The sequence below is a fragment of the Microbulbifer regidiadema (SeqCode) genome (assembly GCF_052467605.1).
This window is the reverse complement of record NZ_CP174316.1, coordinates 4,722,844-4,780,514: the sequence shown is the minus strand read 5'-3', so window position 1 is coordinate 4,780,514 and position 57,671 is coordinate 4,722,844. Positions and strand designations below refer to the sequence as shown.

Genomic DNA, 57,671 nt, shown 5'->3' with positions numbered 1-57,671 from the left:
CCCACGGTGTTATTTACCTTGTGCGCACCGGTATGGTTGAGATCCTCCCGCTTAAGCCAGATTCGCGCACCGCCCGCCTGCTCAGTCAGTCGCTCAGCGAGATACAGCGGCGATGGCCTGCCTACATAGTGCGCCAGATCGTGATCAAAGGCAGCGACAAAATCTGGATCATCTTTCAGGCGGCTATACATCGCCTGAAGCTCATCCAATGCGCTGATCAGTGTCTCCGATACAAAGCGACCACCGTAGGGACCAAAATGTCCGCTCGCATCCGGGAAGGTGGAAAAATCGATAGCACCTGGCTTACTCACACTCACACTCCGTGGGTCACGTGGGGTTAAAATTGTGTTGCTGTTTATTTATGTTTGAATAGTTCCTCCTGAACTATTCAAACGTCGCCAGAAAATACTGGCGCAGATACGTGGATCTGCTGATATTTACTGGCTCGCGCCGGCAGGGCCGGCGAGCGGCACTTCCCTGTGCCGCTTTAATACTGTTCGCGATAGTTCCTCCTGAACTATTCAAACGTCGCCAGAAAATACTGGCGCAGATACGTGGATCTGCTGATATTTACTGGCTCGCGCCGGCAGAGCCGGCGAGCGGCACTTCCCTGTGCTGCTTTAATACTGTTCGCGATAGTTCCTCCTGAACTATTCAAACGTCGCCAGAAAATACTGGCTCACGCCGGCAGGGCCGGCGAACGGCACGTCTCTGTGCCGCGTTAATACTATTCGGGGTACTTCTATCTGAGCTATTCAAACATCGCCAGAAAGTGCTGGCGCAGATACCTCGACCTGCGGGTATTTACCGATTCGCGCCAGCAATAGCGGCGGATAATACGTCTCTGTACCGCTTCAACAGGGTTAGCGGTCATTTATCCTAAACGATTCAAACGTCACCTGGAAATAGCCGTGTAAATACGCAGGTTGGCGACTGTTGGCAGGCGGCACCTTTTGGTGCCCGTTTGCGGCTTATCTTTTTGCCGCACTGATAAATTCAAAAACTTTTTGCCGGTCCTTTCGCCCCGGCTCCAGCTCTACACCACCACTCACATCCACTCCGTGCGGGCGCGCAATCTCTACTGCGGTGATGACATTGTTGGGGGTTAAACCGCCGGCGAGAATGATATGGCGCTCGCCGTCCTGGGGCACCCGCCCCCAGTCAAAGGACTCTCCAGTACCGCCGGGAACACCGGGCCTGTACGTATCCAACAGAAAGCCCCGCGCCCTGGGGTGTTCCGCCATGGCGGCATCTAGATCAAGATCATCCCTCATGCGCAATGCTTTGATATAGGGGCGCCGGAATTGTTCACAAAAACGCGCGCTTTCACTGCCGTGAAACTGAAGTAAATTGAGGGGAACCGACTCCAGCACAGCGTCTACTTCACTCTGCGCGGCATCGACAAAGAGCCCTGTCAGGGTAACAAAGGGCGGAACTGCCTCGGCAATCTCTACTGCGGTAGCGGGATCGATACAGCGCGGGCTCGATTGGTAAAACACCAAGCCCAGCGCATCAGCACCGGCATCTACAGCCACTACAGCGTCTTTTACGTTGGTTATTCCACAAATTTTCACTTGCATTATGCAACCTAAAGCCAGCGGACTGGCCGATCAAATAAGGGAGAATCGATACTATCAGATAGTCACGTAATGCGAAATGCACCCCGTTGCAACCCTCACCAAGGGAAACTGGCGACCTAGCTGGAGAGCAAAGCCCCCAAAGGTTTGGACACCAATAGTGGCCCCGGTTCACACTGGGGGAGCTGAAACTGCTCGGGATAGTCGACATCCACGAGATACAGACCAAATGGCGGCGCAGTAACGCCACCGCTGGAGCGATCCCGCTGATCCAGCACCTCTTTCACCCAGATGGGCGCGCGCTCCCCCCGCCCCACAGCCATCAAAACCCCGGTGATATTGCGCACCATATGGTGAAGGAAGGCGTTAGCGCTAATCTCCAGGGCGATCAGTGGGCCCACCGGGGCAATATCCAGGCGGGTAATTTCACGCACCGGACTCTTCGCCTGACACTGGGCCGCCCGGTAGCTGGTGAAATCATGGCGGCCTATCAGATAACCGGCCCCTTCGCGCATCGCCTCCAAGTCCAGCGGGTGCTGAGTCCAGGTGACCTCCGCAGCGCTATGGGCAGAGCGAGTCGGCGCACTGTGGATCAGATAGCGATAACTGCGGGCGCGGGCGGAAAATCGAGCGTGGAACTGCGCCGGCACCTCGCGGGCCCAGCGCACCCGCACCGAATCCGGCAATTTCGTATTCACGCCCTGCACCCAGGCGCGATCCGGCCGCTGTGCGCGGGTATCAAAATGGATTACCTGATTGGTGGCATGGACCCCGGCATCGGTGCGCCCCGCACAAACCAGGGTCACCGTTTCTGCGGCAATCGTAGATAAAGCGCGCTCCAAGTGCGCCTGAACCGTCTCCGATGCAGACTTCTGTTTCTGAAAACCGTGCAGTTTGGCACCGCAATACTCAACACCCAGGGCGATGCGGCGCAATCCCTCCGGTAACACCTCGCCCTCGGGAACCTCCCCGTTCGGTTTGTAAATATATTCCCGCTGCATCACCTGAGCCATATCACCAAAACCACTTGCTCTACAGATTCCAATCAAATTGGAGAAAGATTATTAGCGGGCAAACCCCGCTAAAAATAAAAAAACCTCGCAACCAGTGCGAGGTTTTTTAAAACGGCCTGTGCCGCTGAGAAGGCCCCCTAAGGAACCCATAAACAATTCCGCAATACCTCTGCGGAATCTTTAGGAACTTCCCTATTAGGCCATGCGTTCCAGCATTTCCTCAGCGCGGTCTTTATGTTCGCCACTGCCGTCCTGAGCTACCTCTTTGAGAATATCCTTAGCCCCCTCAACATCCCCCATATCCATATAGGCTTGTGCCAACTCCAACTTGGTCGCCATCTCATCACCGCCTTCCAGCAGGCTCAATTCGGAGTTGAGATCGCTTTCCAGGTTGAAGTCCAAATCGCCGAAATCGGAGTCTGTGGGCTTTTCAACAATCGCCTCAACCCGCTCCACAGTCTCAGTTTCCGCCAGGGGCTCAGGGGTAAGGTCACCGCCGGTGGATTCGTCGATAAGTGCCAGCTCACCCTCCAGGGAGAACTCCTCTTCAATCGCATCGGCATTAAAATTGAGGTTCTCATCTTCCGCCAGCGCCATACCGGTGCTGTCGAGAGATTCCAGGTCGGCATCAATGGATAGTTCTGCTGCAGGCTCACTGCTGGCCGCTGCGGGGACAACTTCTTCAGAGAATTCCTCACTGGCATTGAGGTCCGCAGCAATATCATCCAGGTCAATACTGTCGAGATCCAGATCAGAATCCAAATCAGCACCGATCATATCCAGATCGCCTTCGGAGAAGTCGTCCATGGACAGCTCTTCTACCGGCTCCTGTACGGGTGCGGGCTCTTGCTCCGAAACAGCTTCCGCAGTCAGGGAGATCTCTTCGCTCAAGTCGCTATCGGGCGACTCAAACTCCAGACCCGCGTCCAGCTCCAGAGCGGTATCCAGTTCCCCAGTAGTATCCGCTTCTACAGCGATATCCTGTTCGACAGATGACTCTTGTTGCGCTTGCGGCTTGCCCTCTTCCATCATGGAGAGGTCCAGTTCGAAATCCAACCCCGGTATGGAACTGACGCTGGCTGTTGCCTTTTCTTCCAGCTGAGCTTCAATTGAAGCCTCACTGGCCTTGGAGGTCTCAGGTTCCAACTCGAGGGAGTCGAGATCCAGGTCCGAGGTGTCGAACTCTATCGGGGCTTCAGCCTTTTCTTCTGCACTATCGAGCGCTTCCAAATCCAGCTCATCCTCTTCCACCAAGGCCTGCTGGGAATCATCAGAACCCAGATCGCCCAGGTCCAACTCCCCCAACTCCAACTCGTCGAGATTCAGGTCACTTTCCACTTCCGGCTGCGATGTCTCAGCAGTAACCCCCAGGTTATCTCCGTCGAACGCGCTATCCAGATCTAAATCATCCAGGTTGAACTCGGTATCGAGGGACTCACCCTGCTCCACCGTCGCCGGCTCTTCAAAGCTGCTGTCCAAATCCAGGTCCAGAGACAGCTCCTGCTCTGGGCTGGACTTACCTTCATCCAGCGACAGATCCATCGTCAGATCGTCGAGGAGTGAAGTATCCTGTTCCAGTGCATCGCTACCGCTGTCGAGACCCGGCTCGGCGCTGGCAAAGTCATCATCCAGGGCCGCACCAATATCGTCGAGCTGCGCCGCCTCGAAGGATTCATTGGAAAGACCTAGGGCCGGCGCTTCAAAATCCGGTGCTCCGGCAATTGTTTCGCGCAGGCGCGCGGCGCGGTCAGCGGCCGGGCCATCGCTAATGCTGAGCAACTGACGGTAGTGCTCGTCAAACTTCTCAACATCCTGGTTGTGGGCGTAAACCTCCATCAACATCAGGCGCGCATCGACTACTTGCGGGTCTTTTTGCAGACCCAGCAACAGTTTACTTTCCGCCTCTTCGTACTGTCCCAGAGACAGGTGGATTTCCGCTTCAGAAACCGGGTCATCAGTACCCACATCGCCGAGATCACCCAGGTCGAAAGTATCGTCCGCTTCCATACTCTCTACAGCAGCGAGCGTTTCATCCGGCTCGGCGATCTGTTGAGGAATGTCCAGCGGCTCCTCTTCCATAGCCATCTGCTGTTCAAGTTCCTGCTGCGCCTCTTGTTCGGCCTTGCGGCGACGCCAGGTAAACAAACCGAATACAGCGGCCAACAGACCCGCACCGCCCAGGCCAATCCACAAGCCGTTATCCGCAAGCTGCTCCATAAAGGTGGGCTTGGGCTGCACATCGACTACACGATTGCGGGCCTCCACTGCGGGCTCGGCTTCCTGAGCTTCTGCCTCACCGGCATCGACTGCCGGGCTGGCATCCACTGAAGCCTCAGCTTCGCCTGCCTCGGTGGGATCGAGCAACACATCGGATTGCTCAGCGGCGGCCTGCACCGCCGCCAATTCTTCACTGGAAACCTCAACCAGGGTTTCCATGGTATCGATCTGCTCATCGAGTTCGGCTATGCGCTCGCGCAGCTCGCTGTTTTCGAGCTTGGACTTGTCCAGCTCTTCTTCGGCCACCGTGAGATCACCTTCCAGGGCCTGGCTATCTCCGGAGCCGACACCCGAACCGGACGTGACGGATTCCGTATTGCCAGGGGCCGCCAAGCTTACACGGCCCTCCACTGTTTCACTGGCGACAGGCTCTGCCTCAACTGCGCGGGCATCCAGGGGAGCGCCGGTGGATACGCTTGCAGTGGCGCGCTGACGCCAGGAGTCATTCTGTTGGGCCACCTCAGAAATGGCCTCGGTCATGGTCAGGGAGCGCAGCTCTTCTCTGCTGGGCAGGCGCAGCACCGCGCCTTTCTTCAACAGATTGATATTTTCGTTAATAAAGGCTTCCGGGTTGAGCCTTTGGATCGCCAGCATAGTTTGCTGCACGGAGAACTCGCGATCAGTGCGATTTTGCAGCGCAATTTCCCACAGGGTATCTGAAGACGTTACCGGGCCGTATACCTGGCTGTTGTCATTGTTCTCTGTGGCCGCATAGCGGGTTTGCGGGCGTGCGGGCTCGTAGGTTTCCTCAACAGTCCTCTCGTTGATGGTCGGCTGCGGCGGCTCCTGCTCGATTACCGGCGCCGGTTCTGTGTTGGACTGCGGTATCAGTGTGCTGCGGCGCACCTGCTGGCGTTCGCGCTCGGCGGCGCGCACAGGCTGCTGGGCCGTCGAGTGAGAGAATGCAGGTAGATCCATCAACAGCGTGTATTCACGCAGTAGGCGGCCACTGGGCCAGCGGGTCTCCACCAGGAAATTCAAAAAAGGCTCGCGAATATCTTCGCGGCTGGTAATGCGAATAACCGGCTTACTTCCCGAGTAGTCCACTTCAAAATTTAAAGAAGTCAGAAGGTACGAACGCTCCACCCCAGCGCGTTCAAACTCTTCTGGGCTGGCGAGGCGAACCTTGATCTCAGAACCTTCCAGACTACGGGTTTGCAGCAGTCCGATTTCGGCATTGAGAGGTTGATTAAGGGTCGAGTTGAGCTTGATCTCCCCGAGACCAAGCGCCAGAGCCGCGTTGCTTCCCAGTGCACCGACTAGACCAACTGCAAGTGCCAACTTACGCACACGCATATCCGATTCCCTTTACTATTAGAATCTTCCCAGGGCTTCCGAAAAGCGCGCCTTCAGAATATCCCCATTACTGAACGGTTATCGTTCAACTATTTAGCCGCCGTTCCGACGGCCGTTTATTATGGCGATTTACTCGCCACTCTCAGCCAGGCCAAAGTTAAGACTGCACCTACACTATGGCGGCTAAGTATTAAATATCAGTAGTTTTTTAGCAACAAGTGAGCAGTTTGTGCGCAGTTGATCGCCACATCCTTACGCAGGTTGTCAGACACCGCACAAAGATTTAACTGCCGCTTGCTCAGTAGACTTTGGCGCAAGCGGCCGATAAGTGTGACATCGCTGCCCACGGCGTCTTCCGCCGAGGGTTGCTCCACCATTTTGAGACCCGCACCATTAGCCAGTAATGCGCGCACCTTGTCCAAATCGACATCTTCATTGAGCACTACGCCCAAGTTAGCCAGCTGCCCGTGGAAAACTGAAACGGTATTGATGCCAGCATCAATAGCGGTGTCACTGCCGAAAAGACGGCGCAGATCGTGTACCAGCGTCAACTCGCTGAGGGTGTGGCCACTGGCGAGTACTGCTTCACAGGCGCTGAGCTGGTTAAATGCCAGGCGGTGACCGATCTCCGGATCAATTTCCGCATCCTGGCCACTAAACATACGTGCCGTTTGCGCCGCCATCGCATCGATCGCACTCTTACCCAGAGCCGAGACCGGCTGGTTGAGCTGGACCTCTACCGCCTGCAATTTGCCTTTCAGCGGGGCCAGAGCATCCACCACCATTGCCGCACCGGCACTGGGCAGAGCCACAACACGGCGCTCGGCAGTGGCGAGCTCACCACCGTTAAACAGCGGGTGGACCAGCGCTACACTTTCGTCTCCACGGGTATTATTGGCCACATCCACAACCCAGGCACCACTATTTTCCGCAGCGGCCATCGCCGCTTCCACCGCTGCACCAGAGCTGAGCAAGATAACCACCTGCCCGTCACTGAAGGTAAATTTCTCCAGAGGCTCCACAGGGATATTGCGATTGGCAAACACCTGCGGGTCCACTTCGCGCTCCTCAGTCTCCAGCAAACTCAGCTGCTCGGCGGAAATTATTTCGCGCTCTTCGAGTACTTCCAGCAGGGGACCAAAGGCGGCGTTGTCGACACCGACAATGATCAGTTCGCGGGCGGCTTCGGACATAGCAAATCACTTCGTTAAATTAGATCGGAAAAAAATGAGGGGCGATTATACCTGTGGGGAAAATTCGAAAAAGGCGCTATCACCAACAGTAGCCGTTTTTTACGCGAAGAAGTTCACAGCCTGACAAAAAGTCCTCCACTAAAGTAGTGCATTTTCACCCTTAGTGGAGGACTTATATAGGTTCGTACCAGTTATAGTTTGCCGAGCAGAATCAGCAGGATTCTGCGCAGGGGTTCTGCGGCCCCCCAAAGCAGCTGATCCCCTACAGTAAAGGCATTTAGGTACTCTGGACCGACACTCAACTTACGCAGTCGGCCGACGGGAATATCCAACTTGCCGGTAACCGCTGTGGGCGTCAGGCTCTGCACGGTGGCCTCCCGCTCATTGGGCACAACACGCACCCAGTCGTTGGCACCATTTAACAATTGTTCGATGTCGGCAATTGGCAAATCTTTTTTCAATTTAATGGTAAAAGCCTGGCTGTGGCAGCGCATAGCGCCAATACGTACGCAGGTACCATCCACAGGAATAGGGCTTTGGGTTTGCAAAATTTTGTTCGCTTCAACCTGAGCCTTCCACTCCTCGCGACTCTGACCGCTATCTAGCTGGCTATCGATCCAGGGCAGCAAACTGCCGGCCAATGGCGCGCCGAACTCTGCGGTGGGGAATTCCGCCGAGCGCATATCCGCCGCAACTTTGCGATCAATCTCCAAAATGGCACTGGCCGGGTCGGCCAACTCTGCTGCCACACCATCCCGCAAGGCACCCATCTGTGCGATCAGCTCGCGCATATTGCGCGCGCCGGCCCCGCTGGCCGCCTGGTAAGTCATGGCGGTAACCCACTCCACCATACCGGCTTTAAACAGCCCACCGAGCGCCATCAACATCAGGCTCACGGTGCAGTTACCGCCGATAAAGTTCTTTTGTCCGGCATCGATCGCGCGATCAATAACATCGCGGTTCACCGGGTCCAGTACGATTACAGCATCGTCTTGCATACGCAGACTGGAAGCCGCGTCGATCCAGTAACCCTGCCAGCCGGCCTCGCGCAAGCGGGAGAAGACTTCCTTGGTGTAATCACCGCCCTGACAGCTGACAATCGCATCCAGCCGGGCCAGTGCATCAATATCGTAAGCATCGCCCAGTGGCGCTAGGGGTCTGCCGATATCCGGCGCCGTGCCACCAGCGTTGGAGGTTGAGAAAAAAACCGGTTCGGCGATATGGGCAAAGTCGTCCTCTGCTCGCATGCGCTCCAGTAATACCGAGCCGACCATGCCGCGCCAGCCGATAAAACCTATTTTTTGCATTGCGGTGTCCTGTGTGTGAGGTGTTTAAGGTGCGCCGCCGGGAAAGCGGCGCGATAGTGGAATCAAAAATTAAAGTGCGGCGACAACGGCGGCGCCCATTTCGGCGGTAGAGACCTTCTGGCAGCCGTCGGTATAAATATCGGCAGTGCGCAAACCCCGCTCCAATACCTGGCTCACCGCCGCCTCAATCGCCTCCGCTGCCTCATTCATATCGAGGGAGTAGCGCAGCATCATAGCGGCGGACAAAATGGTCGCCAGCGGATTGGCGATACCCTGGCCGGCAATATCCGGGGCCGAACCGTGGCAGGGCTCGTAAAGGCCAAAACCACTTTCATTCAGGGAGGCGGAGGGCAGCATCCCGATAGAGCCGGTGAGCATGGCAGCGGCATCGGAGAGAATATCGCCGAACATATTGCCGGTTACCATCACATCAAACTGCTTGGGCGCTCGCACCAACTGCATCGCGGCGTTGTCCACGTACATATGGGACAGCTCTACATCGGGATATTCCGGGGCCAGGCGATCCAACACCTCGCGCCAGAGCACGGTCACTTCCAGAACATTGGCCTTATCTACAGAGCAGAGCTTGCCGTTGCGCTTCTGCGCCGCCTCAAAAGCGGTGCGGGCGATGCGCTCAATTTCCGACTCGCTGTACACGTAGGTGTTAAAGCCCTGGCGCTCGCCGTTTTCCAGAGTCTTGATACCGCGCGGTTCACCAAAATAAATGCCGCCGGTCAACTCCCGCACAATCAAAATATCCAAGCCGGCAACCACTTCGTGCTTGAGTGACGAGGCCTCAGCCAGCTGCGGGTAGAGAATCGCCGGGCGCAGATTTGCGTAGAGACCCAGGCCACTGCGGATTTTTAACAGGCCTTTTTCCGGGCGAATGTCCCGCGCCAGGGTGTCCCACTGGGGGCCGCCTACGGCACCGAGCAGCACCGCATCGCACTGCCCCGCCGCCTTCAGCGTTGCGTCGGTCAGGGGCTCACCGTGGGCGTCGATAGAGGAACCTCCGATCAGGCCCTGCTCAAAGCTGAGCCCCAGATTAAATTTTTCCGAAGCAACTTCCAGTACCGCCATTGCCTGCTCAACAATTTCCGGTCCTATGCCGTCTCCCGGCAGAATCATTACTTTTTTGCTCACAGGGATTTCCTTTAGTTACTGAACCGCATCGAAAAGCCAGGGGGCTTTCTCTCGCCGCGCCTGCTCATAGGCGCGAATATCGTCGGCGTGCTCCAGGGTCAAGCCGATATGATCGAGGCCATTTAACAGGCAGTGTCTGGAGAAGGCATCCACCTCAAATGAAATCAGCTCGCCGCAGGGCTTGCGCACCTGCTGCTGTTCCAGGTCGATCGTGAGGGCGTAGCCCTCCTGCCCGTGGGTTTCCTCGAACAACTGGTGTACTACGTCCTCCGCCAAGACGATCGGCAAAAGACCGTTTTTAAAACAGTTATTGAAAAAGATATCGGCAAAGCTCGGCGCGATAATGGCGCGGAAGCCGTGATCCTCCAATGCCCAGGGCGCGTGCTCACGGCTGGAACCACAGCCAAAATTCTCCCGCGCCAGCAGTACCGAACCGCCCTGATAGCGGGGAAAATTAAGGGGAAAGTCCGGGTTGAGAGGGCGGCTGGAACAGTCCTGCCCCGGTACCCCCTCGTCCAGATAGCGCAATTCATCGAACAGATTGGGGCCGAAGCCGGAGCGCTTGATAGATTTCAAAAACTGCTTGGGAATGATCAGGTCGGTATCCACATTGGCGCGATCCATCGGCACCACAAGCCCCTCGTGCTGGGTAAACGCTTTCATCAAACCATCTCCTCTTGCAGCTGTAATGGCGCCATCTCGCGCACATCGACAAAGTGGCCGGCGATCGCGGCTGCGGCCGCCATACTGGGGCTCACCAAATGCGTGCGGCCACCGTAGCCCTGACGTCCCTCGAAGTTGCGGTTGGAAGTGGAAGCGCAGTGCTCCCCCGCCCCCAGCTTGTCCGCATTCATCGCCAGACACATGGAACAGGAGGGCTCGCGCCACTCAAAACCGGCTGCGACAAAAATCTCGTGCAGTCCCTCGCGCTCAGCCTGGGCTTTTACGGCCTGGGAGCCCGGAACAATCAGCACCTGTTTGACGCTATCCGCTTTGCGGCGCCCCTTGGCCACCTCTGCTGCTGCGCGAAGATCTTCAATTCGGGAGTTGGTGCAGGAACCGATAAATACCCGATCCAGTTTGATATCGCTGATATTCTGCCCGGCATTCAGCCCCATATATTCCAGCGCTCGCTCCATACCGGTGCGCTTAGTGGCATCGCTCTCGTCACTGGGGGTTGGCACCTGGGCGCTGATCGGCGCCACCATCTCCGGGGAGGTGCCCCAGCTGACCTGGGGCTCAATATTCTCACCGGCCAATACCACGACCTCGTCGAATACCGCATCGTCATCGGAGTGCAGGTGGCTCCAGGCCTCGACTGCCCGCTCCCACATCTCACCTTTCGGCGCGTAGGGCTTGCCTTTCACGTAATCAAGGGTAATCTGGTCTACCGCCACCATCCCCGCGCGAGCTCCGCCTTCAATAGCCATATTGCACACGGTCATACGGCCTTCCATGGACATATTGCGGATCACTTCGCCACCGAATTCAATCGCGTAACCGGTACCGCCAGCAGTGCCAATTCTGCCAATAATCGCCAATACCACATCTTTGGCGGTGACCCCGGGGCGCAGCTGGCCGTCGACACGGACCAGCATATTCTTCATTTTCTTCTGGGTAAGGCACTGGGTGGCCATCACATGCTCCACCTCAGAAGTGCCGATACCGTGGGCCAAGGCGCCGAGTGCGCCATGGGTCGAGGTGTGTGAGTCCCCACAAACTACCGTCATACCTGGTAGTGTCGCGCCCGTCTCCGGACCGATCACATGCACAATGCCCTGCCCCGGCTCATTGATGCCGAACTGCACCACGTCAAAGTCGCGGCAATTCTCATCCAAAGTCTGCACCTGGATGCGGGAAATATCGTCGCGAATACCACTGACCCCGGCGGCGCGCTCGGCCGCCTCGGAGGGCACATTGTGGTCTGGGGTGGCGACTAGCGAATCCTTGCGCCAGGGTTTGCGACCGGCCAGACGCAGGCCTTCAAAAGCCTGGGGCGAAGTCACCTCGTGAATCAGGTGGCGGTCGATATAGATAAGTGAGGAACCATCGTCACAGTTCTTGATCAGGTGGTCCTGCCAGAGTTTGTCGTAGAGTGTTTGCCCTGCCACAGCCATTCCTCTCAGTGGTTAAGCCCTCGAGTCTACCCAGCCCCAACAAATAACACCAATTTATATTTCTTATTCAAAGTATTCCCATATGGAATTCGAAGGGGGATCTGAGGTAAGATCCATACCCTTGCACGGCTATCGATAAATACGACTGACTTCAGGGGAAACAACTTGGAACTACAGTGGCTGCGGGCATTTCTGGCAATTGCCGAACAGGGCTCGGTCTCCGAGGGCGCCGAACAGCTGCACCTCACCCAGCCCGCCGCAAGCAAGCGCCTGGCCGCCCTGGAGCAACAGCTGGGCTCAGCCCTATTCGATCGTATCGGGCGGCGCTTGCAGCTCACCGATGCCGGCCGCACCCTACTGCCCCGCGCCCGCCATATACTCAATGAGATCAGCGATACCGAGCGGGAGTTGCGCGCCCTGAGCAGCTCGGTCAGCGGCAGTTTGCGCATCGCCACCAGCCACCACGTGGGCCTGCATCACCTGCCTCCAGTGCTCAAGGAGTTCAGTCTCCGCTACCCGCAAGTCGCCCTGGATATTGATTTTGTCGACTCGGAGCAAGCCTACGAAGCCCTGATGGCGGCCAAATATGAATTGGCGGTGGTCACCCTGGCATTAAAGGAATACCCCCACCTAAACGCAGAGATTATCTGGCCGGACCCCTGTGTTGTAGTGGCGGCCCCGGACCACCCCCTGGCAAAATTGGCGGAGCTGGAACTTACCGATCTGGCCAACTACCCCGCCATACTGCCGGATATGAATACCTATACCGGGCGCCTGATCAAACGGGAGTTTGATGCCCAAGGCTTAAAGCTCACGGCAAAGCTGGCAACCAACTACCTGGAAACCATCAAGATGATGGCCTGTGTCGGCCTCGGCTGGAGCGTACTGCCCCGCACCTTGGTAGACAGCAGTTTAGCGATGCTCCCGGTTAAAAAATTGCAAGTACTGCGCAATCTCGGCGTAATCAGCCATCGCGGCCGCACACTAAGCAACCCCGCCAGCGCCCTCCAGAAAATGCTGTTCGAGGCCGCCGCCTAACCCGGGGCGAGCCACTACCGCCAATCAATAACTCAACGCGACATTTTCCCACGAACAAATTCAAAAAATTGTAAAAATGTGCAACTTAGCCACGGCATAAGGAAAATTTATCTGTAAACTTCGCGCCAAATTCATCCCGGAGTGAAGTCAATGAAGAATTCCGCACTTGTTTTGAGCACCCTCCTCGCCTGCAGCAGCGCGAGCGCAGATACGATCCTCGGCCTTGATGCCACTGCCGGCGCATGGCTGCCGAGCTATAGCGGCAATATCGGCGCCGATGAGTACAAGCTGGACAATCTGTCCCTGGCGGAAGACAACATCACTTTCCTGCAAGTTGCCCTGGAACACCCAATCCCCCTGGTGCCCAACGTACTCTTGGCCCACAGCAGTATCGATACCGACGGTGCCGATACCCTGACTACCTCCGTTACTTTTGACGATGAAACCTTCAGCGCCGACTCAGAGATCAGTACCGATCTGAGCCTCACCCACACCGACGCCACCCTCTACTACGAAATTTTGGACAACTGGGTAAACCTGGATGTCGGTTTAACTGCGCGTATGTATAACGGTGAATTTACCGCTGTGAGTGACACCCAGGCAGAAACCATCGAGCTCACCGGCTACCTGCCCATGGCCTACGGTATGGCGCGCTTCGATCTGCCCTTTACCGGCTGGTCCGTTATTGCCCAGGGCAATGCCACCGCCTACCGTGGCGACACCCACTCTGACTTGACCGCTAAAGTGCGCTGGGACTTTGTACCGGCTATCGACTTTGCTATCGAAGCCGGCTACCGCGTAATGACCCTCGACCTGGAAGAGCTCGACGATTTGCAGAGCGATATTGAAATCAAGGGCCCTTACATCGGTTTTAACCTGCACCTGTAAGCGATCCGGCAAGGATTCCGCTCCGCGCTCCTCAATACTTTTGCCGCACTGGTGTCCGCGAGGTATAGCTACCTCGCACAATCTGCACTAAGGTGGCCCCAAAGGGGAGCGCAATTCACAGGCAGGGCCATGAATCCATTAGTCGAAAAACTCGGAATTTCCCACCCTATTTTCCTGGCCCCCATGGCCGGAGTATCCACCCCCGCTCTCGCCGCCGCAGTGTCTAATGCCGGAGGGCTCGGCTCACTCGGACTCGGCGCCTGCTCAGCGGAAAAAGCCGCAGATGAGATTCGCGCCACCCGCGAACAAACCGAACACCCTTTTAATGTCAATCTCTTTTGCCACCAGCCCCCCTGCAAAGACCCAGCGCGGGAACAGGCGTGGCTTTCCCATCTGGCCCCACATTTCGCCGAGCTTGGCGCCGCTGTGCCGAAGCAAATCAGCGAACCCTACTCAACATTTATCGGCAATGACGCCATGCTGGCAGTCTTGCTCGAACAAAAACCCACTGTTGTCAGCTTCCACTTTGGCCTGCCAAGCGATGAATTTATCGCCGCATTAAAAAAGGCCGGAATTATCCTGATGGCGACGGCGACCTCCCCCCAAGAGGCCGAACTCGCCGAATCCGCCGGCATCGATATTCTCATTGCCCAGGGGGTTGAAGCCGGCGGACACAGGGGAGTATTTAATCCCGAGGATGACCGGGAGTTGGGGACCCTGGCATTGGTGCGGCTGCTCAGCTGCCACAGCCACCTGCCAGTAGTTGCCGCCGGTGGCATTATGGATGGCGCCGGCATTCACGCGGCACTCGCCCTCGGCGCCAGTGCCGCGCAAATGGGCACCGCCTTTATTCTCTGCCCCGAGTCTGCGGCCTCTGACAGCTACCGCAGCGCCTTACAAAGTGAGCGCGCACAGCATACAGAAATCACCGCCAATATTTCCGGGCGACCGGCACGCGGCATCAGCAACCAGTTTTATAAGGCGCTGAGTGACAAGGCTCCCCCCCTACCGGATTATCCAATTGCCTACTCAGCGGGCAAAGCTCTGGCCCAAGCGGCAACGCAAGCGGGCAGTGACGAATATGCGGTTCAGTGGGCTGGCCAAGGCGCAGCACTGGTTCGCGCCCTACCTGCGGCGGGACTTGTCACCACCCTGGTAGCGGAGCTGAAAGCCTGCCAATAAACGAAGCTATAGACTGCGCTAAGTGCAAATATAGACTCAGAATTTTTTCACCTCTCCTTCGAAAAAGTGCAGCCCTAGCAGCTACTGAACTTATATTGCACAGCAGCAGGGGGGCGAATTGTGCCAAGCGTTAAAATAGCCAGATTGATTTTTAAGGTCCAACCTTGCCCGCAGTCAATATCACCCCCCCTAAAAATTGCCATTGAACGCGCCCAAAACCGGCGCTCTCTATCATCAGCAAAAGCTAAATTTACAGCCCTACAAGAGGCCAGCACTACCAGCAACTGAACCTCAACAATATAAAATCAAAAAAACTATTAAATCTTACTCATCCGCCGGCCGCTCCCCCCCACCATTCAAATATCAAAAGTTATTTTCTTTACAAACTTTCACCACAACTCACTGTGCAAACATTAAGCAGCATGATAAATCTATAAAAATTGACATATATCAACTTCGCAAAATTCAACCCCGCTAAACTCAAAAGCCACATGCAATAAAAATAAAACAACATGCATTTTAAATTATTACCCACACACCCTCCCCCGATTAAATCGTCGGGAAAGGCAAGCAGATATGCGCAGCAAGCTGGCAACGATAAAGAGATAAAGATACGCAGGCCAACCTTAAAGGATTTTTTATGGCAACATCTTTAATTTCCCACCTAAAGTTACCTTTGGTAACAAATACAACCTCCCACCACAGCAATCACAACCGGCGCTAACAAATAAATATCCACTATGCAAAAAGAATCCATAATTTCACTTTTGGCATAGTGCATTTTACCCCAGCAATTGAAGGAGCAGTTCGGGATGAATCAAGCAGTATCGACTGAAGCTATCTATAACAAACAGGCCAACAGCTGGAGTCGCTCCGAGAAAATTTTACTCAGTGATTTCACTGCCCGCCCCAGAGTTATCGAAGAACTCGGGGACATTTCAGGGGCCAGCATCCTTGATATGGGCTGTGGTGAAGGCTATGTGTCTAGAATGCTATTAGATCGAGGAGCAAATTCTATCTTTGGTGTTGACGCCTCGTCAGAGATGATCGCACAAGCCAGGGAAACCGCATCGCTTAATAATTTAACCAATGCCTCCTATGCAGTGGGAAATGCCGTTTCATATTCTAGCTTCCCACAGGAAACATTTGATCAGGCCATTGCCGTTTTTCTCTTCAATTATCTAACCATAGAAGAGATGACAAAAGTCATGAGCAGGGTCAGAAGTCTGTTAAAAAAAGGGGGCAGCTTCGTTTTTACAGTACCCCATCCCTGTCTGCCGTTTATGAGGGAAGAAACTCCCCCCTTCTACTTTCAACATGGCGACACAAGCTACTTAGATGGTATCGACCAAACATTTGAAGGAAAAATATGGCGGCGAGACGGAAAACCCGTTTCAGTTCGCTGTGTACACAAGAACTTTTCTCACTACTTTGCAGCATTGGCTCAAGCTGGCTTCAATACACTCCCAATTGTCAGAGAACTTTCAGTTACCCAGGAGCATCTCGATTTAGATCCCGATTTTTTCACGCCACTAGCCGGCTATCCGCTACATGTTTTATTTAAGGTTCAAGCAAATGACTAATCTAGCTCCAAGTGAAGTAGTTCAAGCTCAAGCCTGGACTGGCAGCGATATGACTGCAAAGTCTAACTGGAAATTTCTGTGGCCCTGTAACTGGAGATCTGAAATAGATGCCCTGGAGGATTGGGCCAAGCATCAAAGTAATCCCATTGACAACCTAACCCAGGAATCCGTTGCCACACCTGAGTTTGATCTACTCGCAAAGCAGATCAAATCTGAGATAGAGCAAGGTAGTGGTGTTGCATGGATTCAGGGTGACGAGTCAGTGAGTAAACCAACACTCAACCTCCTATTTCTAAAAATAAGCCTGGCCATGGGCAAGACGATTGACACCTACGGTCGACTCTACGGAATTCTAGACACTGGAAAAGATTATACCCGTGAAGCCATTCCCGTCTCTCAGACCAACGCGCCGACCGGTGTTCACACTGACAGCTCCCAGCGTACCGTACAGCCTAACATTCTTGGATTATGCTGTCTTACCCCAGCCGTTGAAGGGGGCAAATCAAAAATCATTTCCGCCGCCCAAGTACATGAAAATCTAAGGAAGTCAGCGCCACAAAAATTGGAAACCCTATATAAAGACTATATTAGGGATTTAGTCACTCCGGGAAGCGATAAAAATATAGAGAATATACTTAAGAACTGCTTTCCTATCTTTCAATACAGCAACAAAAAGCTCAGTATTCGCTATATGCGCTACTGGATTGAGAAAGGGCATGAGCGTGTCGGTCAACCTTTATCAAGGGATACGCTAGATGCGCTGGACGCTCTTGACAAAGAGTTAAACAGTGATAAAAACACACTAAGCTTTTATATGAACTCCGGCGATATGGCCTTTATCGACAACACTAAAATTCTACATGATCGAGATGGGTTTATTGACACCCCTGAACAGAAACGGGTTTATACCAGAGTGTGGATTCAATAAGAAAACCCTAAAAGTTAGCCCTAAATCAACTTAGGGCTATTTTGCCGGCTAAATTGGGAAAAAGTGGAGAGATTCTTTTTAAAGTATCTCTCCAGCCCCAACTAAACCCTCCACATTCTCCGAGAGCCACCAAAGCAAATTAAGCAGCGTATCAGGATATTGCAAGGTGAGCTAGCCCTCTAACCCAGCTTCAAAACATGAACTAAGTAGTTGTGCGTGGGCGGCCCCACATAGGGGCGATCGGCGGTTTGTGCCATTTCAGTTTTAACACCCCAGTTATACATATAACCGGAATCATTGATATAAACCCAGTGGCGCAAGCCTGAATATTTAGTATCTCTCTTTGCAATATCACCAACACCGCAAACACAATTTCTAAAAGTGCTTAAATTTTCCTGGGACCAAATGCCATTGTGTGCAACTTCAGTGGATCTAGCGCCAACCCAATTAATGTAAGCCTCAAGCGCATCTTTTGACATCGCGACCCCCCAACCTCCCTGTGCAGCCTTGGGTCCCCTAGTGCCAGTCTTGATTGCCTCAATCGCACTCTCACACTCAGAAATCAGCAAGTCAATGGTCTTATTAGCGTGCTGCCCACCAAAGGTTCGAGTAAACTCAACTAACTCGTCCGCCAGGCTCTGATTCTCAGTCTTCGCATAGCGAAGAAAGTTCAATACAGACTCCCCCAAATTATAATCCAGCTCATCCTGACTTAAGCCATCTAGGGAATTATCATCGTTTTTTGATAGCAAAATACCATGAATAACCGATACAATCCCGCAAACACCACCCCAATATCTCTGATCTAATATCTGCACAGTAGTCTCCTTTTGAAATTGACAGCACTTTCAACGCCGGCTCAACAGCAAGCATCGCCCACACAACGGAAGCACAGATATTAGTCAAAAGAAAACATACTAAATATAGTGATATACTGCCCTACAAACCTTGTATTTAAAATCAAATCGCCATGATATAGACAGCAACTTGTACACTTATCAATAAATAATTCAAATAAGGCTCAAGCATATTGGCACCACCTAAAATTTCTGCTTTCCTATGGGGATTTCACAATTTATAGCCAAAGGCTTAATTTCTTCACGCCCTATTGGTCCTCTTGGAGACTCTTTGTAGCAGTTTTAGTTTTCGGAGTTAAATTCAAGTTTGTAAAGCTATAGTAATACTTGGTGTATCCAACAACATGAGATACACCCTAAGCCTACAAAAAAGTAACCGCAAAGATAGGCTGATTCAACAGATATTTTTTATCACTAACCAGCCAAGTCCTGGATCTGGCTATCTAGAACCCAGCCGGATTGACACGGCCCTTTATATGCCTGCTCTTTATCAACAGGACTACTCACACCACAGTCTTCATCTCCAAGTGAAAAAACAACCCCTTTCCACTCCCCCTTATAAGAGCACGACCAAGCCATCTTCGGCTGATTAATAATATGGGAAACTGGATACTTCCCAGAGGGCCCCGTCCGTATTTCTGCCTTAGCCTGAATTCTACTTGTGGTCATACACGCATCAAGCCCCTCAATAGCACCGACCATTACCGGCACCGACTCCTCACCGTTACAGTAAAGTGGTGCCAGTAGAATCAAAAAACCTATTCGGACTTTCATCTCACTAGAGCGCCGGCCACAGCTGCGCCCAAAAATAGAACTTAACTTTACAGTGGCTTGAATGACACTTTTAACAGCCTGCAGCCAACTCAACTTGTACTGTATTTTCAACATAATCACTCCAATCATTTCAATATCTACAGCCCCATCAGGACTGTATTTATAAATATAAATTTTTAGAAAGGCTCTTTGACGCAAATGACCTATGCATAGAACAATCAATTAAGGCACTAGGAAAAACCTATTATCTTTCTTATGATTTCTAACACAACATCAGCCCCTACAATTCAACTGTACCAATCTAAAGCTACAGCCTCTACAGCCTTCCTATACTGTAGCATACACCACGCAATAACCACTCAACTGGTACCAAATCGAAAACTTACTTAATAGGGAGGGTCAATCTCTTTATTACAACACCTCAAAAGTACCGAATATTAGCTTGAGTGTGAACTTGATAATACACTGACTTGAACATATAGATATCACGGTGCTAGCTAGAGCTCACTTCTTAAAAGATTGCCACCATGTACGTACGTATAAAATAGAGCAAAAGCTAGCATAATGTGATGCAAATAGCAGAGCTGCGCTAAGAAATTTTCGCTTCCATATTGAAAAAACGTTCATCCTCACCCTGCACGACAAAGCCATTTCTTTTATACAGCGCTACTGCGGGGCTAATCTTTAACACTCTCAGCTTGAGCAAGTTTAAATTTGCCTCTAAAGTCTGGCGCTTTGCCTCTATCAATGCCGCTTTTCCAATTCCTTTACTTTGGAATATTGACAAAACTTGGAGATCCCTTAAAAAGCAGCAATCCTCCTCGAATTGAAGCCGCATTACCCCAACTACCTCACCATTATATAAAATATCCTGGTTTTCCAGGTTTTCTGTAACCTCAAGAACTTTAGATACATCCCAATCCGGAGCAAAACGCTGGTAATACGGGTGCATATTCTCAAAAGTGAAATTTGCAGCTCTTTTCAGATCTCTAGAGCGCATAAACGAGATATTCATCGATATTCTCAACAACAAAATAAGATATGGCTTAGTTTATAGGTTTTTACTTAACAGTGGAACTGGAGCGCAACGTAAAAATCATATAGACTGAAGCCTAGGCTCTTACAGCAACTGGAATTTCAACCGGGATTTCTTAACCATAGATTGTTTCTTTCAAGAAACTACAGTGTTTTTTACCACCCTTTGGACGGAAGGGATCAAGAAAAATCTTCAGCTGATGCATTTAGGTTTTCCGCACAAACTTGACATTATCACCCTGCGTGGATAGAGCTCCATATTGACCGAGTTTTCCTTATTTTTTTACCTGATTTTCTATATTTTTAATGCCCAGCTCCATTTTTGCACGAGCAGATGAGTTGGCCGAATGCACTTTAATTACAGGCGGCTTAAATCCTTGGGTGAAAACTGCTTCCTCAATCCACAAAACCACATCATAGCCAGTTCCATGATCATCATCACCCAAATCATGGTCGAGGCTTATTTCTGTGACTTTTTCCGTCTTGAGGAGTTCAACTGCCTCCTCTGGCCAATACACTCTCACCCATCCATCTGGGGTTTGCCGTTCATCATCTAAGTAAACTTTCATTGAGACTCTTTATTGCTATAACAACTTACCAAACTATCAATAAAGTGGAACCGCCTTGTAGACATCCATTTATTGCACTTAATTCTGCAACTTTATATTCGCCATTTCCGGTATAAGCCACTTCTCACCAGAACTACCAAAATCAATATAAATCAGGGTGCTGGCTTCATATGCTCGTATATCAATTACTACGCCAACTCCAAACTTTGGATGAACCACAACTAAATCAATTTCAGCATTTTCATTCTCATTAATGTTCACTGACTCCATCTTATCTCCAGCCCAATAAGGATAGACATAATAGCCTCCAGCAACCGACAAGACTATCAACAGAAAAATAAGTTTTAATAAAAATTTCATAACATTATAAATAAATACAATTGGAATAGTAAAACATCCATACAGTCCCCATATTCCCGTACCACTAAATATAAACGTCAGACTGTATGACAATTCACTTTATCAATCTTCAACACACCATCAATATTGGCGCCCTATACCATTCAATGAGCAACCCCTGATCTACCTTTATATTCAACCCTTAATATGGCAACTATATACATTTTCACATAACTGCCTGTAACTTGGATCGGAAGAATCATCAATCTCCACTTTTGCATCTGCTACGGGTATATACAAGCCACTTTCTTCAGAAAACCATGATCGAATCTGTATATATACACCCTTCTTAGTTTTCCGTATTTCCTTTGAATTTAACTCCACTATCTCTTTAGGCCACCACTGGGCACCGAGCAGGCCAACCTCTTCACCTAAATTTAAAAACTCTGAGGAGATACTGCAGAGCTTTTCAACATCAAAGTCATCTTCATTGCTATGACAAGTACAGCTGGCAACCACTGAAACTAGAGCTAAGGCCAACAATCTCAAAAAATCAAAGACCATAAATATAACACCCGACACCCAAGTTATTAACTCGGCGGGCCTATTATTCAGTTCAGGATGGGATATTACTAAACATACCACCTAATTAATTATGTAGCACACAGGAACTATTAATCCGCCAGGTTAACAGGTATATCTTGAGCCCAAACTGAATTCAGCTATTAGCTACTCAAATAGCTCCTCACATGTATCGCATACGTAATAATTAACTTCATTATTACATTTTATACTACCAATTGCAGATGGCTGTAGTTTCCAATCACAAGCCAGACCATAAAATGTAAGCACGCCCTCCAGGTAACAAGGTGCCACATTGTAATGGTCATGTATTATCTTATATTCCACCTTTCTAGATTTCTTGAAAAATTGTTCAACTTCGCTATTGTTCAGATCAACATCAGATGGCTTGCAACTATCAATTAAATCTGTTTGAAAATCCTCCACATATACATCTGAAACTTTCTCTATAGGTGTGCAGGACATCATCGATGAACCTATAGCAATGAGAAGCAGCTTAAAATCTATTTTCATTTTACCGTACTCACCTCACCTGGTTTTTATATGATACTGCCGGGTTCCCATATACGTCCTCACCCTTGCCCTGCTTAATGTGAACCATCGAATTCACTGCATGCAGAACCAAGAATATTGGTGAATCCGCCACTGACACTTCCTGTAGGTAAAACCTACCCTTCCCTTCAAGAACAGCTTAATTTCACCCATGAAGATTCCCAATTGCCACTACAGGAGCAAAAAAATTTGACATATTTTTAGAAAAAATGTGTCAATTTTGGTATCGCTTATCTAGTGTACTGTATTAAATAGATTGCTGATTTGAGAGTACTTGGCGTGCACGCTCCACTTTCAATAAAATTTCCTCAGCAGATTTCGTCCACACAAAAGCTTTCTTGGCTTCATTATGTGTTTCAATAAATTTCAGAATAGCCGTTTCCAACTCCTTGACTGAGGTGAATACCCCTCGGCGCAACTGCTTCTCTGTGAGTAATCCAAAAAATCTTTCCACCAGATTTAGTCAGGATGAACTGGTCGGAATAAAATGAAGATGAACTCGTTTGTTTCTCTTGAGCCAGCGCTTTACATTTTCATGCTTGTGAGTCGCGTAATTATCGACGATAAGATGAAGATCCTGTTCTTTGGGTGTTTGCTTTTCTACGGTCTTTAAAAAGCCTAAGAACTCCTGATGACGATGGCGCTTTCTACACTCACCTATGACCTCACCAGTCAGCGTATTAAGGGCGGCAAAAAGAGTGCTTGTCCCGTGACGTTTATAATCATGGGTCATGGTGCCACACCGCCCCGGTTTCATGGGTAGTCCAGGCTGTGTCCGATCCAGGGCCTGAATCGAGCTTTTTTCATCCACACAAAAGACAACAGCATTTTCTGGCGGTGACATATACAAGCCAACAACATCGCGTAATTTTTCTTCAAAAGCAGGATCGTTACTCACCTTGAACTTTTCGGTTAGATGAGGCTTAAGGCCCACTTCCTGCCATACCCTGCTGACAAAAGAGTGGTTAATTCCTAAGACTTTCGCCATGCCTCGCGTTGACCAGTGTGTCCCATCCTTTGGCTTACTTCCTGTCGTCATCTTGATAATTTTCGAGCGGAGTTTTGCCTGCTCTTCTGAATTCTTACCGCCATGATTAGCCCCCCTGGGCAAATCCTTCTCTATCCCTGCCAGACGCTTTTCTGCAAAACGATTGCGCCATCGGCCCACCGTATTGACATCAACGCTTAACTTTTTCGCAATTTGGTAGTTGGGAACCTGCTTGGCAGCGAGCAAAATAATCTTTGACCGCTCAGCTAATCTCACCGATATTTTTCGACTTTTTATATTCTTTTCTAACTGCTTTTTTTCTTCCGGTGATAAATTGATTTCGACTTGAGCTGGCATTGGTCTTCACTTAATCGCTAAATGAAGCTCACATTATATATCAGCAACCTATTTAATACACTACACTAGCATAGCTATACATTTACAGTAATTTCAATGGCTTCATCTTCAAACTCTAGCAACTTACATACCTCTAAAACAGTGGCTATAGCTATTTTGGGAATTTGGGCATCTGCTTTTAAAAAGATGATCATCTTATCGTTGCCATCATAGTCGTACCCATACTCTCGGACGGCTTTGCCAGTTAATTCTTCAACCTTACCAGGAATAATATATCTTAAGTCAGCATCTGGATTAGAAAGCAGCGCTGGATTTAGTGTTAGCTATATTTCCATTACAATACCTAATCCTTACCCTCTATAACACCGCTTTCAGCCACTGCCAAATACGGCGATTATTTTTCGGATTTCTACCAAATAAGTAACGGATTTAAAGGTCGTTTACAGCGCCTTGTTAGCACTACTATTTGCATGGTATAGAGAAGTCAACATGGTAGTGCTCATCATGCCTAACCCATGACCGCTTCGTAGAGAATTTAATATTCTCTCTCAGGTAGTGAGAGTATTTTGTTTTATATAAATTTGGCTGTAATTTTGGATCAAAAATCACTCGCCATATATCGTAGCCCTGCTTTTTGGCACTCTTGTGTAAAGCTACAACATGGGCAGCAATAGCTTCATAGTCAATGTACATACCATTATAGTGATCGTTGGTATCAAATTCTATGTCATAACCTAACTTATTTAATAAGTTAGTTGGCAAATGGACTGATTTGCCACTTTTATCCATTACAGGAGTCATAAAATCGACAGAAAGCCCGTTTCTATGGGTTTTATGGGGTTTGAATTGACCTCCATCTTTAAACCCGGTCTCTGCATATTTGTATACTTTCTTGGGTTGTTCCGCCTCTAAGTATTTATAAGCGGATACTATGATATCCCTTACTTCTGAATGCACGTAGGTGCGGCCAGCTAGTCTAGCCATGCTGCTATAGCCTACGTAGTTTTTTCCTTCCGATGGCAACTTCACCCCATTGGAAAGACTTCCATTGGAGGTTGTTCCGTAGCATGTACTCGTTTTCGCCCAAGCTACCAGCGGAAATATAAGTATAATTGTGAGAAAACATTTAATATTCATTATGCATTAACACCTAAAACACCACAACAAAAGTAAAGTGGCCGCTTTAATATCAGGTTCCTTTCTTATTACACACTGGTGAGCTGTGGATCATACCATACATCCTCGTACTCACCAGCAATCAACAGCCTATAACCTGACGGCAATGATAGGTACCGCTCCATTTCCGGAAGATATTTAGATATACGATCAACATGTAATGGCTTAAAAAAATCTACATCTTCAAGCATTTCTTCACCACACCAAATGTACCAACCACAAGTTCCATTTTCAGGGTTAAGTCGCAAGCCATTAATTGGTAATTTACCGATAGCTTCAATAGCTAAACCCAATTTTTGCCCCTCTTTACAGGGGAGCGGTGTTACATCATATTTTTTACATGCTCACTCATGGATTTGCACTATATTTTCCAAGATATATACCCAGCACAACGATGAAAATTAGCTAGCTTAGCCCGACTTTTTGAACAGTACTGCTTATTGTGTATTTTTGATTGACGCATATTCAGTATGGAATTGTTTGATCTTGTTAGTAATAGCTGGGATTTTTCAGATAAACTCTCATCCCACTTACTAATTAAAGTTGAGACCCGAAGATTCTCACTCACCCCGCAATTTTCAACTAAATCTTGCGACTTCGCCCTTAAAATATCAGCCTCCCAAGCCAAGATCTCATGGTAGTCTGACTTTACATGATATTTCCCGGAAAGCTCGTCAAGCTCAAGAGCTAATGCATTTCCTGTCTCTGCCAACGCTACTCTATTCATGTTTAATACACATAACCGAGGATGGAAGACACCTCACGACATCTCTCCTCCTGTATCATCAGGTATACGGGGCATGTGCCATAGCGGTTTAACGGACAGTCCCAGGTATCTAAAGGATCTACTTGCTAATACCCAGTAAAGGGTAGAACTTTATTGAGCAGCCATGATCCATGCATTATTTGTCCATATTTCATGCTAGAAAGCAATCAGCCCCCATTTGCTTAAATTGTTCCAACAACTACACTTTGCTTTTTATGTGGTTCACTACCAACTATAACCTCCTTCGGAGAGGTCAAGCGACCAACTTAAGTAGTCCATTATTTCGTCGCACTCAAATTCGTCAATCTTCCCGGCTACAACATAGCAATACAAATATGCTGACACAAAATGATATTTGTATTGAAATTTAGGCTTCTCATCATTAAATTGCGACATTTCAGCCAACAACTGTTCGTTGTTTACATGATTTACTTGCGAATAAAATGCAGGAGCAAACGTATACATATTTTCCCTAGAGATTCTGTCATCCCCCTCAACAGCCTGAAGAGCCATGGAAAGCACTTTTTCAACTCTTTCTAGCCATTCTTTCATAGAATTCTCCGAACTATAAATACATAACACGTTCTGGTGTTTTATACACACCTTTCAGCCTAATTTAAAGCCTTCTTTGTGTAACAGCTTCACTAGCAGGCGGCTTCCCAAGTTCTGCCGAGATTCTGTAAATAAGGCCTTCAAGCGATGGCACAGTTGCCATGTTTGGCTATCTATTGAGCCACCACTACGATGGTACCAATCGTAATAGCTGCTCTTTTTTACCTGCATTTCTTTCGCAAAGAAGGCGCTGGCCTTTTTTAGGATTTCCTTTTCCATCCGCAAGCGCTTGTTTTCACGTCGCAACCGATCCAATTCAGCGTGCTCACCTGCATCCAATCTTACTCCGCTCTCTTCCTGCTTCAGCTCCTTTCCCCAGCGTCGCAGGTTATTAGCAGTGGTTCCTACCGCCTCTGCAGCCTTAGAAATCGAATAGCCTTGTTCAGAGACAAGAGCTACAGCGTCTTTCTTAAACTCCGGCTTGAATTACCGGCGTATACCTTTTGTTGTCATACGTCACCTCACTTGGTAGTTTTACCATCTTAGCGAAGTGTCCGGAAGTATTAGACTATTACAGATTGACCATGAACGAACAATACCCGACCTATAACCAGGGGCCCAGGCCCGCGATTTACAAGCGCTACGACGCGGGCTTTGAACCCCCCACCGGGGCAAAGATAAAGGCGGAGATTGCCCGCGCGGGATTGACCCGCGCCCAGGCGGCGGCCCTACTCGGCTATAAGTCCAGCCGCCAGGTGCGCAAACTCACCAGTGGCGAGAAGAATATTTCCTATGCAATGTGGCGACTGCTGTGCATTTATAGCGGTAGTATTTTGGTAGATACCAAAGCCACTTATAAGCCGGAAGCGCGGGAGCCGAAAGCCTAAAACTAACAAAAACCTCTATATCTATAGTTTTTTTGGCAAGCTGTTCGAAAGGGCTGCGGCTTAATTAGATAGGAAAGAGAGAGTGCCAGCGTCAAAGGGTTATATGCTTTGACGCTGGTGAACGTTAGTGAGGCCGATGGATAAAGCATTAGCGCACCCAGTCCACAGGATAATGCTGCCTTTGTTTGTTAGGCTCTTGACTGTGGGATTTCATTTTGCCACAGGTAGCACTCCAAATTAGTTTTACGCTTAAAGCACTCAAGCACATTTGTACTAATCTGCCAGCGCCTGCAGATTACCAATAACTTAATTATGGCCTCATCTGAAGGTGGTTGGTTAAAGCTGATGGTTAGCTCCATTCCATGACCTCGCACCTGCTTGTAACCAGGAAGATCATAGATGCAGGAAAAGAAAATATTTTCATCTTCCTGGTCATAGAAAGTTGGCCCGTCAATCGTAATATCCATACGTACACCTAACGCCTAGCCTGTGTTTTATACGCATATTTGAACACTACTCGAAGTCCAATACAAAGAAATAGCCTAACTACCTGACTGGAATGTATGAAATTTAACCATTTGAGCTTTGCGGTAAATTTAGCGCCTCCCCTGGAGTCGAGCGCATATTAATTAGATAATTATCAGAACCCCTAGCTACTTAAGTAGCTGATCTTCCCTGTAGTAGATAGAACTGAAGTTCTCGATACTATCGTAGAGCCTATCGGAGTAGTAATTTTCACTGGAGAACTTGTATATAAAACTTAGCACTGTGGTTTGGGGCAGCCGAAGTAGCGCGTAGGCTGCCCCAGCCACGAAGTAGCGAACAACACCACCTTGTTAAGTGTGACCTTCAACACCAAACCTGCTTTTAATTAAGTTATTGATTATTTGTATATCAATTTCTCTGCCAGGCGAGCGATATTGGTTAGGGTTGGTGTTTACCCAACTTGCCACTACTTTGGAACCGCCAGCTGGAGAGCCCGCAAGCTGGAATCCAAAAATGTGATGCCCCGTCCAACTGCGGACGAAATACACCCAACCATTTTCAGAGTAGATAAACCACTTATCATCCATATCCTCAGGTTTATGCCCAGCTAGAATTTTTTCCGCATCGGCATCCCAGAAGAAGTTTTGATACCCAAGATCATCTTTCTCTTTAGGTAATGGCTCAGTTTTCCAGTCCTTCTTTTCTACCACTGTGCATCCTTACGCTTAATGTTCGCCACACAGGCGAGAAACTTGTTTCGAGTCCAAGGCACGGAGTGCCTGGATGTTCTGGCGCTTGTTATGCATTTTATAGTCCTCTCGCATGATGAATTACTTCAGACCATGGTTTATCAGAATGCCAGTTTTTATACGCCTCTTTCACTGGTAAATAATGTTTTGGAATATCAGACTTTGGTGCGCCACTGTATTCATAAGCCATGCCTTCTCTAAACCACTCGGGTCTTGTCATAGTTGAGACGACTCCGAGTTCAGAAAACTGAAACCAATGGATTAGCTCATGTTGCGTGATGTAGGATTGCCAAGAATTCGGACCGATAATAGTTCCTAGAAAAGGGTAAGAAATAGCTCGCTCATTACCACCTCCGAAAGATTCATAGCATTTAATAGTAGAGCAGTAGACGAAGTTAGGCCGAACCTCTAAATAGATGTCGTTGGCAAGTAGTTGCTCTATAGACTTTGTGAATATCTCAGTTGCTAGTATCATATTTTTTGAATTCTCGACGCATATGGAGTCATCACACACAACTCCATTTAGCTGCGGGAACAATAGTCTGATTGGTTTTACAAAAGACCAGCTCAGCGCAGGTATCAATACCAATAAGAGCATTAACGAAATTCGTTTCACCGCTCGACACCTTTATGCATAACACCAAGCTCACCTGCGGAGGCGCGATAACGCCAGAGTCGGGTGCAGAGTTTTGTTATATATTCTGATTGAGGCACTCAATTACTTGTTGCTCATAGCTTTGATTTAAGTAGTGATTAGAAACAAGATAACCGCCTCTAAAATTATAAAGGTGACCAAACAAGCCGTCCGCAACCTCTCTTGTAGTAACCAAGTTCGATTTAATACAAGTATGCCCGTCCTTTCCACCCCCTAGAAGATCGGCTATTAAAGCTGTCACCTCAACCCTAATACCATCAGGAACCGCTGGAGTTAAAGCCAGTGAAGCTATTTTTCCCGATAATTCTGTCATGCCTGATATGGTCTTACTATGTTTTCCACTCATATTTTCAGCATTATTAATATCAGCGTCAAGCTCTTCGATTTTCTCTTGGAATTCATATGTCTTTTCTTGAGTCAAAAATGTACAAACACGGACTTGTTTTCTAAAATCTCACCAACAGCATGCTTAGCCTCGACGAGACTATGGCTGGCAAAGCTTTGAAACAGCTTTGCGGCTTTAACTTTTTGAAAGCCTCGATGCCACCCCTCAATAATTACTGTGTAATCTTCCATATATCTCATGAAACATAACGAGGGTGTAGAAAAACTCAGCCCTCTTTTCGTACTGTGCTTCTACATGAAAATAGCCTACTCATCAGTGAAAGCTAGATCAGAAATCACGTAGAATCACCATTTATGGTTAATGTTTAATCACACCCAAGAAAGTAAAGACATAAATTAGTTTTTCTACAGCCTGAATTCCGCGATCTATGGCTAAAAAAGTGGCGCGTATTTTTGCTTTGCGAAAATCGTGACGCTTTTTGCTGTCCGCTGGAGCTACTTATTAACTTGTGATTATTCTACTGACCATGGATACACTCCATGTCACATGACTCATAAAATAATGTATTCTTGCATTCAGAACAATAATAGTATTTTGAATGAGCGCCATTATTAAAATTAATTAACCCCCTCCGAGCACGATCAATTTTCCAGGTTCCTTCAACGCCTGTTGACGTGATAAAACTTCCACTTGCATAGCAATTAGATGCGGTTAAATCGTGCGCATACTCTCTTGATGTTGCTGCTCGTGAATACTTAAAAAATTCTATTATTTCAGATTTATTTACAATAAAGGCTTTACAAGATTCTGCTGTTTCATCAGAACTGATGTAACCAGAATAGGAGCCATTGTTAACAATATGAATGGATTTAAAGTCAAGCAATTGCTGAGCTTGGCTCGTATTATTGATGATTAAGCAACTTAGCGCCAAGGTAGTGAAAAACAATAGTATATATTTTACCATGATGCTGTAGCCGCCTCTGTTTTATTTTTATAAGAAACAGTAGGATGTCGAAATATTTCCGTTAGCGGCACTTTAAGAGAGAGCCTTAATTCTTGGATAAGCCATTTAAGAGAATCGCTTTGCTCTTTTGTTAATGCTTCATAGGTTCGCTTGTCGGGATCTGGTTCACTAACAGGGAGTGCCTGACCAACAATTTCAATCCCTATGCTATCTTGATTAGAAGGATACCTGTCTGGAACATTTTTTGCCATTTCTCTTCGGTGTGTGCCTGATGGATCAAATTTTTTGAGGTAACTACTCACCCCCTACCGATTTAAATACGGCCCGAAAGCGCCATCTGAATTGCAATCAAAGGGTTGTAGCCTTTGTTAGCCATAGTTTGTAAATAGCTCGAAATGCGACAATAGGCCTGTGCATAGTGTGCTGCTCGAAAACAACCAGATACTTTTTGCTTAACCTTTGACATGCGCAGGTCTCTTTCCGCACGATTGTTGGTAAAGGAGACGTGGCTCTCTTTGGCAAACAATAAAACCGCCATTTCGTAATTTTTCAAGCGTTCCCATAGATTATGCGCATCGGTCTTCGCCATTTTGCCGCGCTGGCCTTTGGGTTTAACTGGAATCTCGGGTAATTCCTGCTCACCTCTAGCAATAACTTCCCGATACTGCTGTTGCAGAACAGCGTATTCCTTTTTAATCAGTTTTTTGCGTTTTCTCACCGAGACTGTTTTGCAGGTGGCTTGCAGTAAGCGTTTCATATCATTCGCCCACTCATACCCATTGGCATCAACGATAAAGGTCAATTCACGCAACAAATGCGAGCCACACAGGCCATGCCCACAGTGGGTATAAGACAAATACGAGGCCCAGCAGTCATGAATAATGACGCCCCCATAGCGTGGTATGATATCAATGTGTTCAATTGCTTCCTTACCGCGACTTCGGTGTAAAAACTTGAGGGTAATATCGCCGGAGGCATACACATGAATCCAATGATTCTTTTGCTCGACCCTCAGGGAGGTTTCATCTACGTTAAGCGAGGGATTTTGCAATAATTCCTCAAGAGCTGATTGCTCCCAGTCCGCCAGGGCTTCATGTAGTCGCAGGATAAATTTCAACAGAGTAGCTTCTGAGATCACTTGCCCGATCATGGCTTTAACCGCCTTCTGCACCCGATTTAAGGCGATCATTTGACAGACCAACAGGTTGATCGCGTAGGCTTTCAGGCCATTGCCGTATTGCAATGGTCCCGCCATATCGGCAGGGAACTCGCCTTTCACGGTATGGGTGCAAGTGGGGCAGGCTTTTACTTCGGCATCGACATGCTCGACTACTTTTTCAAAGTGAATATCAATACGAGTGCGTCGTTCATGACTTAAGCACGGGACGCTTGTTAGGTCTTCGCCGCAGTCACTGCAGTAGCGGACTTCGCTGATGGAGGTAGTTTCTGTGATGCGATGGTTGTCAGCGGCCTGAACGGCTTCTGTTTTCCCTTTCCCCTTACTGCCTTTATGGGGCAATGCGGATTCATCTTTGTCCGTTTGGGAGGATGGCTTGCTGGAGTTTTTATTCGTCTTGGCCGTTTTTTTCTCCAGAAAAATGGCGAGTATCAACTCTAGCAGAGTAAACACGCTTTGCAGCAGCAGACGACTTTCCTGGCTTAACAACTTCTCGGCACACTGGCGCTGGAACTCGGCTTTTAGGCGATCCATTTCCTCGCGCACAGAAGTTTTGTTAATGTTGGCCATAACCGAAAAGTGAACCCGTTATCTCGAAGGTGTAGGATATCACAAATTTTGGCGTGTCTCAGATCGTTGCGGATAACAATAAAGCGAGTTTGCTTAGAGCATTTGTCTCAGCTTTTCTGTTTCTTTGCTTTAGGGGTTGGGAGGGAGGACCTTCTAGAAGGCTCAGTATTGCTATGTAAGGCTGTTTATTTCTTTGCTTTAAAAAAATTTGATAGTTTTTTTGGTAAGGTGGCAGTTAGGGGTGAGTAGTTACGATTAAAGGAGCTTATCATGACACCTAAAGAGCAGCGCCGTTTCAACAGCCTTTATCAGCACCATCTACGCACCCTAAAACTGCAAGGGCTCAGCGAGAGAACTATTGACGCTTGCGCGCGAGCTGTGCGGCGCTTGTCTGGGCATTTTAATGCCTGCCCCGATAAAATCTCAACCGATAAACTCGAACAATATTTTTCTGAGCTGGTGGACTCCCGCTCTTGGAGTACCGTTAAGGTTGATCGTAATGGCCTACAGTTCTTCGGAAGCATATCCTCAAAGCGCGAGTGGCGGTGGCTGGTTATCGTCAAAGCACCCAAAATTCAGTCGCTACCCGATATTCTCACGCCACAGGAGATTACGCAACTTATCGGGGCGGCACGTAAACTGCGCTATCGTGTTTTTATTCTCACAACTTATTCCATGGGCTTGCGATTAAGTGAAACACTCACTCTTGAAGTTGGGGGTATTGATGCAGGGCGCAAGCAAGTACATATCCGCCGAGGTAAAGGTCATAAGGGTCGCCGCGTCCCACTTCCAAATCTGACCTGCTGTACTCTACGCTCGCTTGCTATTTCCTTTCATTTCCGGCGATATGTCATGGGTACATCGGACCAGGACAACAATGAGCAGCCTATCTGTTAACCTGAGGAGGCTGTAATGCGCCTTGCCTCCGTGATCGAACATTATGAAAGTGCTCTACTGCAAAAGTATGGTACCCGTCTACTACCTGAGCAGCGCCGAGCCATAGCGGCTATTTGTCACTGCCGTACCACTATGGCTGGTGAAGCACTATGGCAGTGCGGGGCCTGCTCTTACTCTCTACTGAGTCCACGCTCCTGCGGACATCGCAATGGCCCCCAATGTCAAAACCATGAGGCCAGTCAGTGGTTAGATCGACAGAGCCGCAAGCTACTACCGGTGGAATACTTTATGGTGACTTTTACCCTGCCAGCAGAACTGCGGGCATTAGCCTTGCAAGCAGCGGGATTACAGGTCCCCCACTCACCAGAGAAGGGGCGCTACGGGCTTGTCCAACAACTGGATAAGATCGCGGCTACGCGCGATCTATCCTTATTCGTTGATCTATCCTTATTCGTTAGATGCATGTCCGTCAACCTGAGAAAAAACCATTTTCATTGCACCTGAATATTATTGTTTTCTAATAGGCTAGAAAACTCACTGACTAACTTCTCACTGAATTCGCCAATGCTCTCCAAATTATTGAGTTTGTCTAAATCACTAAGTGAGCTTGCTTCAAAAATATCATCTTCGCCATCCCAGAATGGGGATAAATTTCCATATATTTCTTCGCTGGCATCATATCTTAGCTCCTTAATGGTAGATAAGAGTTCTTGGGGAATGCTGATGCCCCTCATATAATCGAGAGCCTCTGGGATGATTTCGTAACCAGTTACAGAGATTTCTCTGTGATCATATTCCTTTGCAAATTCATAAATATCAAAAGCCGGAGTTAATGTTTTTCTTATATACATCAATTCATTGATAACCATTAGCTTGATGTTTATATCAATAAATTGATCCTCCCCCCCTGATGGAAGGGTATATTCAGGCTCAAGTTTTTCGTTTAATAAGGTTTTCAGTTCATTTATATAGTTAGTGTTACCTTCTTGGGTCAAAATCGTGGCCAGTTTCCTTGCACCTTTTGATTTCACCAGAAGGCGCTTGCACTTATGACTATCTCTACCTAAATATAGCCATTCAATAGCAAAGCTTTTTTGACTGATACTCCAAGAATCAATTTTGGGCTCCATTTTCTCTACGATAGTACTAAGGTCTTTAGGTTTCGTTGTTTCCACATCGAACAGATCCAAAAATAATGTCCACGCCATACCATCATGATTTTCATCAATTGAAGCGCAAACATAGAGATCTAGAAGTTCTGCCATTATTTCGGGATGGTTTTCGGAGCGTTGAAGCACACTTAGGATAAACCCGTTTCCAAATATAATGTTTCGAGAAACCGAGTCTAATATCAATGACTCGTAATGTTTGTAAGATTTATTCGAGTGGTAAAAATATGTACAAGCGAATACTTCTAAGAGCTTATATCCAGGTTGTTCTCCTTTATTATCTCTATACGCAGCTTGTGAATCAAATGACTGTAATATCTTATCATATATTTCGACTAGTATGGTTTGAGACTCATCGAAGACTTGCCTTAGACATTGCGGTGAAATGGCAGATCCGTCTTTCTGATTGAAAAGCATGATCCATTGAAAGGCGATTTGGGATTGAGATCTGTCAGAGAAGTCAGCGCTAATAAGTCTTTCAGTCCATTCCTTAAAAACGAAATTTGCACCAGGTGTTGAACTACTTACTTTTAAAAGAAATTTGCCAATAGCTGCAAGCAATTGATTGCTTTTCTTCTCTTTGAGATCAACATTAGCAGCCAATAAGAGCAACTGCTTAGTGATATCTTTAGCATCTACAGATGATACAAGCTGAAAATCTAAAGTGAGTTTATTTATAACCCCTGCAATCTTCTTCCCACCAGACTTGATGGCAAAGTTTAAATCTTTATTAGGGCCATCAATTGGTAATAAAAATTCGTCAAAGCTTTTAACGTCAATTTCCTTTGGTGGGTTAATCGGTTCTTTGTTTTTCTTCCTAAATCCGAACAAGTGTATTCCCTCGTCTCCATCGTAGTGGTAGGACAGCCGGTTACCCGACTGCCCCCGCGCAGATCCGGACGTGCGGGATTACCGCATTCGGCTCCTCAGTTATATTATTTACCGCGCAGCTAAATCCTATCAAAGCTATTCACTCCACCCATCTTCGCCTTTTCACCCAATGACTGAAGTGCATAAACTCAGATTCAACTGAATGTAATGCTTGCACTTTTGTTTTCATACAATATCCAGCCCTACATGTCCGATGTATGTATCGACTGCAAGCTCAATATAACTGCCAGCCCCTTCGCCCTGTAGGCGGCTTCCCCGCCCTCCGACTACTATAAGCTGGTCCGACTCCCAAGACACCATCGTTCGTTTCGCTTATTCAGCTACACTGCCCTACCCATTCCTTTGGGAGTTACCTTGGGTCTCACAAGTTCTCATTACATCTCTGTATGCATGCCACGGCTTAAGAACTCCGCTAGGTCTCCACAATCTTGCCATTCAGGTAGCGAAAAAAAATTCACTCCTGAGTCGATTGCTTTGTATGGACTTCGACCACGTTACAAGCCTCGTCACCTAGAATTTGCATTTCGAAGCGATACCAGCACTTCAGGAGCGCGCACTCCCTACGGCCTACATATTTCTCTGTCTACGCTTCACGTTTATTGTTCGCTCGTGCATCCTGCCTATCAAATACTCCTAATTTAAAGCTCCGCACAACGCGCAAGACTCGATACTGGTGAGTGGCTAACTCTTACCAGGCTGGGACTTTCACCCAGCAAGATGCAACAAGCTTCGCTTGTCGCACTAACGCTGCCAGAATGCGCAAATTTGGAAGCCGAAGGCTGGAAAATTTGTCGCCATTGCTGGCTTTGTTATATGTGAGTTCAAATTAACCTGCTACCTCAGATGTATACTCTTTATATAATGCATCGGCCCGCTCATTAGCAATTTTAGTCTGGGCTTTTGAGAGGTGGTTATATGATGTTGCTCTCAATGTGCTATCGGTGTGCTGCAACGCCTCGACAAGGATCTCTTTGATGATTTCGTCTTTGGAGACTCCGCGCGAACAAATTGTAACCTTTCTCGCTATCATGTCGTATTTAATTGGGCGGTCAAACCGAGATTTTTCCGGCAATTCATTTGACAAGCGATAAGTCTTGGCCCTGAAGTCCAGTTTTTCAGATATAAATTTATGGATGGATTTCACTTCTTTGATTGATAATGAATGTCCATCGTTATCATTCACTTTATCCACTATTACATCCATGAATTGCTCCGTGATCGATGCTGGCTGAACTTATAACTCCCCAAGCAGAGGCTTATTTTGCGTTTTGGAGCGAAGCGACAGCAAAATAAGTCCTTCTGGCTTGGCTTGGTACGCCCAGCATGGGCGTGAACTAATGGGGTGAAAGTCCCCTGTAGGAGGATCACCGTTTAATGGTCTCCATTAAATGCTAACTACTAGCAAATGGCAACTGCAAGACCGTGAGGTCTTATGGGGAGGAAGCCGCTAGCAAAGCTACGAGCTGACGAACAGAAACATCATATAAGGCTTAGCCTGGAGGCGAGGTAGCCAAGGATACCGAAGCCATGTGGTCTAACGGGTAGAGTAAATGATGCAGTTGTGTAGTGAAAGTTCACGTTCTTATCTGGGGAGATCTGTTCAACCGGCTGCTGTAAAGCTGTCAGCGTGGCCGCTGACTCATAAGTAGGCCCAGCCCGCTAGCCACCATCGCGGGGGTAAACAAAATTGGTGGAACACAGCAGCGCCTCGGCCAGTAATGGCCAAGGTGATTGAACAGAAGTCAGCCGACGGCATAGTAGCCTAATGCCAAGATTAATACCTTGGATACGGTGAAGGCCTGAACCCAAAATCCACGAGTTAAAAGACAGGGCTAGCCTACCGATGTGTTGCCAGCCGGATATAAAATTGACGTAGCGCACTGCCATGACACTCAACTCAAATGAAAATCTGCTTGAAATCATCCTCAGCAAAGAAAACCTTAATGCTGCATGGAAACACGTGCGAAGCAACAAAGGTGCCGCAGGCATTGACGGGATTACTGTCGATAATTTTGTGCAGCACTTCAAGGCAGTTGGCGACGACCTCATCGAGACTATTCGACAGGGTCATTACCAGCCGCTTCCCGTCAGACGCGTCTACATTCGCAAGCCAGATGGTGGCCAGCGTGGTCTCGGGATACCTACGATCTTTGATCGTGTTATTCAGCAGGCTATCGCCCAAATCATCGGTCCCAGTTTCGATAAAACCTTTTCGGAGTTCAGCTATGGATTCCGCCCAAAGCGATCACAGCATCATGCGGTGAAAAAGCTACAGAAGTATATCGAAGGCGGGAAGCGAATAGCCGTAGATGTCGATTTATCTAAGTTCTTCGACCGGGTCAACCATGACTTCCTCATGAGTTTACTTGGCCAAAGAATCAGCGACAAGCGTTTACTCAAATTGATCGCAAGTTACTTGCGTGCAGGAAGTGTAGAAGATGGATGCTGGAAAGCCTGCCATGAGGGGGTGCCACAAGGGGGCCCTTTATCGCCGCTGCTCTCCAACATTGTACTCGACCTGCTCGATAAAGAGCTGGAAAAACGCCGACATGATTTTGTTCGCTATGCGGATGATTTTATGATTGTTGTTGCTTCTAAGCGCGCGGGTGAACGGGTTATGGCGAGTATTAAACGCTTTGTTGAGCGCAAGCTTAAACTCAAAGTTAACGATACTAAAAGCCAAGTAATTCCTGTCAGCCGCTGTAAGTTTTTGGGATTCTCTTTTCGCGGTGCAAGGCTCGTCTGGCATGACAAGTCCCTGCTCCAATTTAAATACCGCATCCGCCAGATTACAGGGCGATCCCGTGGTATTTCTATGGAAAAGAAATTGAAAGAACTTACCGTGTTCCTCCGTGGTTGGATCAATTATTTTGGTATAGCGCAAGGCTATCAAAAATGTATCGATCTTGACTGCTGGATACGGCGAAGATTGAGAATGAGCTACTGGAAAAACTGGCGTAAAGTGAGAACGAAAGTCCGAAACTTACTACGCATGGGTGTGAGTGAATCACTGGCTGTCACTTGTGGATCGTCCGGTAAGAGTTACTGGCGAAATGCAAAGACTGAAGGTATTCATATTGCACTCAACAATGAGCTTTTCCAAAAGATGGGCTTGATTTCGTTACGTGACCGCTGGGTAGAGATTCATTACGGATAGGGAACCGCCCATTGCGGACCCGCACGAAGGGTGGTGTGGGGGCCGGCAGCTAGAAACTACCGGCTACCCGATTTAGCGCCTTTGTGCAAGACACTGATCATTAGAATATATCCTCATAGTCTTCATCATTCTCTCGCCCGTGGAGAACTTCCCACATACCTTCCTGGTGTAGCCAAATCTCGTCGGCATTTCTCTCGATATACTCATTCACATCCATTCCATCTATAACAGACGGTCGTTTGACCCTGACTTGTTTTCCATTGATGAAAATCCAATTATATCTCTTTTTTCTATCAGCTTTTTCGCGCTTTTGTTCAGCTGTGAGCCTATTCTTTGACTTTGCCATTTCTTTGAGATCTTAAACGCTAACGCCTAGCTCACCGAGCGAGCGTTAGCGAGTCCGGTGTAGCTATTTGTTAGGCATTTAATTAAGACATTCGCCAATAAGGTCATAATTTTCTTTATTTAACATCTCTGCTTGAGCGACTTTTTGATCAGATTCTTCTTTAGAAATAATTTCTTGCTTTACCAACCATTTGAACTTACCAATCTCCTGCTCCAACTCGTTTTCTGGATTAAGCTCATTCATAATTTTGTCATGATTTTTATCTTGAATGACAAATAATTTTCCATAAATACAGACCTCTGAATAGATAGCATACCTAATTTGAAAAACACCCAGCACATACCAAAGGTAGTCTACATTTCGAAGCCATTTGTTCTGCCCTATTTGAATAGATGATTTCTGAGGGATGTCAGCATAGTTCATCTATATCACCAGATCCAAACTTATCTTCATAGGTGGCCTACCCGACAATGGTTGGGGGAAAAATCGAAATTTGCCCGTTCAACCAAATCAGTACACGTAAACTATCTCTTGGAATTAAACCATAGCTGGTTCTTAATAAATATAAATATTCCGCAGGCCAGCATGCTATTGAAAACAAAACTAAAAATAACAAATTGTTGCAGGAGTGTATTTTGGCTGTTGGCAAGAATGGTTCCAAGAGGAAAGCGAAGTATAGAAAAATGAATATAGTAGCAAAGCTTTGTGACGAACGGCATAGACTCAATATACTCATCACTATAGGGCTCAAGGGAGCTTCCACTATTTACTATATTGTAGTACCAAGACTGTTCTACGATTCCTGTAATTACGGCGGAAAAAGTATAGACTAGCAAGAAGATTATCGGATATTTTAAGCGCCGCATTATTTTGTCCCTTTTAAAGCTTCGACTAGCAGGCAAATAGATTCTTCTTTGGTCGCTTTCGATATAGATGCATGGGTGTTACCGGGTTTTCTATGGTTATTGACTGTGGTCGCATTTTTATCTACTGCAATGTTCTTACCACCTTTCTGACCAAAGTTTGTCTCAGGAGTATCAGTCCCAAAATTTTCGTTTCGTTTAACGTTTGCTGGAATTTTTCGATCTACTCCAAAGTTATTGAAAGTTGCTGCATCGACTGTAATTAATAGGTCTATATTAACATGTCGGGCATTTCCAATGCTCCTTTCGAACTAATTCGGCTTGTTCAAGTTCTCGGCAAGCTCAACAGCTGTATCTCCCCCCATACTATAGCCGTATATGAGTAGTTTCCCGGTTTGCTTTCCATCGCGAAAGGACAAATTTTGTTTTATGAAGAGCTTTGAATGCATTTGAACCATTTCATACATATCGGTAGCAAAGGCTCTAACTTTAATCGTCTCTCCTGGTTTGAGGGTATAACGCTCCGCAGCTTTATTTAAAATATCGACAACTCGATTGTCTTTTGTATTCTGTATTCTGTGGGATCGGCTGACCAACACCTTTTTCATATGGATGATTAAACCCCTCAAAAGCTAAAATGACGTGGGTAAAAGATTCCATAATTTATATCTCTCGTAATTTCTAGATTTGCCTAACATTTATATAGTGGTCATCCGGTATCTGTCAACGTAGTTGTCGCGTTTAAGGTATTAGCTCTTTGACAATTTACCGCCTTTTCCGGATTCAGAGTTACCGATTCCGGCAAGCTGATGTTTCTGGTTTCTCCTGACCAGCGACGAGGGTTCTTGGCCTTCGCAGCCTCAAGCACCGCTTTGCGCTGGATCAGTATCTCGTGAGCTTCGCCATTATGGCGCTGCTCAGGTGTCACGTAGTTCAAGCCACTGTGGCGATGTTCGGTGTTGTACCACCGTACAAATGTCAGTACCCAGTTCCGAGCTTCATCGATTGTTTTGAAGCCAGTTACCGGGAAGCCCGGCCGGAACTTCAGCGTCTTGGACAATGACTCAAAGTAGGCATTGTCGTTACTCACCCGGGGAGGGCTGTTCGAGGGCGTTATACCAAGGTCGTACAGTTTCTCCAGGAAGGTCGCCGCCTTCATGGGGCTGCCATTATCGGAGTGCAGTACAAGTGGCTTCTTCTTGGCAGCCAGGTGCTCCCGCCAGTAGGCTTTCTCGATAAACTCACAAGCCAACTCTCCTGTCTCACGCTCATACACTTCATGGCCGACGATTTTCCGGCTGTAAATATCCATGACCAGATACAGGTAGTACCAGGTTCCGCATGCCGGCCCCGGCAGCCACGAGATACCCCAAGACCACAGGTAATTTGGCTCTGAGGCTTTGTGTGTGGTCGCTGCTCGCTTTTTCTCTGGTGCCTTCTGCCGGCCTCGGCGGTGAACCTGATCGTGCTCTCGTAAAACTCGATAAAGTGTCGATTCAGAAGCGAGGTAATGGCCCTGATCCAGCTGATCGACAACAATAAATGCTGGCGGGCAGCTTCGGTATTCAGGTTGGTTACACAGGGCTACCACGGCTTGACGCTCCTCGACGGTCAGCTTGTTCGATGGCTCACCACGGGCCTCTGATCTTCTCTGACAACCGCGTCAGAGGTCCAGCGTTGATAGGTGCGTAGCTCACGTTCAGCAAGGCACAGGCCTTAGCCAGCCGGGCTCCGCTGCGATTGGCTTCGGCAATCAGAGCAATGGTTTGCTGGCGATCTGGAAGGCTGGTCATTCGTCCTCATCTTTATGGCCCCAGATCGCCTCGGCTTTTTTTTGACAGTGTGAGCAGCGCAGCGGTTTCTGCGAGCGCCTTCTCCTTGCGTTGCAGCTCTGCCTCAAGCTTTTTAATACGCTTTTTCTCGGCCTTACTGGCTTTCTGGTTGCGCTTCGACTGCTCATCAGGTACAGCATTAGCTGACATGCAGGTCGCTTTCCAGGCCTCAATCTGCTCGGCAAAAAGGTCGTTTTTGCGGCAGTATTCACTGAGTTCCGCCTCAGTCATCGGGGCGGTCTCAAGGACGATTCTGAATTTTTCTTCGCTACTCCAGTTTTCGGGAGTGGCAGAGTTGGACGGCAAAACAACACCTCGTTGTCTAGCAGCTTTGCGCCAATTGTACAGGGTGGCGGTACTGATGCCTTCCTGACTAGCCAGTTCGGCCACGGTCATACTGTGAGGCGGTGCCATCTTCTTGAGGATGGCCTCTTTACGTTCGGGTGAATAGTGGGGCATGGTTGTCCTTTGAAAATTTCAAGCGACAACTACCCTGACACATAGGTATCCCGGAATTACTGGATACATTGGTACTGGATAATTGCCTGATTACCATTGATACAATGGGTTGCCAGACAGCCATCGCCGATAAAATTATCGCAAAAAATGCTGATTACCTGCTCGCCGTTAAGGACAATCAATCAGTTTTAAAAGCAGGTATCGAAGCCACGCTAAGTAACCGCAAGCCCAAACCCTACCAATGCCCGGAGATTGATTTTCATCAGTGTGAAGGTTCAAATCGGGACCGCTATGAGGTTCGCCGATGCTGGACAACACAATCCTTGACCCAATTGGAAAACGCTGAAAAGTGGCCGTCATTAAAGACGATCGCGTTGGTCGAGACCGAGCGCCGACACCACGGCGAGTCTGTGATAGAGCGACGCTACTACATATCGAGTGATACTTTGAGTGCCCTGGCCTGTAGTGACTCCGTCCGGAAACACTGGCCAATTGAAAATAGTCTGTACTGGGTACTGGATATTGCTTTTAGGGAGGATGATTGCCGTGTGCGTAGTGGTAACAGTGCGGAGAATCTATCCCGACTTAGGCAGTTTGCCCTCAATTTACTGAAGCAGGATAAGTCCACAAAAATGGGGCTAAAAAATAAGCGTATGAAAGCGGCATGGAGCACCGACTATCTAGCCCAATTAATTGGTATTGAATTACCTGATTTGTAGTGCGATTGCCCTGCTCCCGAAGGGCTTTCGGCGAGTACGTGATTACGGCTTTCTGCATAGTAATGCCAAACGATTATTGCAGCTTGTACAGCTGACCCTCAAAGTTATTCTTGAAACGCTCAAACCAAGAAGTCGACCGTCAATGCGTTGCCCAAAGTGCTGTGCCCCCATGCAGTTTGTACAAGTCTTTAGCCCGGGCTGGCTCTCGGGCTGATGAGCAATCTCTTAGTAAAATATTGCCACTTACCAACAAGGAGGGAATAAGAGTTCAGTAGAAAACACTACATCGATTGGCACCAGAGAAGCCAAGGCTGGTGATCGCCTTTAAAAAATTGAACGATAATAAATCCCAAAATATTCCACACTCCCAAAAAGATATTTTCTTATAAAGAGCGAGTCGGGCGCTACGGGCTTGTCCAACAACTGGATAAGATCGCGGCTACGCGCGATCTATCCTTATTCGTTATAGCTTTACTCTTTTGCCACTGATTCTTTAGTCGATAAGATTTCAATTATCTGACTGTTTGAACACCTCAAATATACAGAATATCTGTAGTACAGCCCTGTAACTATATCGGTGCATTCAAAGAATACAGCAGCCTCGTGATCCTTGAAGAAGGATTTCACTTTCCTGAAATCAGACGAATTGGCATGAGCACCGTGACTAAGCCAGATATCTTTAGCGTTGCCAGAGCCACAATCTTGAACAAAAAGACCCTTATGGAATATTTCATTCGCCAACTCCACACTTGGAAACTTCCACCATTCAATAAACTTATCTATCAGTCTTTCCATTTCTATCTCTAGCAAAGGCTAGTAGTGGTAGGACAGCCGGTTACCCTAACTGCCCCCACGCAGATCCGGACGTGCGGAACTACCGCATCCGGCTCTTCAATAATATATTCGCTCGTGTAAAGCACGAACCCTAATACCAGTCCACAAGTATACTGCGTTTGTATACTCGCGGTGGCTTTAGCCCAAAATATCCCAGCATTTCCTTTAGACTGTTCCAGTTGTAACTCTTGCGCTGACTCCGTCGATTGAGCCATTTGTGCATACTGTGTAGAACATAGCTGTACAAACGGGACAAGCTTCAACTGTTGTCTGGCAGACCGAAGTAGTTCTGGAAGCCTTGTAGCTTGCGCTTCAGTGTGGGCAGCCATTCTCTCAGACGCTCACTGCGCTTGGCTTTGATCCAGTGGTAGAGCGCTTCCATTGTGCCCTTCTGTTTCTTTGCGGCAGTCCGGCGCCTGAGCCTGGGACGTTTGTTGACGTCCAGGCTCCAGTAGAACTCAAAACCCAGAAATTGGAACTGCCGTTTTCGGCCCGGATGGAAGCGGCTAAAGCGCTTCAGGTGCGTTTTCTCGGGGGCTAACTGCAGGCCAAACTTGTTCAGCCGTTGCGGTAGTACCCGGTAAAAGCGCTCTGCATCCGTTTTCAATTGGAAAGCCGCTACATAATCATCGGCGTACCGGATTAGCATGGCTCTGCCACGCATACGCGGCTTAACCTTCTTCTCGAACCACAAATCCAGGACGTAGTGCAGATAGATGTTCGCCAGTACCGGACTGATCACGCCACCTTGCGGGGTGCCTGCTGCCGCTTTACTGAACTTACCATCTGGAGTTTGCACGCGCACCTTAAGCCACTGTTTAATCAGTGTCAGCAGGGCTTTGTCGTCGATACGAAGGGCTAGCATGCGCAGTAACCAGTCGTGATCCAGCTGATCAAGGCTATGTACGGCTTGGTGGGCGCTTTTCCTGGGGCGGTAGCCGTAGCTAAAGGGCAGAAAATCCTGCTCCCAGATACTTTGCAGTAGCTGCGCTACGCTCTGCTGCACCAGTTTGTCTTCCACCGTAGGCAGCCCCAGTGGGCGCTGCTTGCCGTTGCCTTTGGGAATCAATACCCGCTTAATCGCCTGGGTACGGTAGCGTTTGTCACACAGCCGTTGATGTAGGCATTGGATATTTTGTGGCAGACCTTGCCGGTAAACTTCGGTTGTTACTCCATCGATACCGGGGCGGGCCTGCTTGTTGAGCTGGCCCCAGCTTTGATACAGCAGGTTGGAATTTAGCAGTCCGTATAAATTCTGAAACCTGTGCGCGGGGTGGCTCTGTGCTTTAAATGCGATGGCGTGCAAGGCGGTTGTCATAGTGTCTCCAGCCCTACTTTGTCCGGACTATGTTTCTGTTGCACACCGATATTACTGTCAGCCCCTTCGCCATGTAAGCGGCTTTCCCGCTCTCGGACTACTATGAGCTGATCCGACTTCCGAGTGGTCTTCGTTGGTTTCACCATTAGGCTTAACTTCCCTACCTGTTCCTTCAGGAACCTGCTCGGATCTCTCAAGTTCTCAATACCTCTCTTTCTACATGCCACGGCTTGATAACCCCGCCGATCCGCCACAACCTCACCAATGCGGTTGCTTTGCCTGGACTTCGATGGCGTTACACATCTCGTCGATCGGAGCTCACTTTATTATCGGAGCGATACCAGCACTTCAGGGTCACGATAACCCCTATGGCCTATAGAATTCTCTGTGTACGCTTCACATAGTTTGTTCACAGTGAGAAAAAAAATGAGTATATTTTTTTTTCCTTCTGCTCCGCCCTACGCGCAACACTCGATACGGGTGGCTGGTTAGGCCCTACCCGACAGGGACTTCCACCCTGCAAGAAGCATCAAGCTTAGCTTGACGCACTAACGCCCGCAACACAGGCCGAGTTGCGAAGCAACGAAGGTCCAGCCAGCTTGCTGGCGATTGTGCTTGCGCTTGTTAAGCCTAAAACATTTCATCATGGTTATATCTTGCCGCTGATGAAACATAATCTATGGGGTCGTTGAATAATTGTTTAAGTATATCTCTTAACTCACCAATGAATTCATCACCGATAATGTCACAGACTTGTTCTCGAATTCTTGGGTTTGAGTTTGAAATATTTGCCTTAAGCATTTCATTTCTTTTTTGTTCTGTTGAAGCATATGCCCTATAAGTAAATACCCAACCTGATACAAGCTCATCATTATACGATGCATCAATTTCTTCTAGAGCAGTATCATCAAGGCAGAAATCTCTTGCCCGAATGTGCTCCATCAGTTTGTCGATTATCTGTTCTCTATCCTTACTCATGAATAATCCATTTCAGGGGCTTAACGCCACAAACAGCGGCAGATTTGGAGCAGCGAAGCTGCGGAAAAACTGTCCAGCCCACGTAGTGGGCGGTGCTGCTTTGTTTTGTTAAATACTACGGCCACTACGAAGCCACCTAATTGATCTAAGTATTAGTTGTGGTAAGTAATACCACCAAACAGTGCCGACAACACCTATATAGATAGCTGGATACCAAAAATTGGGGATATCTCGATAGATACTGTACTCCCCATTACTCCCAATACTATCTACGAAGTTAAGTGCTTCGACTACGTACGCTAGTGGCACCATTCCCCAACCTACGGGAAAATCTATTGTGAGGTAAAGGAGCCAAGCCATCACCGCACTGCCATCGGAGCTACTTGCAATCAGATACCCCATAATAAATACGGATACGAGATGTATTACAGCTAGTGTTACAGAGACTTTATGTATCATCGGTATTTAACGCCGCTAGCAAGGGCAGCCGAAGCAACGCGTAGGCTGTCCAGCCCAGCCCCGAAGGGGTTGGGCGAGCTTGCCTAGCCTGGTTATGGCTGGCGCGCTCAGGACTACCTACTGGCACTTTGCCAGCCACAGCTTGGCTGGACCCTGCCCAATATTTAAGAGGGAAGAATACCGCACTTCCCCCAACCAATTCCTATCTAATTGGCACTCCGCGAAATTGCAGCGGACTGCCAGTTTCTACCGCACCTGAGCAAACGCTCTAGAAACGAAACTGCTTGAATTGCAACCAGCAAAAATTGCTCAATACTGGCTGCTATTTAGTGGCACCAAACTTTCAGTTACCACGAAAAATCAATAAAACCGACCGCCACAATAACGCCGGTAGCAAGTGCCGAGAAGCGATAGCGACGAGGTCAAGCGCGAAGCGCGACCTTGCCTACCTTTGTTAAGTGTTTTTCCTTGCATTAACGCTCCGATTAATTATTAAGCCCAAGAGTGCTAGAACCCCGACCGTAAAAGAGGAAGCATAGCCATTGAGAAAATAAAGCTCTCCCTGCTCTTTAATAACAGCCAAATACATAAACTTGTCATTTGCCATGTCATAGAACCCGGATGCCAAGAACAATGAAAACAGCAAACCCAATAATACACACCACGGCTTTTTGAATGAGGCAAACAAAAAGACCATACCAAAAACTACAGCTTGCACCCACATTCCAACAAAAGATGGAATTTTATCTGATACCTCAGCACTAACCCCCTGAGACATCAACAAGAACGCCACTATTGAAGCTATCCTCATACTCATACACTTAACGCCAAAAGCAGCGGGCGGCAAAGCCGTCCGACTGCCTTGCATTGTTATACGTTTTAAGAGCGAAAGCTAACATTAAACTCTAAAACCTTTAATTGTTCTTCGAGGTCGGGTGATATTTTTAGCGCTTCAGCATGGCAGCAAGATGCGCAGATTGGACAGCTAACATAATTTGAAGGCAAGTCCATAGCGGCTAGTATTCGTCTTGTTTCTTGATAAGAACGCCCTATTGCCACGTCAAGTTCGGCGAACTCCCAAGGATAATGATAAAAGAACGACTCTTTTTTACCCCCGTTTCTTTCACATGCCACGCATAGATATCTTCCAGGGATGTGGTGGAATCCGTCATATTTCTCATTTTTAACTGTGCTAAATATTACCTTCTTCCTGTTTTCTTCTGCGTGACAACCAGCATTAAAACCAGCTTCATTATTTACGTTTATTTTTGCCTGTAAATTGCATGGGTCATCAGTAAACTTGCAGCACCAAAGGTCAATCGGTAACTTTACAAAGCCTTCAGGGCAACTAATATCACCGCCATCCTTTTTCCAGAAATCTATCCAAGGTCGTCCTTCTCGGTCAATTGTGTCAGAACAAAAATTTCTGGCGACTTCAATTGCATGATCCTTGTCTTCAGCTGCATACGGTATTGATAGCGTAGGCCTAAAGAAAGTAAGATGAATCCCCCTGTCTTTTCCTTCCGTAATTTTGATTAAACTTCTTACTTTCATATTCTCACTGACTTTACGTATAACGCCGCTAGCAAGGGCAGCCGAAGCAACGCGTAGGCTGTCCAGCCCAGCCCCGAAGGCGTTGGGCGAGCTTGCCTAGCCTGGTTATGGCTGGCACGCTCGGGACCGACTACTAGCACTTTGCCAGCCATAGTTTGGCTGGCCGCTGCCCAATATTTACGAGGGAAGAATACCGCACTTTCCCTAACCAATTCCTATCTTACTGGCAATCCGCGAAATTGCAGCGGACTGCCTCTTTTTACAACACCCGAGCGAACACTCTTGGAGCGAAACTGCCTGAATAGCAATCAGTAAAATTGCTCAATACCAGATGCTATTTAGTGGCACGAAACCTTCAGTTACCACGAAAAATCAATAAAACCGACCGCCACAATAACGCCGCGCTCTGCGGAAACTTAGGAGCGCTAGCGAGTAAATTTTCCGTAGCAGCGCCTTGTTATAGCTTTTACTTGACCATATGAAAATCATCATGATGTAACCATATCTTCATTAAATCAGGGCCAAGCTGGCTGGTGTAGCCGTTGTTGTAGTGTTGAGGGTGTGAGGCTAATGAATCATCATCTGTTCTATCATTTAAATCGTCGCAGAACTCTACCACCCCTTTAAATTTCGAGCATACAGCGTAACAAAGTTCAGCCAAACATTTATGATCTTTGAGATCATTGCAGTTTGCAGATATGTGGATTTTGTTCTTGGCTATTATTGAGGCCAAACCTTGTAAATGCGAATATTCCTTTATCTCTTCTGGATAATTCCAGCCAAAGCCAAACAAGAAAGAGCGTCCTTTGTATAAAATACCATTGCCATGGAATTCCCCGCCTAGTTCTTGGACGAAGGCGACGAAGTCTTTCTTAATTCCATCATCGATATCATAACCGACAATTATATCTGATATTGGTCCCATGTCAGATTCTCGGAGAGCTATAACGCCGCTAGCAAGGGCAGCCGAAGCAACGCGTAGGCTGTCCAGCCCAGCCCCGAAGGGGTTGGGCGAGCTTGCCTAGCCTGGTTATGGCTGGCGCGCTCGGGACCGACTACTAGCACTTTGCCAGCCATAGTTTGGCTGGCCGCTGCCCAATATTTACGAGGGAAGAATACCGCACTTTCCCTAACCAATTCCTATCTTACTGGCAATCCGCGAAATTGCAGCGGACTGCCTCTTTTTACAACACCCGAGCGAACACTCTTGGAGCGAAACTGCCTGAATAGTAATCAGTAAAATTGCTCAATACCAGATGCTATTTAGTGGCACGAAACCTTCAGTTACCACGAAAAATCAATAAAACCGACCGCCACAATAACGCCCATGGCAGGGGCGGGTTACCTTATGTGCGTTTTGCGCGAAAATGGGAGCGAAGCGACCGCGCAAAACGCACATAAGGTAACCCGTCCCGCAGAGGCCCGAAGGGCCGGAGCTTCATTGCCCGTGATTGTTATGTGGGTTACCCTCGGTCCGCCGGGTGGTTTACACCATCGTAGGTTGGAATACCTTCTACCTTTAGCGGGTTTATACCCTCTAGACACGCAACATTGAACCCGTATTGAGTTGGATTGGAGCGTCTCTGATGATGTGTGTAAACTCCGCACTTACCGCAGAAATAGTGTTTCGCTGTGTTGGTATTGAATTGATAGAGTTTCAAATGCTCCTGTCCTTCTAAGACAGTAATACCATCTAGCGAAACTGACGCAGCAATTGCGCCTCTCCTACGGCATAAAGAACAATCACAACGCCGAAGATCTATAAGGCCATCAAGTAGATCCAGCTCAATTTTTACAGAGCCGCAATGACATGAGGCTAAATGCTTTGGCTGAATTTTTACCCCATCAACCTCTTTTAGATTTAGGCTCATGACTCATTCCTTTTTGCTCACATAACGCCCCGCCTGTGTTTTATACACATATTTGAATCCTATTCAAAGCCTCATACAGAGAAATAGCCTAGCTTCCCGACTGGAATGGATGAAATTTAACCGTCTGTAAGACCAAAAGCGCTTGAGTTTTACGCTAAATCTAACGCTCTCCCTGGAGTAGAGCGCATATTGGTTATATAATAACCAGCATCCCTCTCTACTTAGGTATCTGATCTTGCCTGTAGTAGATAGAGTTGAAGCTCTCAATACTCTTGTAGAGCTTATCAGAGTAGTAACTTTCACTGGTTCACTTGTGTATAAAACTTAGAGCTTCAGTTACTACGAAAAACCAATAAAATCGACCGCCACAATAACGCCGCTAGCAAGGGCAGCCGAAGCAACGCGTAGGCTGTCCAGCCCAGCCTCGAAGGGGTTGGGCGAGCTTGCCTAGCCTGGTTATGGCTGGCGCGCTCGGGACCGACTACTAGCACTTTGCCAGCCATAGTTTGGCTGGCCGCTGCCCAATATTTACGAGGGAAGAATACCGCACTTTCCCTAACCAATTCCTATCTTACTGGCAATCCGCGAAATTGCAGCGGACTGCCTTTTTTTACAACACCCGAGCGAACACTCTTGGAGCGAAACTGCCTGAATAGCAATCAGTAAAATTGCTCAATACCAGATGCTATTTAGTGGCACGAAACCTTCAGTTACCACGAAAAATCAATAAAACCGACCGCCACAATAACGCCGCTAGCAAGGGCAGCCGAAGCAACGCGTAGGCTGTCCAGCCCAGCCTCGAAGGGGTTGGGCGAGCTTGCCTAGCCTGGTTATGGCTGGCGCGCTCGGGACCGACTACTAGCACTTTGCCAGCCATAGTTTGGCTGGCCGCTGCCCAATATTTACGAGGGAAGAATACCGCACTTTCCCTAACCAATTCCTATCTTACTGGCAATCCGCGAAATTGCAGCGGACTGCCTTTTTTTACAACACCCGAGCGAACACTCTTGGAGCGAAACTGCCTGAATAGCAATCAGTAAAATTGCTCAATACCAGATGCTATTTAGTGGCACGAAACCTTCAGTTACCACGAAAAATCAATAAAACCGACCGCCACAATAACGCCAAGCTTTGGGGCGGATCACGCAGTGGGCCGTCCCAGCAGCCGAAGGCTGCGACAACAGCCGAAGGCTGCGACAACAGCGCCTTGTTATGTTTTAATTGTTTCAACTAACCGCTCAAATATAAAAGTAGTTGGACCGTATTTTTGTTTTACGCAAATCTCGAATGTTTCAATCACCAGCCTAGTACCTACAGCGACGTCTTCACTATCCCAGTAGCCGCAGCGATCATACTCTATTAGCGAACCACCAAGATCAATTTCTACAGCATCGTATTGTTCGTTAAACTGGTCGATTCTCTCGCCGACAAAAGTGACAACACCACTCTTTTTTTTATGGGGTATAGCACCAGCTTCATAGCTCTGCCACCACTGACGAGAACCTACAACCCCATTGGATTCAATATACTCTGGCCAATCCGCCTCAAGAACTTCGTTAACTGAAACTGCCCATGGTGACTTAGATTCCTTTAAATCAAATATTACTGGCATTCTCTAAATCTCGGTGAAACATAACGCCGCTAGCAAGGGCAGCCGAAGCAACGCGTAGGCTGTCCAGCCCAGCCCCGAAGGGGTTGGGCGAGCTTGACTAGCCTGGTTATGGCTGGCGCGCACTGAACCACCTATTTGCTCTCTACCAGCCAACTTTGGCTGGCCACTGCCCGATAAATTTAAAGGGAAAAATACCATACTTTCCCAACCGGTTAACTATCTGATTGGCACTCCATGATGGCGTAGCTGGCTTGCAGGGCTTGCTGACTTAAAACGATGGCACTGGAGCGAAACTGCGGTACCAAATTTCAGGAAAACTCTCAGAAAAAAGTGCTCAGATAGAGATTGATGCTTGCAGCAGCTACAGAACATCTAAAAATCGACCGCCACAATAACGCCCGCAATAACCGGCAGACGATGCGCAGCAGCGGATGTCCGGCGAAGGCCACAACGTGGCCGTAGCGAAGTTGATTGCCTTGTTATGCAACTCTTTAGCCCTGCCTACCAAAATACTTATTAAATAATATTGGACATAGAAATTGACTATAATTTTGTCTAGGAAAGTCATCTGGAGCACGATAACAATAGCTAAATACATACACAATAAAGTATGAAAGTAACTCCAAATACTCAGCAGCCTCTCTATGTAGCAGTCGTTTAGATATCCTGATCTTCCTTAAATCATTTAGCATATTAAGATCAGGCTTCGTTTTGAAATACAACACATCTGACCTGTAGAACTCGATGCGAAACGCCTCTCCCTCAAGATGATATTCGTAATGATGAAGTTGCTTCCATGTCGCACAGCCTTCAATATACTTTTTAGCAACGTGAATTCCATTTTTCAGGTAACCACTTGACTTGTATCGAGTATATTCGGAACAGCACTCCAACAGATACTTCTTTATCAAAGGTATCTTTGTTTCATCTCGGTTCAATATTTCTAATTTTTTATAGATTTCCATACTCTACTTTTGCATAACGCTCGGTCTGTGTTTTATACACATATTTGAATCCTATTCAAAGTCTCATACAGAGAAATAGCCTAATTTCCCGACTGGAATGGATGAAATTTAACCGTCTATAAGACCAAAAGCGCTTGAGTTTTACGCTAAATCTAGCGCTTTCCCTGGAGTAGAGCGCATATTGATTAAACAATCACCAGTATCCCTCTCTACTTAGGTATCTGATCTTGCCTGTAGTAGATAGAGTTGAAGCTCTCAATACTCTTGTAGAGCTTATCAGAGTAGTAATTTTCACTGGTTCACTTGTGTATAAAACTTAGCGCTCGGTTTAGGGGCGGCCGGAGCGCAGCGTAGGCCGTCCCAGCCGCGTCTTTCGCGGCGATTACAACCGCTTGTTAGGTGGTTGACGAAGGAGTAAAAATAGGCCCGCCGCACATACCAACCACCAAAATACTAAGAAGAATGCCAGAAAAAAAGACGCACTGCTGTAAGGGCTACCTGGAGCAATTGCTAGTTTTGACGATAACACCGGAAAGCCACTTTGTAGCAACCATAACGGCGGACCAATAAAGATGTCTCTGACATTGTGCCAACTCCCCCCAGCCCCATCCGTGAGAAAACTCATTGCTGCGAATAGCAATGCTAGGGCCAGCCCTAGTAAGAATGAAAAGCTTACTCGCCTCATGAGCTATTGCCACCTAACGCCGCTAGCAAGGGCAGCCGAAGCAACGCGTAGGCTGTCCAGCCCAGCCCCGCAGGGGTTGGGCGAGCTTGACTAGCCTGGTTATGGCTGGCGCGCACTGAACAATCTACTTGCTCTCTGCCAGCCAACTTTGGCTGGCCACTGCCCAATATTTACGAAGAAAGAATACCGCACTTTCCCCAACCAATTCCTATCTTACTGGCACTCTACGAAATTGCTGCGGACGGCCTCATTTTACAGCACCTGAGCGAACGCTCTAGGAGCGAAACTGCTTGAATAGCAATCAATAAAAACTGCTCAATACTGGCTGCTATTTAGTGGCACTAAACTTTCAGTTACTACGAAAAATCAATAAAATCAACCGCCACAATAACGCCTCAAACACCGGCATGGTGAAGTTGGCGGCTTTTTGGTACAAAAATGGTGACAGCTTTACCATGTCCGAGTGCTTTGACTTGTTACATTCTGGTACATAGCACAGCACCCTTGCGTGTATTTACTGGTTCTTGTGAAATATCACATTTTAATGTTGCATTGTCTTTTTCAGTGACAATACCAACAGACTCGCCTCGCCAAAGTGTCAAAGATGATTCATTGACAACTGCACATACTTTCCATGAAAAAACACTGTCTCCCATAACGGTGAAGAGAGAAAAATGCTCGTCAGCTGGCAATAGAAACTTTCCTTCTTTGTCAGTGACCACCTCTCGATAACTATCGGGACAATCCTCTACAGGTTTAAGCCAACCTGTGCGTGCAGCCTTGATAATAACACCTGACATAGGTTTACCATTATCTATAAATACCCCTCCAATTTCTGGCGCCCAGATTTCAGTGTGGGGATTAATTGCACACGCCGAAATCAAAAATGTGATTGCTAGTAATATTGCGATTTTCATAGTTTGGGAATGTAACGCCTGCAGCACGGGCCGGAGCCGCAACGCGGCGGAGGTCCAGCAAATACGCAGTATTTGCGATCGTGCCTGCTCTTGTTAAGTGTTTACTGCCTGAGCGACCTCTTTTGCTTTTAGGATTACTGCTGCAGTCGGCTTAGTAAGGGCCTGTAGCAGCTTAGGTTGCTGCTCCATGAACTCTTTTGTCGGTTTCGGATTAGGAATACCGCTCGCTGCTTGCTCAGCAATCATAAACAAACCGTCGGAAACCCATCTTGTGTAATTCTGCACGGCTTTACATAGCTCAAAGTGCTCTTCGGCAAGTTCTGGGAGATACAAAGATTGGATCATATTGGCTTTATCAAAACAATGGGGATCATAATCTACATCGGCACCGAATAACTTGCTTATCATCTCATTGTTAAGTGAGTAATTGAGGGAAGATATGACCAAAAAGTACTCTTCTAACTTTTCGCGTTTGATAGACTCAAGCTCTTTCTTTCTCCATAAGTCATGCCCAATTGCCGATTTAATTGATTCCGACGTTTCAGTAGTGAGCTCCACTTGCTTTTTAATTGTATTGAGGCTCGATTCGATCGCCAAAAACTTTCCTTTTTGAGCTCCAGCCCCCTTCAATAATGAAGCCAAATAAGAACCAACTATCGTTATCAAAAGTAGAATTAGGTAGAAATGCCAATTCTGAAGCAGTGTTTCGTTCTGAACCTGTAATGCTATCTCTCTATTCATTTCATAACCGATTTAATCTTATTGAAAGTGCACTTAACGCTAAGATAACCTGCACTGCAGGCGGCAAAAAAAATGACCTGGCATTGAGTTTAGGCCGAACTAAAGAGGCCCATTCCTGCAGTGTCTGGTTCATCGTCGTGTTGTACATTCCCGCCGGCACTATCTTGCCGAGCCGCCCCCTTTATAAAGGAAATTCCTTTTTTCGCCTTAGACCACACCCTGCCACTCAGTTTTGTGGGCTCATGGCACTGACCACACTCTACCACCAGATCTTGGATTTGCAATCCAGCCGGGAGTGGTTGATCTTTCATTAAACCCACGAGATTACTACATAGTTCATGCTTTTTCTTATTGCATCCAGCATATAATCCATAACCCCGTACCATATGCTTACCTATCGGGGGTATATGCTGCAAAACACGCCTTAAGAGCTCCTGAGGCTTTAACCGAAGTTGCTTACGTCGCTGGTCACGGTGATCAAAATAACGAAACTCCACCCCCTTATGATCCACATTTAATATCTGCTTTGGCTTCAGCGGGCCACCTTTGATATAGCGTGAAAAATACAGCAGAACACCTCGACCATGCTCATATCGCTCCTGAATACGAACCGACCATTCTTTGCGATAGCAAGCTTTAAAGAGAATATCAAATTGGCCAATTGACCAACTGGGAGGGAGCTTGAGTAACCCGGCACGATACTGTTCTAATAAAAGCGCTTGAAATTTCCCTCTATAAAGACTCTTAACCACTCTCACAGGTAATAAATATTTACCTGTTTCTTTCCAACTTTCTCTTAAAGTCAAACCGCCAGCGGTTATCAGACAGTGTATATGTGGATGTAAAGTTAACTGCCTCCCCCAAGTATGCAGAGCCATAAGAACCCCGGGGATTACGCCGTGATAGTCCTTACTCGCCATCAACTCAAATAGCGTTTCTTTACTTGATAAAAAGAGTATATCTGTAAGCCTTTCTTCGTTGTATTGCCATAATTGCAGATACTCATGAGGAATAGTAAAGACCACATGAAAATGCTCTGTATCAAATAATTTACGACGCTGCTGATCAACCCACTGCAGCTGTTTTCGACCTGAACAGAGAGGACAACTTCTGTGCCTGCAAGAATGATACTGTTCAGTTACATGGTTGTGCTTACAGCGATAATAACTGCTTCCCATCGCTTTTGTACGGCACTCCTGAATCGATGAGATAGCTTTCAAATTTTTTAGTGGTTGCACAGTTTTAGATAAATAACCACTGTACGCAGAAAATATATTTTGCAATACCCGGTTATGCACCTTCTAAAACTCCTCTTATAATTTAAAAGTGGCACCACTCCCGCGCAGCGGGTTTGTGCAACGCCTCAAACACCGGCATGGTGAAGATAGCGGCTTTTTTGGAACAAAAAAGGTGACAGCTTTACAATGTCCGCGTGCTTTGACTTGTTAAAAGCCCATGGCATGATTGTTTGATTTGAGCTGTAACCTCTTTAAGGAAAGCTTCATTTTTTTTTAGCCTTCGCTCTTTACCCGGACAAGGGCACGATTCCATGTAACTGTATGAAATGTTTAGCATATGCTCAGGCTCAAACTTTTCTTGGGCGAACAACTGCATATTACCTTTTGTGAAAAAATATGTTGGAGCCTTAGCGCCTTCATACTGGTGAGGGCCGAATTCATCGACCTCGATTTTACTTGCTGCATGTTCCAAGCAAGCCTGGGTTAAATTTTGACTCAAAGGCAACATGGACTGATTGTAGAAGCCAATCTCACCACAGGCTGATAGCAACATAGTAACGATCAATATTTGCAGCTTTCTCATATGTTCGATTGGCCTTTTAACGCCCGGCTCATCGGCGAGCAAAGCGAGTCCGGTGGAGGCCGCAGGCCGGAACGAAATGCAGCCGCTTGTTAAATTTTTCCTAGCGCCATATGCAGCAGTGGATATGGTTTGCCCTGACCGTCTAATGGAGAGCGACCTACAACATTGAAACCCAAATGCTCATAGAAGCCTAGTGCTTGTTTATTTTGTTCGTTGACATCTACCTTGGTAGCGCTTTGATTTTTGATGGCGTATTCCATTAATTGGAAGCCCACACCTTTTCCTCTGGATTCTGGCGAGATGAAAAGCATTTCAATATTCCCTTCATGAACACCGCAGAAACCATGAATCTTCCCTTCATCATCCTTGGCACATGTCAGATCTACAGCATCGAAATATTGCTCTAAAATCAGAGGCTTTAAAGTGATTATGTCTTCTTCCTGAAGAAAGTCATGAGTAGCCCTAACTGAGGCTTCCCAAATTTCTATCAGAACTTCATGGTCTTTCTTTTCTGATTTCTCAATTTTCATAGCTAAACTCGAATAAGAAATTTAACGCCGCCAGCAGGGGCCGAAGGCCCGGAGCTTTACTGCCTGGCTTTGTTAACACCGACGATCCTGCGGGCCTCTACTACCCTGGATTGTGCTACGGGCGCAATGTATTCGCAACTATAAACTTGCAATGTATCTTCGTATTTGGCACCCACTACTAAGTACATGATTCCGGGTTCAAACTGATACTTGCATGCACAAACATCAGTGCTACTGGTAACTACCTCTTTCGATACGTCACCTTTGATAGTTTCTTTTACATCAAATTTTGCCTCTACTTTGAGAACGACTGGCTCAATACCCACTTCTTCATAGATTATTTTTTGGATGCTTTTTGCTCTACCCACAAAAACAACTTGTGCTCGGTCAATAGCAAATTCAAATGGATCTTTACTGTGGCTCTTTGCCACCAACTCATTTTGAGATTGGGTCCAGCACTTCTTGGCTAGAGCTGAATAGCTAAAAATCAAAAGGCTTAAAATTGCGATGTATTTCATGTGTTAACGCCCGTATCATTTGCCGCAGCGCAGCGGAGGTCAAATGCATGCGTTTGTTATGTGCTCACTCATTTCATTCCCTCCAACTTTTATAACAACTTGGACATTGTTTAGCCTTCTCTGTCCTAAGTGAGCTACCACAAAATGGACATTTAGCTACAGTATGTAAATCCTCTACTCTTTTATGGAACATTTCTGGGTGTTTCTGCCTCATGACTTCCTCATTAAATGAGCATGCAATATCTGATGGTCGTTTAGCAAAAGACACATATTCACCTTTTAGCATTCCTCGTTCAAAAGACGCATTAAACTCAGTCAAGCTTTCATAGTCTTCAGAAATAAGATCCGTTAACTCACCCTCACCCTGGTAGTAGAACTTCTCATTCCTAGAGGTTAAGAACTCCATCAATAATTTTTTACCTTTACCTCCTGATATTTCTTCATATGCCTCTAATGTTGCAGTAACTTTCACACGGCCTTCAGGTAGGAATAGTCTTTTATTAATTTCGATATCTTCTGGCGAGAGTTTTGGTACCACTTTTCCATCGAAGGCTTTCTTGCAAACAGCATCGCCATTTAGATAATAGTAGTTAAAGCTACCCTCATCCCAGC

General features: G+C 47.5%; 55 protein-coding genes and 5 pseudogenes (2 of these 60 only partly in view). 10 read left to right on the top strand and 50 right to left on the bottom strand.

Annotated features, from left to right (window positions below):
- The 9 genes from trpB to leuC form a co-directional block, all read right to left on the bottom strand.
- A protein-coding gene (trpB, locus tag ACJJIF_RS21565; RefSeq protein ID WP_444930299.1) for a tryptophan synthase subunit beta crosses the window boundary here: on the bottom strand, positions 1-311 show its beginning. Its footprint begins 907 nt before the window's first position; the window shows 311 of its 1,218 coding nt (coding positions 1-311); its start codon is at positions 309-311; the stop codon falls past the left edge of the window.
- A gap of 660 nt (positions 312-971) precedes the next feature.
- Positions 972-1,580: a phosphoribosylanthranilate isomerase gene (locus ACJJIF_RS21560; RefSeq protein ID WP_444930298.1), complete on the bottom strand. Its 609-nt coding sequence runs from the start codon at positions 1,578-1,580 to the stop codon at positions 972-974.
- 116 nt (positions 1,581-1,696) lie between these two features.
- Positions 1,697-2,590 carry a tRNA pseudouridine(38-40) synthase TruA gene (truA, locus tag ACJJIF_RS21555; protein ID WP_444930297.1) on the bottom strand — a complete coding sequence of 298 codons (894 nt, stop codon included), beginning with the start codon at positions 2,588-2,590 and terminating at the stop codon, positions 1,697-1,699.
- A 195-nt stretch (positions 2,591-2,785) separates the two neighbouring features.
- On the bottom strand, positions 2,786-6,163 hold the full coding sequence (locus ACJJIF_RS21550; protein WP_444930296.1) for a motility hub landmark protein FimV: 3,378 nt from the start codon (positions 6,161-6,163) through the stop codon (positions 2,786-2,788).
- A 197-nt stretch (positions 6,164-6,360) separates the two neighbouring features.
- Positions 6,361-7,356 carry an Asd/ArgC dimerization domain-containing protein gene (locus ACJJIF_RS21545; protein ID WP_444930295.1) on the bottom strand — a complete coding sequence of 332 codons (996 nt, stop codon included), beginning with the start codon at positions 7,354-7,356 and terminating at the stop codon, positions 6,361-6,363.
- A gap of 191 nt (positions 7,357-7,547) precedes the next feature.
- The gene (gene asd / locus ACJJIF_RS21540; protein ID WP_444930294.1) at positions 7,548-8,663 is read right to left on the bottom strand and encodes an aspartate-semialdehyde dehydrogenase; all 1,116 of its coding nucleotides are present in this window, start codon (positions 8,661-8,663) and stop codon (positions 7,548-7,550) included.
- A 69-nt stretch (positions 8,664-8,732) separates the two neighbouring features.
- Positions 8,733-9,806, bottom strand: coding sequence for a 3-isopropylmalate dehydrogenase (gene leuB, locus ACJJIF_RS21535; RefSeq protein WP_444930293.1), 1,074 nt, complete (start codon positions 9,804-9,806; stop codon positions 8,733-8,735).
- Between the two features lie 15 nt (positions 9,807-9,821).
- Positions 9,822-10,469, bottom strand: coding sequence for a 3-isopropylmalate dehydratase small subunit (gene leuD / locus ACJJIF_RS21530; RefSeq protein WP_444930292.1), 648 nt, complete (start codon positions 10,467-10,469; stop codon positions 9,822-9,824).
- Complete coding sequence (leuC, locus tag ACJJIF_RS21525) at positions 10,469-11,917, bottom strand: 3-isopropylmalate dehydratase large subunit (protein ID WP_444930291.1); 1,449 nt, start codon at positions 11,915-11,917, stop codon at positions 10,469-10,471. Before leuC ends, leuD begins: the two co-directional genes overlap by 1 nt.
- Before the next feature lie 171 nt (positions 11,918-12,088).
- Here leuC and ACJJIF_RS21520 point away from each other — a divergent pair, with 171 nt between their 5' ends.
- The 5 genes from ACJJIF_RS21520 (at position 12,089) to ACJJIF_RS21500 (ending at position 17,542) form a co-directional block, all read left to right on the top strand.
- A complete protein-coding gene (locus ACJJIF_RS21520) occupies positions 12,089-12,961 on the top strand; it encodes a LysR family transcriptional regulator (protein WP_444930290.1) in 873 nt (290 codons plus the stop codon).
- A gap of 150 nt (positions 12,962-13,111) precedes the next feature.
- Entirely contained in the window at positions 13,112-13,849 is a 738-nt protein-coding gene (locus ACJJIF_RS21515; RefSeq protein ID WP_444930289.1) for a TIGR04219 family outer membrane beta-barrel protein, read from the top strand.
- A 129-nt stretch (positions 13,850-13,978) separates the two neighbouring features.
- On the top strand, positions 13,979-15,031 hold the full coding sequence (locus tag ACJJIF_RS21510) for an NAD(P)H-dependent flavin oxidoreductase (protein WP_444930288.1): 1,053 nt from the start codon (positions 13,979-13,981) through the stop codon (positions 15,029-15,031).
- Positions 15,032-15,843: 812 nt separating this feature from the next.
- Positions 15,844-16,614 (top strand): class I SAM-dependent methyltransferase, encoded by a 771-nt coding sequence (locus tag ACJJIF_RS21505; RefSeq protein ID WP_444930287.1) that lies wholly within the window; start codon positions 15,844-15,846, stop codon positions 16,612-16,614.
- Entirely contained in the window at positions 16,607-17,542 is a 936-nt protein-coding gene (locus ACJJIF_RS21500) for a TauD/TfdA family dioxygenase (protein WP_444930286.1), read from the top strand. Before ACJJIF_RS21505 ends, ACJJIF_RS21500 begins: the two co-directional genes overlap by 8 nt.
- Positions 17,543-17,721: 179 nt before the next feature.
- Here the strand turns inward: ACJJIF_RS21500 and ACJJIF_RS21495 are convergent, their stop codons facing one another.
- The 13 genes and pseudogenes from ACJJIF_RS21495 to ACJJIF_RS21435 form a co-directional block, all read right to left on the bottom strand.
- Positions 17,722-18,360 carry a hypothetical protein gene (locus tag ACJJIF_RS21495; protein ID WP_444930285.1) on the bottom strand — a complete coding sequence of 213 codons (639 nt, stop codon included), beginning with the start codon at positions 18,358-18,360 and terminating at the stop codon, positions 17,722-17,724.
- A gap of 453 nt (positions 18,361-18,813) precedes the next feature.
- Positions 18,814-19,371: a hypothetical protein gene (locus ACJJIF_RS21490; protein WP_444930284.1), complete on the bottom strand. Its 558-nt coding sequence runs from the start codon at positions 19,369-19,371 to the stop codon at positions 18,814-18,816.
- A 391-nt stretch (positions 19,372-19,762) separates the two neighbouring features.
- Entirely contained in the window at positions 19,763-20,188 is a 426-nt protein-coding gene (locus ACJJIF_RS21485) for a GNAT family N-acetyltransferase (protein WP_444930283.1), read from the bottom strand.
- A gap of 295 nt (positions 20,189-20,483) precedes the next feature.
- Complete coding sequence (locus ACJJIF_RS21480) at positions 20,484-20,777, bottom strand: cyclic-phosphate processing receiver domain-containing protein (RefSeq protein WP_444930282.1); 294 nt, start codon at positions 20,775-20,777, stop codon at positions 20,484-20,486.
- 78 nt (positions 20,778-20,855) lie between these two features.
- Positions 20,856-21,137 (bottom strand): hypothetical protein, encoded by a 282-nt coding sequence (locus ACJJIF_RS21475; RefSeq protein ID WP_444930281.1) that lies wholly within the window; start codon positions 21,135-21,137, stop codon positions 20,856-20,858.
- Between the two features lie 174 nt (positions 21,138-21,311).
- Positions 21,312-21,680, bottom strand: coding sequence for a hypothetical protein (locus ACJJIF_RS21470; protein WP_444930280.1), 369 nt, complete (start codon positions 21,678-21,680; stop codon positions 21,312-21,314).
- Positions 21,681-21,845: 165 nt separating this feature from the next.
- Positions 21,846-22,211 (bottom strand): hypothetical protein, encoded by a 366-nt coding sequence (locus ACJJIF_RS21465; RefSeq protein ID WP_444930279.1) that lies wholly within the window; start codon positions 22,209-22,211, stop codon positions 21,846-21,848.
- A 286-nt stretch (positions 22,212-22,497) separates the two neighbouring features.
- A pseudogene (locus ACJJIF_RS21460) lies at positions 22,498-23,595 on the bottom strand (IS630 family transposase).
- 462 nt (positions 23,596-24,057) lie between these two features.
- Positions 24,058-24,732: a penicillin-insensitive murein endopeptidase gene (locus tag ACJJIF_RS21455; RefSeq protein ID WP_444930278.1), complete on the bottom strand. Its 675-nt coding sequence runs from the start codon at positions 24,730-24,732 to the stop codon at positions 24,058-24,060.
- 68 nt (positions 24,733-24,800) lie between these two features.
- Positions 24,801-25,100 (bottom strand): annotated as a pseudogene (locus ACJJIF_RS21450) (immunity protein Imm33 domain-containing protein); the annotation flags it as partial.
- 32 nt (positions 25,101-25,132) lie between these two features.
- Positions 25,133-25,498, bottom strand: a complete 366-nt coding sequence (locus ACJJIF_RS21445) for a hypothetical protein (protein WP_444930277.1) — start codon at positions 25,496-25,498, stop codon at positions 25,133-25,135.
- Positions 25,499-25,762: 264 nt separating this feature from the next.
- Positions 25,763-26,089: a hypothetical protein gene (locus ACJJIF_RS21440; RefSeq protein ID WP_444930276.1), complete on the bottom strand. Its 327-nt coding sequence runs from the start codon at positions 26,087-26,089 to the stop codon at positions 25,763-25,765.
- 54 nt (positions 26,090-26,143) lie between these two features.
- Positions 26,144-26,563 (bottom strand): annotated as a pseudogene (locus tag ACJJIF_RS21435) (transposase); the annotation flags it as partial.
- Between the two features lie 110 nt (positions 26,564-26,673).
- Here ACJJIF_RS21435 and ACJJIF_RS21430 point away from each other — a divergent pair.
- The gene (locus tag ACJJIF_RS21430; protein WP_444930275.1) at positions 26,674-26,976 is read left to right on the top strand and encodes a helix-turn-helix domain-containing protein; all 303 of its coding nucleotides are present in this window, start codon (positions 26,674-26,676) and stop codon (positions 26,974-26,976) included.
- A 188-nt stretch (positions 26,977-27,164) separates the two neighbouring features.
- On the opposite strand, the gene ACJJIF_RS21425 is transcribed toward ACJJIF_RS21430, so the two are convergent.
- The 8 genes from ACJJIF_RS21425 to tnpC form a co-directional block, all read right to left on the bottom strand.
- A complete protein-coding gene (locus ACJJIF_RS21425) occupies positions 27,165-27,443 on the bottom strand; it encodes a hypothetical protein (protein WP_444930274.1) in 279 nt (92 codons plus the stop codon).
- Positions 27,444-27,812: 369 nt separating this feature from the next.
- On the bottom strand, positions 27,813-28,172 hold the full coding sequence (locus tag ACJJIF_RS21420; protein ID WP_444930273.1) for a hypothetical protein: 360 nt from the start codon (positions 28,170-28,172) through the stop codon (positions 27,813-27,815).
- Positions 28,173-28,269: 97 nt separating this feature from the next.
- On the bottom strand, positions 28,270-28,827 hold the full coding sequence (locus ACJJIF_RS21415) for a hypothetical protein (RefSeq protein WP_444930272.1): 558 nt from the start codon (positions 28,825-28,827) through the stop codon (positions 28,270-28,272).
- A gap of 76 nt (positions 28,828-28,903) precedes the next feature.
- Entirely contained in the window at positions 28,904-29,287 is a 384-nt protein-coding gene (locus tag ACJJIF_RS21410; RefSeq protein WP_444930271.1) for a hypothetical protein, read from the bottom strand.
- Positions 29,284-29,442, bottom strand: a complete 159-nt coding sequence (locus ACJJIF_RS21405) for a hypothetical protein (RefSeq protein WP_444930270.1) — start codon at positions 29,440-29,442, stop codon at positions 29,284-29,286. Before ACJJIF_RS21405 ends, ACJJIF_RS21410 begins: the two co-directional genes overlap by 4 nt.
- Before the next feature lie 287 nt (positions 29,443-29,729).
- Positions 29,730-30,176, bottom strand: coding sequence for a hypothetical protein (locus ACJJIF_RS21400; protein ID WP_444930269.1), 447 nt, complete (start codon positions 30,174-30,176; stop codon positions 29,730-29,732).
- The gene (locus tag ACJJIF_RS21395) at positions 30,170-30,427 is read right to left on the bottom strand and encodes a peptidoglycan recognition protein family protein (protein ID WP_444930268.1); all 258 of its coding nucleotides are present in this window, start codon (positions 30,425-30,427) and stop codon (positions 30,170-30,172) included. The genes ACJJIF_RS21400 and ACJJIF_RS21395 overlap by 7 nt, the downstream gene beginning before the upstream one ends.
- A gap of 62 nt (positions 30,428-30,489) precedes the next feature.
- Entirely contained in the window at positions 30,490-31,923 is a 1,434-nt protein-coding gene (gene tnpC / locus ACJJIF_RS21390; protein WP_444930267.1) for an IS66 family transposase, read from the bottom strand.
- Positions 31,924-32,193: 270 nt separating this feature from the next.
- Between tnpC and ACJJIF_RS21385 the strand changes: the two genes are divergently transcribed.
- Both ACJJIF_RS21385 and ACJJIF_RS21380 read left to right on the top strand, forming a co-directional pair.
- A complete protein-coding gene (locus tag ACJJIF_RS21385) occupies positions 32,194-32,820 on the top strand; it encodes a tyrosine-type recombinase/integrase (RefSeq protein ID WP_444930266.1) in 627 nt (208 codons plus the stop codon).
- Between the two features lie 15 nt (positions 32,821-32,835).
- A pseudogene (locus tag ACJJIF_RS21380) lies at positions 32,836-33,150 on the top strand (transposase zinc-binding domain-containing protein); the annotation flags it as partial.
- 161 nt (positions 33,151-33,311) lie between these two features.
- On the opposite strand, the gene ACJJIF_RS21375 reads toward ACJJIF_RS21380, so the two are convergent.
- Both ACJJIF_RS21375 and ACJJIF_RS21370 read right to left on the bottom strand, forming a co-directional pair.
- Positions 33,312-34,820: a DUF6892 domain-containing protein gene (locus ACJJIF_RS21375; protein WP_444930265.1), complete on the bottom strand. Its 1,509-nt coding sequence runs from the start codon at positions 34,818-34,820 to the stop codon at positions 33,312-33,314.
- An 886-nt stretch (positions 34,821-35,706) separates the two neighbouring features.
- A complete protein-coding gene (locus ACJJIF_RS21370; protein WP_444930264.1) occupies positions 35,707-36,084 on the bottom strand; it encodes a hypothetical protein in 378 nt (125 codons plus the stop codon).
- Between the two features lie 681 nt (positions 36,085-36,765).
- Here ACJJIF_RS21370 and ltrA point away from each other — a divergent pair.
- Positions 36,766-38,037, top strand: coding sequence for a group II intron reverse transcriptase/maturase (gene ltrA / locus ACJJIF_RS21365; RefSeq protein ID WP_444930263.1), 1,272 nt, complete (start codon positions 36,766-36,768; stop codon positions 38,035-38,037).
- A 424-nt stretch (positions 38,038-38,461) separates the two neighbouring features.
- On the opposite strand, the gene ACJJIF_RS21360 is transcribed toward ltrA, so the two are convergent.
- The 3 genes and pseudogenes from ACJJIF_RS21360 to ACJJIF_RS21350 form a co-directional block, all read right to left on the bottom strand.
- A complete protein-coding gene (locus ACJJIF_RS21360; protein WP_444930262.1) occupies positions 38,462-38,806 on the bottom strand; it encodes a hypothetical protein in 345 nt (114 codons plus the stop codon).
- Positions 38,807-39,557: 751 nt separating this feature from the next.
- The gene (locus ACJJIF_RS21355; protein ID WP_444930261.1) at positions 39,558-39,854 is read right to left on the bottom strand and encodes a hypothetical protein; all 297 of its coding nucleotides are present in this window, start codon (positions 39,852-39,854) and stop codon (positions 39,558-39,560) included.
- 101 nt (positions 39,855-39,955) lie between these two features.
- A pseudogene (locus tag ACJJIF_RS21350) lies at positions 39,956-41,537 on the bottom strand (IS3 family transposase).
- Positions 41,538-41,578: 41 nt separating this feature from the next.
- Between ACJJIF_RS21350 and ACJJIF_RS21345 the strand changes: the two are divergent.
- Positions 41,579-42,256, top strand: coding sequence for an ISAs1 family transposase (locus tag ACJJIF_RS21345; RefSeq protein WP_444932397.1), 678 nt, complete (start codon positions 41,579-41,581; stop codon positions 42,254-42,256).
- 471 nt (positions 42,257-42,727) lie between these two features.
- Here ACJJIF_RS21345 and ACJJIF_RS21340 read toward each other — a convergent pair whose 3' ends face one another.
- The 15 genes from ACJJIF_RS21340 to ACJJIF_RS21270 all read right to left on the bottom strand — a co-directional run.
- Positions 42,728-43,051 (bottom strand): hypothetical protein, encoded by a 324-nt coding sequence (locus ACJJIF_RS21340; RefSeq protein ID WP_444930260.1) that lies wholly within the window; start codon positions 43,049-43,051, stop codon positions 42,728-42,730.
- A 298-nt stretch (positions 43,052-43,349) separates the two neighbouring features.
- Entirely contained in the window at positions 43,350-44,408 is a 1,059-nt protein-coding gene (locus tag ACJJIF_RS21335; protein WP_444930259.1) for a reverse transcriptase domain-containing protein, read from the bottom strand.
- Between the two features lie 630 nt (positions 44,409-45,038).
- The gene (locus ACJJIF_RS21330; protein WP_444930258.1) at positions 45,039-45,386 is read right to left on the bottom strand and encodes a hypothetical protein; all 348 of its coding nucleotides are present in this window, start codon (positions 45,384-45,386) and stop codon (positions 45,039-45,041) included.
- Positions 45,387-46,299: 913 nt separating this feature from the next.
- Positions 46,300-46,623 carry a hypothetical protein gene (locus ACJJIF_RS21325; protein WP_444930257.1) on the bottom strand — a complete coding sequence of 108 codons (324 nt, stop codon included), beginning with the start codon at positions 46,621-46,623 and terminating at the stop codon, positions 46,300-46,302.
- A 101-nt stretch (positions 46,624-46,724) separates the two neighbouring features.
- Positions 46,725-47,399, bottom strand: coding sequence for a hypothetical protein (locus ACJJIF_RS21320; RefSeq protein ID WP_444930256.1), 675 nt, complete (start codon positions 47,397-47,399; stop codon positions 46,725-46,727).
- Positions 47,400-47,865: 466 nt separating this feature from the next.
- A complete protein-coding gene (locus ACJJIF_RS21315) occupies positions 47,866-48,324 on the bottom strand; it encodes a DUF6368 family protein (RefSeq protein ID WP_444928600.1) in 459 nt (152 codons plus the stop codon).
- A gap of 538 nt (positions 48,325-48,862) precedes the next feature.
- On the bottom strand, positions 48,863-49,270 hold the full coding sequence (locus tag ACJJIF_RS21310) for a GFA family protein (RefSeq protein ID WP_444930255.1): 408 nt from the start codon (positions 49,268-49,270) through the stop codon (positions 48,863-48,865).
- A 1,210-nt stretch (positions 49,271-50,480) separates the two neighbouring features.
- A complete protein-coding gene (locus ACJJIF_RS21305; protein WP_444930254.1) occupies positions 50,481-50,882 on the bottom strand; it encodes a hypothetical protein in 402 nt (133 codons plus the stop codon).
- Positions 50,883-53,008: 2,126 nt separating this feature from the next.
- A complete protein-coding gene (locus ACJJIF_RS21300; protein WP_444930253.1) occupies positions 53,009-53,449 on the bottom strand; it encodes a DUF6795 domain-containing protein in 441 nt (146 codons plus the stop codon).
- Positions 53,450-53,542: 93 nt separating this feature from the next.
- A complete protein-coding gene (locus tag ACJJIF_RS21295; protein WP_444930252.1) occupies positions 53,543-54,190 on the bottom strand; it encodes a hypothetical protein in 648 nt (215 codons plus the stop codon).
- An 89-nt stretch (positions 54,191-54,279) separates the two neighbouring features.
- The gene (locus tag ACJJIF_RS21290) at positions 54,280-55,473 is read right to left on the bottom strand and encodes an IS91 family transposase (RefSeq protein ID WP_444930251.1); all 1,194 of its coding nucleotides are present in this window, start codon (positions 55,471-55,473) and stop codon (positions 54,280-54,282) included.
- 136 nt (positions 55,474-55,609) lie between these two features.
- Complete coding sequence (locus ACJJIF_RS21285; RefSeq protein WP_444930250.1) at positions 55,610-56,053, bottom strand: hypothetical protein; 444 nt, start codon at positions 56,051-56,053, stop codon at positions 55,610-55,612.
- A 47-nt stretch (positions 56,054-56,100) separates the two neighbouring features.
- Positions 56,101-56,541 carry an acetyltransferase gene (locus tag ACJJIF_RS21280; RefSeq protein ID WP_444930249.1) on the bottom strand — a complete coding sequence of 147 codons (441 nt, stop codon included), beginning with the start codon at positions 56,539-56,541 and terminating at the stop codon, positions 56,101-56,103.
- Positions 56,542-56,597: 56 nt separating this feature from the next.
- Positions 56,598-57,059, bottom strand: a complete 462-nt coding sequence (locus tag ACJJIF_RS21275) for a hypothetical protein (protein ID WP_444930248.1) — start codon at positions 57,057-57,059, stop codon at positions 56,598-56,600.
- 73 nt (positions 57,060-57,132) lie between these two features.
- Positions 57,133-57,671: the 3' portion of a hypothetical protein gene (locus ACJJIF_RS21270; RefSeq protein WP_444930247.1), read on the bottom strand. Its footprint extends 295 nt past the window's final position; the window shows 539 of its 834 coding nt (coding positions 296-834); its start codon lies beyond the right edge, outside the window; its stop codon occupies positions 57,133-57,135.

Bases quoted from the DNA above. Each gene is read 5' to 3' on its own strand.
- ACJJIF_RS21480 (WP_444930282.1), bottom strand. From the start codon at position 20,777: ATGAAAGTTTACTTAGATGATGAACGGCAAACCCCAGATGGATGGGTG.
- ACJJIF_RS21500 (WP_444930286.1), top strand. From the start codon at position 16,607: ATGACTAATCTAGCTCCAAGTGAAGTAGTTCAAGCTCAAGCCTGGACT.
- ACJJIF_RS21505 (WP_444930287.1), top strand. From the start codon at position 15,844: ATGAATCAAGCAGTATCGACTGAAGCTATCTATAACAAACAGGCCAAC.
- ACJJIF_RS21305 (WP_444930254.1), bottom strand. From the start codon at position 50,882: ATGCCAGTAATATTTGATTTAAAGGAATCTAAGTCACCATGGGCAGTT.
- tnpC (WP_444930267.1), bottom strand. From the start codon at position 31,923: ATGGCCAACATTAACAAAACTTCTGTGCGCGAGGAAATGGATCGCCTA.
- ACJJIF_RS21440 (WP_444930276.1), bottom strand. From the start codon at position 26,089: ATGAAAGAATGGCTAGAAAGAGTTGAAAAAGTGCTTTCCATGGCTCTT.
- ltrA (WP_444930263.1), top strand. From the start codon at position 36,766: ATGACACTCAACTCAAATGAAAATCTGCTTGAAATCATCCTCAGCAAA.
- ACJJIF_RS21310 (WP_444930255.1), bottom strand. From the start codon at position 49,270: ATGAGCCTAAATCTAAAAGAGGTTGATGGGGTAAAAATTCAGCCAAAG.
- asd (WP_444930294.1), bottom strand. From the start codon at position 8,663: ATGCAAAAAATAGGTTTTATCGGCTGGCGCGGCATGGTCGGCTCGGTA.
- ACJJIF_RS21430 (WP_444930275.1), top strand. From the start codon at position 26,674: ATGAACGAACAATACCCGACCTATAACCAGGGGCCCAGGCCCGCGATT.
- ACJJIF_RS21470 (WP_444930280.1), bottom strand. From the start codon at position 21,680: ATGGTCTTTGATTTTTTGAGATTGTTGGCCTTAGCTCTAGTTTCAGTG.
- ACJJIF_RS21445 (WP_444930277.1), bottom strand. From the start codon at position 25,498: ATGAATAGAGTAGCGTTGGCAGAGACAGGAAATGCATTAGCTCTTGAG.
- ACJJIF_RS21550 (WP_444930296.1), bottom strand. From the start codon at position 6,163: ATGCGTGTGCGTAAGTTGGCACTTGCAGTTGGTCTAGTCGGTGCACTG.
- ACJJIF_RS21335 (WP_444930259.1), bottom strand. From the start codon at position 44,408: ATGACAACCGCCTTGCACGCCATCGCATTTAAAGCACAGAGCCACCCC.
- truA (WP_444930297.1), bottom strand. From the start codon at position 2,590: ATGGCTCAGGTGATGCAGCGGGAATATATTTACAAACCGAACGGGGAG.
- ACJJIF_RS21475 (WP_444930281.1), bottom strand. From the start codon at position 21,137: ATGAAATTTTTATTAAAACTTATTTTTCTGTTGATAGTCTTGTCGGTT.
- ACJJIF_RS21405 (WP_444930270.1), bottom strand. From the start codon at position 29,442: ATGGAAGATTACACAGTAATTATTGAGGGGTGGCATCGAGGCTTTCAA.
- ACJJIF_RS21320 (WP_444930256.1), bottom strand. From the start codon at position 47,399: ATGAAAGTAAGAAGTTTAATCAAAATTACGGAAGGAAAAGACAGGGGG.
- ACJJIF_RS21545 (WP_444930295.1), bottom strand. From the start codon at position 7,356: ATGTCCGAAGCCGCCCGCGAACTGATCATTGTCGGTGTCGACAACGCC.
- ACJJIF_RS21370 (WP_444930264.1), bottom strand. From the start codon at position 36,084: ATGGATGTAATAGTGGATAAAGTGAATGATAACGATGGACATTCATTA.
- ACJJIF_RS21295 (WP_444930252.1), bottom strand. From the start codon at position 54,190: ATGAATAGAGAGATAGCATTACAGGTTCAGAACGAAACACTGCTTCAG.
- ACJJIF_RS21360 (WP_444930262.1), bottom strand. From the start codon at position 38,806: ATGAACTATGCTGACATCCCTCAGAAATCATCTATTCAAATAGGGCAG.
- ACJJIF_RS21385 (WP_444930266.1), top strand. From the start codon at position 32,194: ATGACACCTAAAGAGCAGCGCCGTTTCAACAGCCTTTATCAGCACCAT.
- ACJJIF_RS21510 (WP_444930288.1), top strand. From the start codon at position 13,979: ATGAATCCATTAGTCGAAAAACTCGGAATTTCCCACCCTATTTTCCTG.
- ACJJIF_RS21485 (WP_444930283.1), bottom strand. From the start codon at position 20,188: ATGAATATCTCGTTTATGCGCTCTAGAGATCTGAAAAGAGCTGCAAAT.
- ACJJIF_RS21325 (WP_444930257.1), bottom strand. From the start codon at position 46,623: ATGTCTCAGGGGGTTAGTGCTGAGGTATCAGATAAAATTCCATCTTTT.
- ACJJIF_RS21560 (WP_444930298.1), bottom strand. From the start codon at position 1,580: ATGCAAGTGAAAATTTGTGGAATAACCAACGTAAAAGACGCTGTAGTG.
- leuD (WP_444930292.1), bottom strand. From the start codon at position 10,469: ATGAAAGCGTTTACCCAGCACGAGGGGCTTGTGGTGCCGATGGATCGC.
- ACJJIF_RS21275 (WP_444930248.1), bottom strand. From the start codon at position 57,059: ATGAAATACATCGCAATTTTAAGCCTTTTGATTTTTAGCTATTCAGCT.
- ACJJIF_RS21425 (WP_444930274.1), bottom strand. From the start codon at position 27,443: ATGGATATTACGATTGACGGGCCAACTTTCTATGACCAGGAAGATGAA.
- ACJJIF_RS21400 (WP_444930269.1), bottom strand. From the start codon at position 30,176: ATGGTAAAATATATACTATTGTTTTTCACTACCTTGGCGCTAAGTTGC.
- ACJJIF_RS21340 (WP_444930260.1), bottom strand. From the start codon at position 43,051: ATGGAAAGACTGATAGATAAGTTTATTGAATGGTGGAAGTTTCCAAGT.
- ACJJIF_RS21315 (WP_444928600.1), bottom strand. From the start codon at position 48,324: ATGGGACCAATATCAGATATAATTGTCGGTTATGATATCGATGATGGA.
- ACJJIF_RS21395 (WP_444930268.1), bottom strand. From the start codon at position 30,427: ATGGCAAAAAATGTTCCAGACAGGTATCCTTCTAATCAAGATAGCATA.
- ACJJIF_RS21330 (WP_444930258.1), bottom strand. From the start codon at position 45,386: ATGAGTAAGGATAGAGAACAGATAATCGACAAACTGATGGAGCACATT.
- ACJJIF_RS21515 (WP_444930289.1), top strand. From the start codon at position 13,112: ATGAAGAATTCCGCACTTGTTTTGAGCACCCTCCTCGCCTGCAGCAGC.
- ACJJIF_RS21465 (WP_444930279.1), bottom strand. From the start codon at position 22,211: ATGAAAATAGATTTTAAGCTGCTTCTCATTGCTATAGGTTCATCGATG.
- ACJJIF_RS21355 (WP_444930261.1), bottom strand. From the start codon at position 39,854: ATGAAAAAGGTGTTGGTCAGCCGATCCCACAGAATACAGAATACAAAA.
- ACJJIF_RS21280 (WP_444930249.1), bottom strand. From the start codon at position 56,541: ATGAAAATTGAGAAATCAGAAAAGAAAGACCATGAAGTTCTGATAGAA.
- ACJJIF_RS21300 (WP_444930253.1), bottom strand. From the start codon at position 53,449: ATGAAAATCGCAATATTACTAGCAATCACATTTTTGATTTCGGCGTGT.
- ACJJIF_RS21455 (WP_444930278.1), bottom strand. From the start codon at position 24,732: ATGAATATTAAATGTTTTCTCACAATTATACTTATATTTCCGCTGGTA.